Genomic DNA, 57,671 nt, shown 5'->3' on the forward strand with positions numbered 1-57,671 from the left:
GCTGAGTTGGAGCAATCCGCTGCCAGCGGTAAACCGCCCCTGGATCTGAGTGTTTTTCCTCGCACTGAACATTGGCGTAAGCTCCTGTCAGCACTGATTGCTGAACTACGCCCTGATGCCCCGGATCATATTGTGGCCGTATTGGATAATCTGGATAAGGCATCGGTACATGAGCTGGAACTGTATGCTGATGCGCTGTTAAACCGCGAGTTTGCCCAAATCGGCAGTGAAAAAGCGCCATTCATCTGGGCGGCTTTATCGTTGTATTGGGCGCAGATGGCCAGCCAGATCCCCGGTAAGGCGCGAGCTGAATATGGTGAACATCGCCAGTTCTGCCCAGTCTGCGGCAGTATTCCGGTCTCCAGCGTGGTGCATATCGGTACCCAAAACGGTTTACGTTATCTGCACTGCAACTTGTGTGAAAGTGAGTGGCATGTGGTCCGAATCAAATGCAGTAACTGCGAACAGACCCGTGATTTGAATTACTGGTCACTGGACAGTGAACTGGCGGCAGTAAAAGCGGAAAGTTGTGGTGATTGCGGCACTTACCTGAAAATTCTCTATCAGGAAAAAGACCCACAAGTTGAAGCGGTTGCTGATGATCTGGCCTCGCTTATTCTTGATGCCAAAATGGAAGGTGAAGGATTCGCCCGCAGCAGTATCAATCCATTCTTGTTTCCAGGGGAATAGGTTTCCGGGTCACAAAATAGAAGTATAGTTTGTATGGTTATTATACAATGGTCGCGCTCACATGTGATGGCCATTGTAACTACTGTTGGTTTTATTGACAGGCGCTACTCCATCATCCGAGCGATACGCTAACTTAAATAAGGATATTTATTGTATGTTGAAGATAGTCGCAAAACTGACGGTAGTGATGGTGTTGGTAGGTGGTCTGGCCGCGTGTGATAACAGTAAGGAGAGCAAGGAAAGCACCAACAATGCCGCCCCTGCATCGACCCCTGCTACAACACCCGCGCCCGCTCCGGTAGCCTCTACACCCGCAGTAACTCCGCCAGCAGCAACCACGCCAGCCGCTAAACTTTCCGCTGACCAGCAGCAGGTTAGTCTATTTGATGGTAAGGTTACCTTTGTATTACCAACATCATTTGTTGACCAAACTAAATTGGCGGGTGACGTAAACAATGAGCAAAATCAAACGTTGTTATTGATTGATGCTGCCGGTAAACAAATGGCCGTCACTGCGGTGACTAACCCGCCGGGCGTTGAATTGCTTGATACCAGTGATTTGTCCCTTGATGCGTTAAACAAAGGGTTATTGCAGGGGTTCAGTGCTCAGTACCAGAATATTAAACAAACCGGACAAAAAGACATCACCGTTGATGGCCATAAGTTCCGCCTGTTTGATACCAAGCAAAAAATACAAAATTCGCCGATGGTAGCGACTACAATCTTTACTGTGTTAGATAAGAAAGTGGTATTTATTCAGATGGTCTCTGCCGCTGAAAAAACCAAGCAACACCAAACGTTAGTGAATAGCGTGGTTGATTCTATCGCGCTACACTAATTACTCAGACCGAGCGCCGTACCATTATTATGGCGCTCTTTCGACCTTATTACCTGAGTGAGTATGAGCGCAGAACCCCATCAGTTATACAGTCAGTTACCCGCAATAGATCGCCTGCTACGCGAGCCAGATGTTGCCCCTTTAGTGGCTGAATATGGCCCTGTTTTATTGACCGATATTTTGCGTCAAATGCAGGTTGAGGCTCGTGAATATATCCGCCAATTTCATTCACTGGCTGATTGGTGCAGTGACTGGCCAACAGCATTAAAGCAGCGTTTACATAGCCGCCAATCCGCGTTAAAACCCGTCTTTAACCTTTCCGGTACCGTATTGCATACCAACTTGGGCCGTGCCCCATTGGCTGAATCAGCTATTGCTGCGGTGAATGATGCGATGCGTGGCGCGGTAACACTGGAATACTCTCTGAGTGGTGCCGGGCGTGGCCATCGTGACCGGGCTATCGCCGATTTGCTGTGTGAGCTGACCGGTGCGGAAGATGCTTGTATCGTGAATAACAATGCTGCTGCGGTGTTTCTCATGCTGACGGTAATGGCGGCGGGGAAACAGGTAGTGGTTTCTCGCGGTGAGCTGGTGGAGATTGGTGGTGCTTTTCGTATCCCGGATGTGATGCGACAGGCGGGGTGTGAATTGGTCGAAGTGGGTACCACTAATCGCACGCACCTTAAAGATTACCGCCAAGCCATAAATGAACACACTGGCCTGCTGATGAAAGTGCATACCAGCAATTACAGTATTGAAGGTTTCACCGCCTCGGTTGCCGAAGCGCAACTCGCAACATTAGGCCATGAATTCTCCATCCCGACCGCCACCGATCTGGGCAGCGGTTCGTTGGTGGATATGACCCGCTATGGTTTGCCAGCAGAACCAATGCCACAGCAATTGATTGCAGCGGGTATCGATTTAGTCACCTTTTCGGGCGATAAACTGCTGGGTGGCCCACAGGCCGGGATTATTCTTGGCAAAAAACAGTGGATTGAGCAGCTACAGCAGCACCCACTTAAGCGGGTGTTACGCGCCGATAAAATGACGCTGGCCGCACTGGACGCCACCTTGCGTCTCTATCAGCAGCCAGACCGGTTGACAGAGTTGCTGCCAACCATGAGGTTACTCACCCGGCCAACACAGGTTATCGCCGAGAGTGCACAACGGGTATTGGGTGCCCTAACCGCTCGTTATGGCACCGATTTCACGCTGGCGGCAGAACCTTGCTGGTCGCAGATCGGTAGCGGTTCGCTACCGGTAGACCGTCTGGCCAGTTGGGCGGTAACGTTCGCACCAAAAGAGGGGCGCGGAAGTGCTCTGGAAGCCCTAACAGCGCGTTGGCGCGGTTTGGCTAAGCCGGTTATTGGCCGCGTGGCTGATGGGCGTTTGTGGCTCGATTTGCGTTGTCTGGAGGATGAGGCGGCGTTGCTCAGGGAATTGGCTCGATGATTATTGTAACAGCAGGCCATGTCGATCATGGCAAAACGACACTCTTACAGGCTATCACCGGGGTGAATGCGGATCGCCTGCCGGAAGAAAAACAGCGCGGCATGACCATTGATCTGGGTTATGCCTATTGGCCCCAGCCCGACGGCAGCGTTATGGGTTTTATCGATGTCCCCGGCCATGAGAAGTTTTTAGCCAATATGTTGGCGGGCGTGGGCGGTATTGATCATGCTTTGCTGGTGGTTGCCTGTGATGATGGTGTCATGGCACAAACCCGCGAGCATCTGGCGATTTTGCGCCTCAGCGGTCGCCCCACGTTGATCGTGGCACTGACCAAAGCTGATCGGGTTGATGATGAGCGTATCGAACAGGCTCGCCAGCAGGTGCTGGCAGAGCTGGCGGCACAGGGCTGGCAAGCAGAGCAAGTCACTTTGTTCGTGACGGCGGCGGCGACCGAGCGTGGCATTAACGAATTACGTGAACATCTGGCGCAATACCACCAACAAAATGCACAGCACAGCCGGTTACAGCGGCGCTTTCGTCTGGCTATCGATCGTGCATTCAGTGTGAAAGGGGCTGGCTTGGTGGTAACGGGCACGGCGTTGGCAGGTCAGGTGGAACTCGGTGATACCTTATGGCTCACCGGCGGCGACTGTCCGGTGCGGGTGCGTGGTATCCATGCCCAAAATCAAAATACATCACAGGCGCAAGCTGGCCAGCGTATCGCCCTGAATATCAGTGGCGATATCAGCAAACAACAGATCAACCGCGGTGACTGGCTATTAACGCAACAGCCGCCGCAGGCCACGGAGCGGGTACTTGTCATTGTGGATGCTGATACACCGATCCAACATTGGCAACCTTTACATCTGCATCATGCCGCCAGCCATATTACCGGGCGTTTTTCGCTGCTGACCAATCCACAACCTACCGACGAGAACCCCCAGCCGATACTTGCTGAACTGCTGTTGGATAACCCGCTATCGCTGGCTGAAAACGATCGTCTTATTCTGCGTGATATTGCGGCGAAGAAGACCTTGGGCGGTGCTCGGGTGATTCATCTGACGGCCCCCAAACGCGGCAAACGGCAACCTGCGTATTTATCTTGGTTAACCGCGCTGGCCCAGGCAGCCTCTGACCGTGAAGTGCTAGATTTACATCTGGCCCAAGGGCCGGTTTCTTTGTCTGACTTCAGTTGGGCACGCCAGCTAACTGAACGTGATATGGCGGACTTACTGGCGCAGACCGATAGCGTTGTCGCCGGTGATATCGCACTCTCGCGCCCTCATGCTCAGCAAGGGCAACAAACCTTATTACATGTCCTGTGCCTGTATCATCAACAGCATGGTGATCAGTTAGGATTAGGGCGGGCGCGCTTGCGGCGTATGGCGTTGCCAACGCTGGATGAAGGGCTGGTATTCCGTTTGATTGATGATCTGCTGGCTGAAGGGGCGCTAAAGAATACCCGTGGCTGGCTACATCTGCCAGCTCATGGCCTGGCATTTACTGCCGAGGAGCAGGTTCAGTGGCAGCAGGTCGCATCCTATTTTGCCGATGACCCTTGGTGGGTGCGCGATTTGGCGGCACAGATGCAGATTGAAGAAGGTGAGATGCGCACACTATTGCGCAAAGCGGCACAACTGGGCTATATCACAGCAATTGTTCCTGATCGCTACTATCGCAGCCAGCGTATTGAGCAATTCGCTGATTTGGTACGTGAGCTGGATGCCAGCCAGGGCAGCGCCTGTGCCTCAGATTTCCGCGATAGACTGGGTGTTGGCCGCAAACTGGCGATTCAAATCCTTGAATTCTTTGACCGCAGTGGGTTTACTCGCCGCCGAGGTAACGACCATTTGTTGCGTGACAGTGGGCTATTTCTTAATACATCTCCTAATATGTAATTTTTACGATATCCAGCGCATGAGATGTATTAATTGTTGGGTGCTGCTTTTGGCGCTAACCTAATTCGCAAGGATAGTTATATGGCGTGACAGCTTTTCAGCTTTAAAGTTACGCTAACAAAAATATTTAGCGGGAGAAAAGCGCTGCTTCTCTCCCGCTTTAAAACTACTCCGCAGTAACCGCCTCCGGCTGACGGCGAATAAATATCATCACCAAGCCCAGCCACAGCAAGCCACTGATCAGATTGAACAGGTTAAAGATACCGCTGTTGCCCCACAAGTAAGCGATTTTGGCAAACTCAATGCCGAAGGTGAATACCATCATACTGATCATCCCCATGGCGGCAGATACCGTACCTTTACTGATATCACTGGCGAACAGTGTCAACCGCACCAAACCGGCATTAGCCAAGCCAATACCAAAGGCATACAGGCTCAGTCCTGCCGTCATCCACAGATAAGCATGGGATGAATAGAGCGTTGAGCCTGCGGCAACCAGCAAGCCAATAATCATCGGACCGGCACCGTAGCGGATAAGACGTGGAATACTGGTTTTGCCGCTCAATCTCGCCAGTGTCAGATTACCAATAATCAGTGCGCCGAAAATTGGCACCTGCAAAACACCATATTCAACAGTGGATAGCTGCTCACCGCTGATCAAAATGACGGGTGATTGCGCAATCCACGCCAGCAATGGCAGGCTGGCAAAGCCTAACGCCAAGGAACCACACATGAAACGGCGGTTGGCGAGTACCAGCTTATAGTCATGCCACATCGCTGCCACTGACAGTTTCTCTCCTTTCAGAGCGGCGGTTTCCGGCATGGCGCGCCATAAGCCCACAAATGAAATGGCCCCCAGCACGGCAAATAGCACAAACATTGCCTGCCACGGAGCGACATGAATCAAGGCGGCCCCCGCCAGAGGGCCGAGTAATGGGGCAATCAAGGCGACATTGGCCATTAACGCGGTAATTTTAATACAGACCGCTTCTTCAAATGATTCCTGAATAGTGGCGTAACCGACGGCACCAATAAAGCATAAGCCGATCCCTTGCAGGAAGCGCATGGCGATGAACTGTTCGATACTATTGACCAGCAAGATGGCAAGGCATGTCACCACAAAGAATGCGACACCGAACAACATTACCGGGCGGCGCCCACGGCGGTCTGACAACGGCCCAAGTAACCATTGCAAGAACATCCCGCCAGCCAGATAGGCAGTCATAGAGGTCGGAACCCACTCAATACTGGCATTAAAATCAGCCACTACGGCGAGCATACCTGGCTGGATCATATCGTTAGCGATATAAGCGGCAAATTCGAACAATACTAAACAAAGAGGGAATAAAAGCGCCCGTCGACCTAAACGTGTCGCGGGTGAAAATGAAGTTTGCATAAATTAAGCTATTAATAATAAACGTAAAAAAGGATACGGCTCAGGCAGGGTGTGCATTCAAAGCGCGTCAGGTCGGTTATTTTGCCGTCAATAGAGGAATATGGCAATGCCAATTATTTTGGGGATACGTTAAATTTACGTTATTGTTTGCAACCTGATTATTGATGCCGTAAATAGATCAACGCTTTTAGTATGCTGACAGGTGATAGAGAGTATGCATGACCAATAAGATTGGCTGGATTGATAATTTGCGGGCGGTGGCCTGCATTATGGTGGTCATGATCCATGCCACAACCTATTACGTCACCAGTGGTGCTCAGGTGGGTGAGGCTAACTGGGATATTGCCAATCTGCTCAATTCTGCTTCTCGTGCCTGCGTGCCCCTGTTCTTTATGATCTCTGGTTATCTGTTTTTTGGTGAAAAAAGTGCACAGCAAAAGCACTTCACCCGAATTGGGCTATGCCTGCTGTTCTACAGTGTGATTGCCCTGATTTATATTTCGATCCTGACGCCGATCAACGGTTGGAGCTCACTACAGAATATCCTGCAAAAACCGGTGTTTTATCATCTGTGGTTTTTCTACGCCATTATCGTGGTTTATCTGGTATCACCACTGATTAATGTCAAACCGGTGTCAGGCCGCTATCTGGCGGTGGTGATTTTACTGCTGGCAGTGCTAGCCAATCCCCAAGCCAGCAAATATTCGATTGGCGGTTTCCATTTATTGCCAATCAACCTCTATATCTACGGTGATACTTTTTATTACTTGCTGTACGCGCTGTTGGGGCGGGCAATTGGAATGTTGGAAACCAAAGGCAGGGTGATCAGTTGGGGGGCGGCATTGCTGTTTATCACCAGCGTAATATTTATTGCCATCTCAACTGAAAAGCAGACGCGGATTAATGGCAGTTTTGCGGATACTTTCTATATGTATTGTGGCCCGCTGGTGTTCGTTGCGGCGGTATCACTGCTGGTGTGGTTTAAAAACTGCATGAACCAGCAAATTGGCTGGCTAAGCTGGCTCGCCGGGCATTCATTGGCGATTTACGGCTTCCACGCGCTCATTATTCACTTTATTCGCACCCATCATTACGATTTTACGGGTTATCCGATACTGGATATTTTCTATGTTTTCGCACTGGCTCTCGCCCTGAGCACTTTGCTATCCATGGGATTACAGCGCATTGACCGGCGGCGTCTGGTCAGTTAACCACGACCTGCCCACGCTGTTGTGCGCGCCGAAGCTGGCGGCCGGAGGAGAACCCGGCAGCCAGTGCGGCTTTCTCCAGATTAAACCCTTCTTGCAGGCGAACTTCGGCCACTGCGACTCGCAATTGTTCGTGAAATTCACGCACACTGATCCCGACATGTTCGCGGAATAATCGTGTTAAATGGCGGCTACTGACATGTGCTTTCTGCGCGACCTGAAGCAGTGACCATTCGGCTTCCGGTTCTGCCGACATCACATCCTGCGCACGGTGTACGGCGGGATGCAGGTGATTGCGGTAACGTAACCAGGGGGAAAGCTGCGGATCATCGCCAGACCGTCGAAAATAAACCACCATTTCCCGTGCGACTTCTAATGCAGTTTGTGGGCTGCAATAGCGGCTAATCAGATGCAAAGAGAGATCAATACCCGCCGTAATTCCGGCGCTGGTATACACGCCACGGTCTTCAACAAAGATACGGTTTTCTTTGGTTTGTGCGGCGGGTGCCTGCTGACGTAATCGCTCAAGTACATTGTGATGAGTGGTGCATTGGTAGCCATCCAGTAGCCCCGCTTGTGCCGCCAGTAATGCACCGGAGCAGACACAAACCAAGATTATTTTTTGCTGTGTAATGGCTATTTTTTGCTGTTGTAACCAGTGACGGGCCACTGCGGCCGTTTCGGTTGCAAAGTAGTGGCGTGAGTCGCTCACTCCCGGCACGACCAGTAAACTGCCCTCTGGCAAGCTGTCAGGCAGTGGTTGTAACTGGCCTAGCACCATGTCGGTGGAAGCCGTCACTTGCGGCAATGGACTGATATAGAAGAGATTAAATGACCCTGCCAACCGTAAGGTTTCAGCCGGGCCAGTTAAATCCAGCGACAGCACGCCGGGAAGCAATAGGAAATAGACATTTCGTTGCATGGTTAATCCACAGTTACCGTCAGATAACGGTTCAGATAAGCCGGAATATCCGGGGTGTGCTGTAGCAAAGTAGCAACAAAAGCATCGCGTTCAAAGGCCATAACCTGCAAATCCCACACACAGAACGATTCATCCCGTGCCGTACGCCACACTCCCTGCTCTTGTACCCAGACTTTCACGCGCAATTCATTCTCATTGTCCCACCATCCAACAATCAGGTAATTCAGTATTTTCCCCTGATGCTCAATCACAAAACCAATGCCTGGGCGGTTCACCGTTTCTGCTTCTTCAGGTAACCACTGCCCAACTAACTGATAAGCGGGGGCGTAATATGGTGTGTCACCTTGGGCCTGCGAGTAACGAATAACATAGCGCTTCAACTGCCACTGCTTAAGATATTTAACGTCAGCAGGGGTGATATCTCGTGGCAAATAAGGCTGTGGCTGCCAGTTTACTGTTTTTTCTGCAACCACCTCTGACGGCCGAGTATCCAGAGCATCCAGTGTTTCCGCAACGGTACGGATGGTGGCAAACCGATCGACTAACACGGTTTCAGTGCGCAGCTTTAATTCTTCGCTACTCAATACCACACCATTTGGCTGCATCATTGGGAAGGTTAGCGTAGCTTCAGTCACGAAGGTCACTTGATAACCTAAATCCGATGCCACACGGGCGGTGGTTTCACAGCATTGCTCAGTACGCATACCGGCAATAATTAGATGATCTATCTGCCTTTCCTTTAGCCACTGATCCAGACCTGAATCAGTCAGCGCGTTATGTACCCGCTTTTGTACGGTAACATCTGCCTGATGGGAAACCAGCGACATTGGTTTAACATAGCCTGACGCCAGTGAGAAAGGCCCTTCTGGGGCGACATGAAAAACATCGACCAGTGCCACTCCTCGCAGTTTACAGCCGGTAATTAATAGATTCAGTGCCGCCGAGAAGGCGGGTAAGTCTTGCTGCTGCCAAAAAGATTTATGTTCGAAAGATTGTTGAACATCAATAATCAGTAATGCGCTGTTAGTCATTTCCGGCCCTCCGCCGTATGGATGTAGCTCAATCATGGGCTGGTTTTAACTAGAGCGGAATGCCAAATCCGGCCATCATAGGGTGTAAAAGGGACCAGTTAACCATTTGTTTATACCCCTTATGCTTCAACTTGCTGGTGTATTAGTTGTGCTAGCCTGCATTTTGCAATCTCGGGATATGTATCATTTGGTTTCCAACATCTTTTTTATCGACAAAAATTGACATTAAAAATGTATTCATTGCTTATTATATACAATTTGAATTCATTAAAAGAATAGTTCTATTGATGGCGTATGAATATATTCCTATATTTTGTAGGATTTTTCCTTCAGCATTGTTGATATCTCTGATTTGTCGAATAAACACAGATAAGATTTATTGCTGATATTATAAAAATATTTGAAGTATAACCTTGCTTAGTCAACTTTATTTGGCATAAACAACTGGATTTTGATCATAAACATGGCATAAAACACCAAATAAATTATATATAACGATCGATTTGGCCGATAAATTCGTATTTACTAGATAAAAAGATCGCGTATAGCCCTACCCGTGTCCAGTCGGGGCGAGAACAGCCAGATAATATAAATACATGGGAGTTTATAAAGTATCTGTTACTATTTAATATAAATTACACTTTTATGATTATAATTTAAATGTCGAGACTTAATTCTGGGATTTTTATTCTGGAATGCATTTCTACAATTGAATTTTAGTGTCATTTTGTGATTTCATCTTATTGCATTTTTACTTTCATGTTTTTTATTTATTTTATCGTGGTTATAGCCATCGGTAATGACGTGAGCCGTTGATGGCATTCCATCAGCGTATTCTTTAAATATGGTGTCTAAATAAAGGTTTTTTAATATGTCTAATTTTAAGAAAAGTGCATTGATTATTGCGTTGGCGTCTTCTGCTTTCATTTCCCAAGCATTTGCTGCAGATGAAGGTAATGGCCGTATTCATTTTACCGGTACTGTTATTAATGCACCATGCTCTATCGCGCCGAACTCTACTGATATCAGCGTAGATATGGGGCAGGTAGCGAATAAATTACTGGAAACCGGTAATAAATATTCTCAGAACGTTCAGTACAACATTGACCTGCAAGATTGCGATCTGACTGAACAAACCGCAGGTTCAGTAACTTACCCTGCAATGTCTAAAGTTACCGTAACTTTCGGCGGCGTTTCTGATGCAACCTCTCCAGCATTGCTGGCAAACACCGGTAGCGCAGGTGGTGCAGGTATTCGTCTGATCGACACTAACGGCGCATTGCTGAAAGTGGGTGATACCGGTGCTGATGTTAATCTGGTAACTGGCCCGAATCAGATAGTATTCGCAGCGCGCGTTGAAGCAACTGGCGCACCTGTAACAACCGGTACTATCGTGTCCCAGGCTACTTACGCGCTGAACTATAAATAAAATTACCCTTCGTACTTGGCGTTGCAGCAGCGTTAGCGGCACTTGTTTGCTGCTTTGCTGAAACACCAATTACTTTGGGTCATACCCTGCTTATTTGACGTTACAGCGGCGTATGTAGCTTCAATTTAAGGGGAGGATACTCCCCTTTATTAATACTTTGCCATAAGACAGTGATTTATTTATGCAATATAAATCTAGAAGAAAAGAAATGATCTTTCGAATGGTGCAAATATTAACATTGGCAGGTTTGAGTTTATTATTGCCTGGAATGGCTGCAGCAGTAGAGTTTAATACCAATATTATCGATGCAAAAGATCGCAGTAATATCGATCTGTCTCGTTTTGAGGTTGATGATTATACCCCTCCGGGTGATTATCTGCTTGATGTCCTGATTAATGGCCGGCTGTTACCTGAGCGCTACCTGGTACCCTATTTACCTGTCGATGATGGGAAATTAACTAAATTATGCCTGTCTCCAGATTTAGTTGATCTGCTGGGGTTAGCTCCGGCTGTGCGTGAGTCGCTGACATTATGGAATGATGGCAAGTGTGTTTCTATTGATCAAAAAGAAGAGATTACGGCAAATTACGATAAAGAAAAACAATATTTAATTATCTCTATTCCACAAGCATGGTTAGCTTACAGTGATCCTAATTGGGTGCCGCCTTCTCAATGGGATGATGGCATTCCCGGCGCTATATTGGATTACAACCTGTTTGGTAATCGTTATGCGCCGAAAAGTGGTAGTAGTAGCACTAATTTTAGCAGCTACGGAACTGCGGGCGCCAATATGGGGCCATGGCGTATCCGTGCTGATTACCAATATATCAATAATGAAACAGAAGGCTCGCACTACAGTAATTTTGACTGGTCACAAGTGTATGCATTTCGGGCTATCCCAGCGATAGGGGCTAAATTTATTGGTGGTCAAACCTATCTCAGCTCCAGTATTTTCGATTCATTTCGTTTTCTGGGGGCATCACTTTCCAGTGATGAGCGGATGTTGCCACCGACACTGCGTGGCTATGCACCGCAAGTGATCGGCATTGCTCGCACCAATGCCAGAGTCATTCTGAGCCAAAATGGCCGTACCCTTTACCAAACTAACGTTGCTCCGGGGCCGTTTGTTATTCAAGATATTAGTGAGGCGGTACAGGGCAATATTGATGTCCGCGTGGAAGAGGAGGATGGTCGTGTAACCACTTTCCAAGTTAGCGCCGCAACCGTACCATTTTTAACCCGCAAAGGCGCCATCCGCTATAAAACGGCTTTGGGCCGTCCGATGCAGGGCAGCAATAACGCGGTAAGTGATCCGACTTTCTTTAATGGTGAGTTTTCATGGGGGGCATTTAATGATGTTTCCTTGTATGGCGGAGTGATTGCGACGTCACAGGACTACACCGCGATAGCCATGGGTGCTGGGCAAAATTTACATGATTTCGGTGCGCTGTCTGTCGATGTTACACATTCCCGCTCTCAGTTACCGCATGAAGGGAAGCAGAGTGGTGAAAGCTACCGGGTTAACTATTCCAAGCGTTTTGACCAGACTAATAGCCAGATTACCTTTGCCGGATACCGTTTTTCCGAAAAGAACTTTATGAGCATGAGCCAGTATTTGGATCGGCTAAATGGCAATAATTATCTACAAAATGATAAGCAAACATACACCGTGACCGCGAACCAATATTTGGCCTGGCCGGATATCACTATGTACTTATCTGCTACCCATAAAACTTACTGGAATGATGTATCCAGTAATAATTACGGTGTTTCTGTCAGCAAAATTTTTGATATTGGCTCTTTTAAAGGCATTTCGACGACAATCTCTGCCAATAAAGTGAAATACCAGTATGAAAGCGAAAATCAGGTGTTCTTCTCATTCAGCGTCCCGATTGGTGTTGGGCAGCAGGTCAGTTATGACGCGCAACGTGATAAGAACAACGGCTACTCGCAGAATATCTCCTATTTCAACAGCCAGGACCCGAGGAATATCTGGCGTGTCAGCGCCGGGGGCGCCAGCCCTGAAATACAGCAAGGAAATGGCGTGTTCCGTGGTGGCTATCAGCATAGCTCCCCTTATGGTGAGTTTGGTGTCGATGCCAGCCATAAAAATAATGAATATAACTCGTTGAATACCAACTGGTATGGCTCGATAACCGCGACTGCGAAGGGTGTTTCAGCTCACCAGAATAAATCGGGTAATGAGCCAAGAATAATGATTGATACCGGCAATGTTTCAGGTGTGTCATTGAATAATAATTCGGCGATTACCAATCGGTTTGGTGTGGCAGTGGTAAATGGCGTTACCAGTTATCAGCAGTCAGACGTTCGGGTTGATGTGCAAAGCCTGCCGGAAGATATTGAAGTCTATAGTACTGTTATTCAAAAAACCCTAACCGAAGGTGCTATTGGTTACCGTGAAATTAGGGCAGTAAAAGGTCAGCAAATTATGGCCATAATCCGCCTCAATGACGGTAGTTTCCCACCACTTGGGTCATCGGTTATTGCTGATAAAACCGGAGCCGAGGTAGGTATTTTAGGCGAAAGTGGCTTGGCCTATTTGGCTGGCTTAGAAGATGCCGGGAAACTGACGGTTCAGTGGGGCAAAAAGCAGTGCAAGATAGTATTGCCGGAAAATAACGGCATGAATTCAGGGGAAATTCTACTTCCTTGTCAGTAGGTTAGGCAGCAATATGGAAAAATATTAATTAAAATAGTTTATTGACCGAAAACTATTATTGACCGTAAATTATTTTTTACCCAAAACTGTTGCTTACTTAAAGCAGTTATTCACAGCATAACGATCTAATTTAGAGCGGAACAGAAAATGAAAGACCTTAATAACATGATGCTGGTTAGGAAGAACCAGCAGATAAATAATGCCATAGTAGGGATTGCCTTATTGCTTACCACGATGGTCAGTGAGGCGGCGATTAATCTTGACCGGACACGGATTATCTTCAACAGCAGCGATAAATCAGCCAGTGTTATTTTGCAAAATCAGAGTAAAACATCACCTTATTTAGCGCAATCATGGTTAGAAAATGCTGCTGGCCAGAAAGTAGATAACCCATTGGTTGCTTTACCGCCAATGCAGCGGATTAATGCCGGCCAAAAAAGTCAGGTGCGCATTATGAAACTGCCTGATGCTGATAAATTAGCTACAGATCGCGAGACGCTATTCTATTTCAACGTGCGGGAAGTACCACCAAAAAGTGAAATGACCAACGTGGTACAAATTGCGATTCAAAATAGAGTGAAGCTATTTTACCGCCCTACGGCGATAAAAGCAGATTATAACGAGGTCTGGCAGGAAAAATTACAGATTAGTAAGCAAGGTGAAAGTCTAAAAATTCATAACCCGACACCGTATTACATCACGTTAGGGTATTTAAGCCAGGATAATCGCGGTAATTTCCCCGGTTTCGATAGCCTAATGATCGCGCCTTTTGGTACTGAGATTGCCAAGACGCCAGGTTATAGTGGCAGTCGTTATAGCATTGGTTATATGGATGATTTTGGTGGCATGGTCATCCGTATTTTTAACTGCTCGGCTGTTGATTGCCAAATTCAACCTGCGGAAAAGAAAAAGTAATGCGCGCAGCCTGTTCCGGTACCGGTAAAGGAATGACAATGACTCATGCTATGTTAAATAAAATGGGCCGGATGGGTGGCTCGGTAGTTATTTTATTGGTGACGCTGCTGTTATCGCAGGCGGCCTATGCCCTTGATTGTGTTGAAAAGGGAACCGGTATTGTGATTAAGCCTGCGATACCTATCGGGCAATTAGCGATACCATCGAATGTTGCGGCAGGGACGAAAGTCTGGGAATCGAACGATATTACTGTTACAGCCTATTGCGATAACGTATTAGGCTCGACGGTTGACCAAGTGTGGTTCTATTTTAACCCGCTACATCAATCGTTGGGGCAGGGGTTGCAATTAGGTGTCAGTTATAATGGGCAGGATTTAGAAACTAACGCGGCCCGTTTAAATACCAACTCCTCTCCGATTGTTAAAGGGCAAAACGTTACTGTTACGGTGACTTTCCGGCTATATATTAAAGTGACCGGTAACCCACCTTCGAGCGGTTATTATGTGGGTGCAGATAACTTCACGGTATTCCAACTTGATGGTTCAACTGGGCTGAATCTGACCTCTGGGGCAAAGAACTTGCGCTATGCCTTATCAGGGTTAACGGGAGTACGGTTTATTGCCTGCGGTGCGGACTTGGTGGTATATCCAGAATCGCAAATCGTGAATTTTGGCGTATTCAATAAAGCGTTGCTACAAAATAGCGGCAATAATATTAGTCAGCCGTTTTCCATTACCGCAGTCAAACAAGGTTGCTTGTCCAATTTTTCTATTCAGGCGCAGTTCTCAACCACGAATCCGTTAGTGGGTGATAATGCCATTGATATGCAAAACGGCACGAAATTGACGATTTATAATGATGCCAGTCAGGCGATTGTATATAACCGTTATAACGAGTTCGCACAGTTGAACGATGTGAGTCAGGTGACAAAAAATTATACTGCCAGCCTGAATGCTATTGCCGGGCAATCAGTGAAATTAGGCCAATTTGATGCCACAGCCATCGTGAAAATCAACTATTACTAATACGCTCAGGGCTGAGGGGTATTACTCGCCAGCCCTGATGTGTTATTTACTCACATAACGGCAGTAATTGCTGATAGAGCTTTTTGAAGATTGTCCGTTGAGCAGTGTAATAGTGATGGCGATCTGTATCAGGTAAATGGGTTTGTTCCAATATCAGTTCAGGTAATAAGTCCGCTAATGGCGTTTCTGGGTTCAGTGCAATTTGAGCCAACCGGGCTGCGCCCAACGCTGGGCCGATATCCCCCCCGGTACGATATTCCAGCGTTTGGCCACTGATATCAGCCAACATTTGCCGCCAATAGGCACTGCGAGCCCCCCCGCCAATCAATGTGACTGATGTCGGCTGCAATCCGCTGGCATGCACCGCATCCATCCCATCAGCTAAAGCAAATCCCACCCCTTCTAACACCGCACGGGCTAAATCTGCCCTGCCATGTTGGTGGGTAAAGCCCCAGAATGCCCCTTTAGCATTGGGGTTATTATGGGGAGTCCGTTCGCCAGAAAGGTAGGGTAAGAACCATACCGGGGTAGCCGCTGGCGGTGCTTTCTCCACTTCTGCTATCAGTGCAGGAACATTATCGACGCCGGTGAGTTGGCAAGCCCAGTCAAGACAGGATGCGGCACTTAGCATCACCGACATCAGGTGCCAGGTATGTGGTAATGCATGGCAAAAACTATGAACTGCGCTGGCGGGGTTGCTGAGAAAGCCGTCACTGACGGCAAAATAGACGCCGGAGGTACCCAGCGACAACATCGCCTGTCCGGTCTGATACAGACCAACACCAATAGCACCGGCAGCATTATCACCGCCTCCGGCCACTACCGGAATGGTGTTGATACCCCAGCGGTGGGCAATAGCTGTACTGACATGGCCGGTAATCTGGCTGCCTTCAAACAGTGCTGGCATGTGCTGGCGGTTTAAACCGCAGGCGGCCAACATCTCATCACTCCAGTCACGCTGCGCGACATCCAGCCACATAGTACCGGCGGCATCGGACATATCGCTGGCGAAATCACCACTGATCAGAAAACGAAGATAATCTTTTGGTAACAGTACCTTATCAATACGACTAAAAATATCTGGCTCATGCTCAGCCAGCCATTTCAGTTTTGGTGCGGTAAACCCGGGCATCATCAGATTACCTGTAATCTGGCGCGACTCGGGTACTGCTTGCTCCAGTGCCTGACATTGGGCAAAACTGCGACCATCATTCCATAGAATGGCTGGGCGCAGCACCTGATGTTGTTTATCCAGTAAGGTTGCGCCGTGCATTTGCCCGGTTAACCCAAGGGCTTTTACCTGCTGCAAATCATGTGCTGCGGCCAGAGCCTGCATGGCCTGATCGGTTGCCTGCCACCAGTCAGCCGGGTTTTGTTCCGACCACAACGGGCGTGGGCGCGAGACGGATAAAGCGGCACTTTGGCTCGCAACTACTTGCCCGTTTTCGGCCAGTAGAATTGCTTTGACGCCGGAGGTGCCCAAGTCGATGCCAAGGTACATATACCTTCCTTATAGATGAGATTGGGGCAGCGGGTGCCCCATCTTAAACATCAGCCGAATAAATAGCGGTTAACCAGATTTTCTAACTGCTCCTGATGACCACTCTGATGTTGCGGATTCAGGTTATGCTGTTCGGCATAGCGTGCCAGCTCTTCCAGCGACAGTTTACCTTGCAGAATTTGCTGACCCATCTCAGTATTCCAACCGGCATAGCGCTTGGCAACGCGTTGATCCAACTGACCATCTTTAATCATTTTGGCGGCAACTTTCAGTGCCAGCGCCATGGTATCCATCGCCCCAATATGGCCATAGAACAGGTCATATTTATCGGTACTTTGGCGGCGTACTTTTGCATCAAAGTTCAGCCCACCGGTAGTAAAACCACCCGCTTTGAGGATCTCAAACATCACCAACGCATTTTCTTCTACACTGTTTGGAAACTGATCAGTATCCCAGCCCAACTGTGGATCACCACGGTTAGCATCTACTGAACCGAAAATACCTAAGGCAATAGCACTGGCGATTTCGTGATGGAACGAGTGGCCCGCCAATGTGGCATGGTTGGCCTCAATATTTACTTTAATCTCTTTTTCCAGCCCAAACTGCTTGAGGAAGCCATAAACGGTAGCCACATCATAGTCGTACTGATGCTTGGTGGGCTCCTGTGGCTTAGGTTCAATTAATAGCGTGCCCTGGAAACCGGTTTTATGTTTGTGCTCCACCACCATCTGCATAAAGCGGCCAATCTGCTCGCGTTCCTGGCGCAAATCGGTGTTTAACAGTGTTTCGTAGCCCTCACGCCCGCCCCATAACACATAGTTTTCACCGCCGAGTTTTTTGGTGGCATTCATGGCAGTAAAGACTTGAGTTGCAGCCCAACTAAAGACTTCTGGATCAGGGTTAGTGGCTGCCCCCGCGCCATAGCGTGGATGGGTAAAGCAGTTAGCTGTACCCCATAATAATTTTACGCCGCTGCTCTCTTGTTTCTCGGCCAATACCTCGGTCATAACGGCAAAATTATTAAGATACTCTTTCATTGACGCGCCTTCTGGCGAGACATCGATATCATGGAAGCAGTAATAAGGCACATTCAGTTTATGAAAGAATTCAAATGCGACATCGGCTTTGCGTTTTGCCAGAGCCAGTGCATCCCCCGGATGCTGCCACGGGCGATCAAAGGCATTGCTGCCAAACATATCGGCCCCGCCCCAGCAGAAGGTATGCCAATAACAGGCCGCAAACCGGAGGTGGTCGGCCATTCGCTTACCAAGAATAATTTCATCCGGGTTGTAATGATGAAATGCCAGCGGGTTAGCGCTCTGGCTGCCTTCGTAACGCACTTGTTCTAATTCATCAAAATAAGATTGCATGCAATACTCCTTGGAAGCTGGCCCCGCTTTTGCCGGGCTGATGAGCTTTTATCTTCGGAGTTGTTAGCGATTCTCTCAATTACGTTATTTCACACTTAAATTCAGAGAATTATTAATTGTGGTGTAGATCTCATAAATAACCGCTTAATTATAAAAATGCTTAGATATTCATTACACGGATAACATCCCGTAATGGAATTATGCATTTTATGAGGAAGAAAACATGATCGTTATCATAAAATTAACATTAAACCAAAAAACATAATTGGCGGATGAAAATCTGTAATTGCCGATGTGCAAATAAGCGTCAACAATCCCTATTGCAGTCGATGTTTACCGTTTCTCTTACCCTGCTTGCACAATAAGAAAGGTACCAAAAGATGAAATTTAAGAACATTTTACTCTCCGCATGTGCCGCTCTGGTGATGATTAGCCAGCCCGGATTTAGTAAAGAAATTAAAATCGGTATGGCGATAGATGATCTCCGCTTGGAACGTTGGCAGAAAGACCGCGACATTTTTGTTAACAAAGCTGAATCACTTGGCGCTAAAGTATTTGTGCAATCTGCAAATGGCAATGAAGAAACACAGATGTCACAAATAGAAAATATGATTAATCGTGGCGTTGATGTGTTAGTTATTATTCCCTATAACGGTCAAGTATTAAGTAACGTTATCGCCGAGGCTAAACGGGAAGGGATAAAGGTATTAGCGTATGATCGTATGATAAATAACGCTGATATTGATTTTTATATCTCATTTGATAATGAAAAAGTGGGTGAGTTGCAGGCGAAAAGCCTGGTTGAGCGGGTGCCGCAAGGCAATTACTTCCTGATGGGTGGGTCACCCGTCGACAACAATGCCAAGTTGTTCCGCCAAGGGCAAATGACAGTGCTTAATCCACTGATAAAAGAGGGGAAAATAAAAATTGTCGGTGATCAGTGGGTTGATGCCTGGTTACCAGAAAATGCCTTGAAAATTATGGAGAATGCACTCACTGCCAACAATAACAAGATTGATGCTGTGGTGGCATCCAATGATGCAACTGCTGGCGGGGCAATTCAGGCGTTAGCCGCACAAGGGTTGGCAGGGAAGGTGGCTATTTCCGGTCAGGATGCTGATTTGGCTGCAATAAAACGAATTGTTGCGGGTACACAAACCATGACCGTATATAAACCAATCAGTAAATTAGCCAATGATGCGGCAGAAATTGCAGTCACCCTGGGTAAAGGTGAGGAACCAAAAGCCAACAGTAAATTAAATAATGGTATAAAAGATGTTCCTGCTTATTTATTAACACCGATTCAAGTTGATAAAAGCAATATTGATAGCACTATCATAGCCGACGGATTCCACAAAAAAGCAGATGTTTATTGATTGGCATATTGCTGATTGGACTTTGTAATAAACGGCCAGTTATTTAATTTATTAACATGGCCGTTATTTAATGTAGCCGCAATGCTATAAAATCAGCAGTATTAAGGAGGGGTTATGCCCTACCTGCTAGAAATGAAAAATATTACTAAGCAATTCGGTGTGGTTAAAGCCGTAGATAATATCAGTCTGACATTAGAGGCCGGACAAGTATTATCGTTATGTGGTGAAAACGGCTCGGGAAAATCCACACTAATGAAAGTGTTATGTGGTATTTATTCCACCGGTTCTTATCAGGGAGAAATATTTTTTTCAGGCGAAATGTTACAGGCCAAAAATATTCGTGAAACAGAGCAAAAGGGCATTGCGATAATTCATCAGGAACTGGCGTTAGTGAAACAGATGTCGGTGCTGGAAAACATGTTCCTCGGTTCCGAATGGGGGCGCTTCGGCATTATGGATTACGATGCCATGTATTTACGCTGCCAGCGGATGTTGGCACAGGTCAAACTGGTCGTCGACCCTCACACTCCCGTCGGTGAGTTGGGCCTTGGGCAGCAACAGCTCGTTGAAATTGCGAAAGCGCTGAATAAACAAGTGCGGCTACTAGTATTAGATGAACCTACCGCCTCACTGACTGAAAGTGAAACCGCTATTTTGCTGGATATTATCCGTGACCTGCGAAACCACGGTATTGCCTGTATCTATATCTCGCATAAATTGAATGAAGTCAAAGCGATATCCGATCATATCTGTGTGATCCGCGATGGTCGTCATATTGGTACCCGCCCGGCGGCGACCATGAGCGAAGATGACATTATCGCTATGATGGTAGGCCGCGAACTGAAAGAGCTTTACCCCCATGAAGCCCACCATATTGGCGAAGAAATTCTACGGGTGGAAAATCTCTGTGCCTGGCATCCGGTCAACCGCCATATTCGCCGGGTCGATGAGGTCTCTTTCGTGTTGAAACGTGGCGAGATTCTAGGTGTTGCCGGGTTGGTAGGCTCAGGTCGAACCGAAACAGTGCAATGTCTGTTCGGCGTCTATCCGGGCCGTTGGCAGGGAGATATTTTTATTGATGGTAAACCGGTGACCATCAACACGTGTCAGCAGGCGATGAAATTGGGCATTGCGATGGTGCCAGAAGATCGCAAAAAAGACGGCATCGTACCGGTGATGGGGGTGGGCGCGAATATCACACTGGCGGCCTTGGATGATTTTACCGGTGCTTTTAGCATGCTGGATGATGCCAAAGAGCAATCCACCATTGCGCAGTCTCTGGCGCGGTTAAAGGTCAAAACCTCTTCATCAGAGCTGGCGATTGCCCGCCTTAGCGGTGGTAATCAGCAAAAAGCGATTCTGGCTAAATGCCTGTTACTGAACCCGAAAATTTTGATTCTCGATGAGCCAACTCGTGGTATAGACATCGGCGCAAAATATGAAATCTATAAACTTATCAATCAATTGGTCCTGCAGGGAATTGCGGTCATTGTGATTTCTTCTGAATTGCCGGAGGTTTTGGGATTAAGTGATCGGGTGCTGGTCATGCATCAGGGGCGCATCAAAGCTGATCTCATTAACCATAACCTGACCCAAGAAAAGGTCATGGAAGCCGCACTCAGGAGTGAAACCCATGTCGCAAGCTAATCAGTCTGAACTGAATACACCAGAAAATGGCGTTAAAAAGCCACTATTTCGGCTAAAATCAGTTAATTTGCAAGTTTTTGTCATGTTGGCCGCTATTGCCATTATTATGCTGTTTTTCACTTTTACCACTGAAGGGGCCTATCTCAGCGCCAGAAATATCTCGAATCTTCTGCGCCAAACGGCGATCACCGGCATCTTGGCGGTGGGGATGGTGTTTGTCATTATCTCAGCGGAGATTGATCTGTCGGTCGGTTCGATGATGGGGTTGCTGGGCGGTGTGGCCGCGATTTTTGATGTGTGGCTTGGCTGGCCGTTGCCGCTAACTATTGTGGTTACGCTAGGCTTGGGGCTAGTACTGGGGGCATGGAACGGTTGGTGGGTTGCCTATCGCAAAGTTCCTTCATTTATTGTCACCCTTGCCGGAATGCTGGCTTTCCGTGGCATCTTAATCGGTATTACCAACGGCACCACAGTATCGCCAACCAGTAATGCGATGTCACAAATCGGCCAAAGCTACCTGCCTAACGGATTCGGTTTTGGTATCGGGGCGATTGGCCTGATGTTGTTTGTGGCCTGGCAATGGCGTCGGCGTAGTCACCGTATTCGGCTGGGTTTGCCGGTTGCGGCACCCCAGGGAGATGTTACTCGCCAATCTATTACTGCTGTAATAGTTCTTGGGGCTATATATTTATTGAATGATTATCGTGGTGTCCCTACCCCGGTATTAATTCTTACGGCGCTGATGCTGGCCGGTATATTTATGGCTACCCGGACTGCTTTTGGTCGCCGGATCTACGCCATTGGCGGCAATATCGATGCAGCCCGTTTATCTGGGGTCAATGTAGAACGCACCAAACTGGCGGTATTTGCTATCAATGGATTGATGGTGGCAATAGCCGGTCTGATTCTTAGTTCCCGCCTGGGGGCGGGTTCACCTTCTGCGGGTAATATTGCCGAATTGGATGCCATCGCAGCTTGTGTGATTGGTGGTACCAGCCTTGCAGGGGGTATCGGCAGTGTTGCTGGTGCCGTGATGGGCGCATTTATTATGGCTTCTCTCGACAATGGGATGAGCATGCTGGATGTGCCGACTTTCTGGCAGTACATTGTCAAAGGTGCGATTTTGTTGCTGGCTGTATGGATGGATTCCGCGACCAAACGCCGGGTTTAACCCTATCTTTTTGCAGAGAGATCAATGCCATACTGCGTTGATCTCTCTGCTTATTGAGTCTTGATATCCCACCTATTTCAGGAGCCATTCCCATGTTTGAGAAACGCTACCGGATAACCTTGCTGTTTAACGCTAACAAAGTATACGACCGGCAAGTGGTGGAAGGGGTCGGTGAGTATTTACAAGCTTCACAATGTGATTGGGATATTTTTATTGAAGAGGATTTTCGTTGCCGTATCGATAACATTCGAGATTGGCTGGGTGACGGTGTTATTGCCGATTTTGATGATCGGCAGATAGAGCAATTACTGGCGAATGTAGATGTCCCGATTATTGGCGTGGGTGGTTCTTATCATCAACCGGCAGATTATCCGCCGGTCGATTATATTGCGACGGATAATGCAGCGCTGGTTGAGGCTGCTTTTATGCACTTGAAAGAAAAGGGTTTAAATCGTTTTGCTTTCTACGGACTGCCTGCCAGCAGTGATAAACGCTGGGCACAGGAGCGAGAATATGCTTTCCGACAGTTAGTGGCGGCGGAGCAATACCAAGGGGTGGTTTATCAAGGAATGGCTACCGCGCCAGCTAACTGGCAATACACCCAGAACCGCCTGGCGGACTGGGTGCAGACCTTACCACACCAGACCGGGATTATTGCTGTGACGGATGCGCGAGCGCGACATTTGCTCCAAGTGTGCGAGCATCTGGATATTGCGGTACCCGAGAAGCTGAGTGTTATTGGTATTGATAATGAAGAGTTAACCCGCTATTTATCGAGGGTGGCACTCTCTTCGGTGGTGCAGGGAACCCGACAGATGGGCTATCGGGCAGCTAAGTTGTTGCATCAACGCCTTAATCAGCGTCAGAAACAACAAGAGACAGCGCCATTACAGCGCATTCTGGTGCCACCGGTTAAAGTCATGGCCCGCCGCTCAACCGATTTTCGCTCGCTACGTGATCCGGCAGTGATTCAGGCGATGCATTATATTCGCCATCATGCTTGTAAGGGGATTAAGGTTGAGCAGGTATTAGATGCGGTAGGAATGTCGCGCTCAAATCTGGAAAAACGCTTTAAGGATGACATTGGGCAGACCATTCATGGCGTAATTCATGAAGAAAAGCTTGATCGGGCGCGTAACTTATTGGCTGCCACTTCCTTGCCTATCAATGAAATATCGCAAATGTGCGGCTATCCATCGCTACAATACTTCTATTCGGTATTCAAAAAAGGCTATTCCATTACCCCGAAAGAACACCGCGATAAATATGGCGAAGTGAGCTATTAACTGATTCGGTACTCTCAATAATGTCTCATCCCACTCTTACTTGAGGGGATTATTCATCATGTTTATTGAATGGCTAGCACCATACAATAAACAAGCTATAATCACCGCCTTACACCATTCTTCCAAATGGAAGATCATCGTCCCCGGTGGGGCGGCTGGACTTCAAATCCAGATGGGGCCGCCAGCGGTCCCTGGCAGGTTCGACTCCTGTGATCTTCCGCCAAAAAATTTTTTTGCCTATTCCTCAGCACTTACAAAATATCCCCATTTTAAGTAAATATGAAAAATAAGTAGAATCAGCTTGTTGAAGTTATGATGATTCGATACGGAAGATTTTGTATGATTCTAACCCAATAAAATGCCAAGTTATTTTCAGTAGTACTGATAATAAAAACATGTTCTTAAAAACAGTATTGACATCTGGTACAGAACACGTAGATTGGAATTCAACACCGGTGCAATTAGTAACGAACTCTTTATTTAGCCGGTGTCCATGTAGTTGATTTAAAATAATGCGATAAAGGTCACGAAATATTTTTTTATGTGAGATTCGCGATGGGTTTTTAATAATGGACTCGTGCGATGATGATTTCAGGCCACGTAATAAATCTTTACGATCGCATATGTGGACCAAAACGCGATGACGCGATGAGTTAAGGCTTTGTTGTTAATAGTAATGTTCGCGATTTGTGTACGTAAGTATGAAGTCGAGGATATCGCGAAGAAAGTAAAGCCATGTAGTAAGAGTATATATCGCGAGGGTGATGTACTAATTTAGTCAGTGTTATCATAAGCATGGCTAAATGTAACAAACGGGAAATGTTATCATTCAGTTAATATATTGGAGGATAGAGTTAGTTGTAAGCACCAAATATTCCTGTAGAAATAGGTACATCTTTGTAAATAGTACTAAGATAAGTGTCACGTTATTAAGTTGATTAATGTTTAATTTTAAATCTGTAGTACCTTAAAAGCCCTGACTACTGTAGTCGGGGCTTTTATCATTGTGGCTTTATAAGGTTTTGTATTACTGCGTTTTATCGGGGCGATCCAATGCTGTTATCCCGATAAGAACAAAATAACCGCCATGAGGGCGCCCCAATCCCATCAATAACTGAAGCTTTTAACCCGCGCCAGCACATGCTCCCCTACCGGCATAGTAAGTGACGTACATCCTATATAATCGCCAACTAACCCCAGAAAAGACGTAAATGTCTTAAATACATTGATGGCTTCGTTTAATATTGTTTTCTTTCATTTTATCCGATGGGTCACCGATGATCGCAGTTATCTTTGAAGTTGAACCGGCAGAGGGCGAGTACCACGCATATCTGGATTATGCCGGAGCACTGAAACCTTTATTGGAACAAATGGACGGTTTTATTTCAGTAGAACGTTTTCAGAGTTTAAGTAACCCGCAGAAGTTGTTATCGCTATCATTTTGGCGCGATGAGGCGGCCGTTAAGCAGTGGCGGAATATTGAACAGCATCGTGGCGCACAAGCCGCGGGGCGTGCGAGTGTGTTCGCCGGTTATCGCCTGCGGGTAGCGGCGGTGGTACGGGACTACGGCTTAACTGAGCGAGAGCAAGCGCCTGTTGATAGCCAGGTTCATCATAAACAATGAGTTATAGGTAACGACGGATAAATTTTGTGTTTGGTAGCCCCTAATGGTCAACCGCGGAACCGTATAGTGTATTTGGGGACGATATCGCCGATTTAGTGTGTCACAATGTAAAATCCATGTGACATATATGTGACTTCGTGCGCAAAAACACACCAATTTTATGCTAGTTTCATCAGTAAAACCACGTTGAAAATCCTTCTACTCTGCCTTAACGCAGAACGGAATTAATTATAACTAATTAATTTAAAACACTATTCATAATATTATTTTTTTTGGGTACGGCAGAATATTGCCTTTTTTCCAGAGCTTGATTGTACTTGTCTATACGAGTATATGTTAATAAATACTCAAGCTAAGTAATGTCGTTGATACCTGAAAAACTGGTTGAAGGAAATTGCCGTGACTGCCCAAAATAGATTCCGTGATACTGAGATTCGTGCCCCGCGTGGTACGCAACTTACGGCCAAAAGTTGGCTGACCGAAGCCCCGTTACGTATGCTAATGAACAATCTTGATCCAGACGTGGCTGAGAATCCAAAAGAATTAGTGGTTTACGGCGGTATCGGCCGCGCAGCCCGCAATTGGGAATGCTATGACAAGATTGTTGAAAGCCTGACCCATCTGAATGACGACGAGACGCTACTGATTCAGTCAGGTAAGCCCGTCGGTGTCTTCAAAACCCACAGTAACGCCCCTAGAGTATTGATTGCCAACTCGAATCTGGTGCCTCATTGGGCCAACTGGGAGCATTTTAACGAACTAGATGCCAAGGGGTTGGCGATGTACGGCCAGATGACCGCAGGCAGTTGGATTTATATCGGTAGCCAAGGCATTGTGCAGGGTACCTATGAAACCTTCGTCGAAGCCGGTCGACAGCACTTTGGTGGCAGCCTGAAAGGGCGCTGGGTATTAACGGCAGGTCTGGGTGGCATGGGCGGGGCACAGCCACTGGCGGCAACCTTGGCGGGTGCATGTTCTCTGAATATTGAGTGCCAGCAGAGCCGCATCGATTTCCGTCTTAAAACCCGTTATGTCGATGAACAAGCCACCGATTTGGATGATGCGTTAGCGCGAATCGAAAAATATACTGCGGCGGGTGAAGCTGTTTCTATTGCACTGTGTGGCAATGCGGCTGAAATTTTACCTGAGCTGGTTCGTCGTGGGGTTCGCCCAGATATGGTGACCGACCAAACCAGCGCACATGACCCGCTAAACGGTTATCTACCAAAAGGCTGGAGCTGGGAAGAGTATCGTCAGCGCGCCCAAAGCGAACCCGCATTGGTGGTTAATGCCGCTAAAACTTCCATGGCGGAACATGTTGAAGCGATGCTGGCCTTCCACAATATGGGTATTCCAACCTTTGATTACGGCAATAATATTCGCCAGATGGCACAAGATATGGGGGTCACTCATGCTTTTGATTTCCCTGGTTTTGTCCCTGCGTATATTCGCCCGCTATTCTGTCGCGGTATTGGCCCGTTCCGCTGGGCTGCGCTCTCTGGTAACGCCGACGATATTTATAAAACCGATGCCAAGGTTAAGGAACTTATCCCTGATGATGAGCACTTGCATCACTGGTTGGATATGGCCCGCGAACGTATCAGTTTCCAAGGGCTACCGGCCCGTATTTGCTGGGTAGGCTTGGGGCAGCGCGCTAAATTAGGTTTGGCTTTTAACGAGATGGTTCGCAGTGGTGAACTGTCGGCCCCGATTGTCATTGGCCGCGACCATCTGGACTCCGGTTCAGTTGCCAGTCCTAACCGAGAAACCGAAGCGATGCAGGACGGCTCTGATGCCGTATCTGACTGGCCGCTGCTCAATGCATTGCTCAATACGGCCAGTGGCGCAACGTGGGTTTCTCTGCACCACGGTGGTGGTGTCGGGATGGGCTTCTCCCAGCACTCTGGCATGGTGGTGGTCTGTGATGGCACTGATGATGCTGCTGAGCGCATCGCCCGGGTATTACATAACGATCCGGCTACTGGTGTTATGCGTCATGCAGATGCAGGTTATGACATTGCCATTAATTGTGCACAAGAGCAGGGGTTGAACCTGCCGATGGTTGCTGCAACTCAAGGTAAAAAATCATGAAAACAGTCAATAAAACAGTCAATAAAACAATGGTACTGCACCCTGGGCTGATGACGTTGGCGGATTTGCGACATATATACCAACATCCAGTCAACATATCGCTGGATGAAAGTGCTGATGCGGCTATCCAGCAGAGTGTGAAGTGCGTACAGGCAATATTGGCAGAAAAGCGTACTGCCTATGGCATTAATACTGGTTTTGGCCTGTTAGCATCGACTCGCATCGCTACCGAAGATCTGGAGAACCTGCAACGTTCGATAGTCCTTTCCCACGCGGCCGGCGTCGGAGAGCCGAATGACGACGCCATTGTGCGGCTGATTATGGTGTTGAAAATCAATAGCCTGGCGCGTGGATTTTCAGGTATCCGTCGGGAAGTCATTGATGCGTTGATTACGTTAGTTAACGCAGAGGTCTATCCGCATATTCCGCTAAAAGGATCCGTGGGTGCTTCCGGTGATTTAGCACCTTTGGCGCACATGAGCTTGCTGCTGTTGGGAGAAGGTAAAGCGCGTTATCAGGGCGAATGGCTTGATGCTCGCACGGCTCTGACGAAAGCGGGCCTGGAACCGCTCACCTTAGCGGCCAAAGAAGGGCTAGCATTACTTAATGGCACTCAGGTTTCAACAGCTTATGCACTACGTGGTTTGTTTGAAGCCGAAGATCTCTATGCTGCGGCGTCTGTCTTTGGCAGCCTCACCGTGGAAGCGGCTTTAGGCTCCCGTAGCCCGTTTGACGCACGTATTCATGCGGTGCGAGGCCAGCGTGGTCAGATTGACGCGGCTAATACTTATCGCCACCTGTTGGGCGATCGCAGTGAAGTCTCTGAATCTCATAAGAATTGTGACAAAGTACAGGATCCTTACTCTCTGCGTTGTCAGCCGCAGGTGATGGGTGCCTGCCTGACTCAAATGCGTCAGGCAGCAGAGGTGCTGGCTATCGAGTCGAATGCAGTATCAGATAATCCGCTGGTGTTTGCCGAACAAGGCGATGTGCTGTCAGGCGGTAATTTCCATGCTGAGCCGGTGGCTATGGCAGCGGATAATTTGGCATTGGCACTGGCTGAAATAGGTTCATTAGCCGAGCGTCGTATTTCACTATTAATGGATAAACATATGTCGCAGTTACCACCATTCCTGGTGGAAAATGGCGGCGTAAACTCTGGTTTTATGATTGCACAGGTGACTGCTGCTGCATTAACCAGCGAAAATAAAGGGTTGGCATACCCTTCCAGTGTTGACAGTATTCCTACATCTGCCAATCAGGAAGACCATGTCTCTATGGCACCACGTGCGGGTAAACGCTTGTGGGAAATGGCCGAAAACGTGCGCGACATTCTGGCTGTTGAGTGGCTAGCGGCATGTCAGGGGTTGGATTTGCGCAAAGGTTTGAAAACCTCGGATGCATTGGAGCCTGCCCGCCAGCTATTGCGCCAACATGTAGCCTACTACGAGAAAGATCGTTTCTTTGCCCCCGATATTGAAGCGGCAAGCCAACTCATTGCGCAGCGTCATATGAATGAACTGATGCCTGCGCACCTACTACCCAGCCTTTAATAACGATTTGTCCACTAATAACCGTTCATCAACTAATAACAATTAATCTACTAATAACAACGGTCACCAGTTATTACATCAACCTATGGGTGGTCCCGATTACCGGGATCACCCTCTCTGAACCCCTGCCTGAAAAGGCACAAATTTTGCGAGAATGTACCATGAAGAATGATTCATCCACGCTCAAACGAGGCCTCAGTGCCCGGCATATCCGGTTTATGGCGTTAGGTTCCGCCATTGGGACCGGTCTGTTTTATGGCTCTGCCGAGGCGATTCGTCTGGCGGGACCAGCAGTTTTACTTGCTTACCTCATCGGCGGAGCGGCCGTGTTTATGGTGATGCGCGCGCTGGGTGAGATGGCAGTGCATGACCCGGTAGCAGGCTCTTTCGGTCACTATGCCAGCCGTTATCTTGGGCCGCTGGCCGGTTTTCTCACTGGCTGGACCTATACCTTTGAGATGATTATTGTGGCGTTGGCTGATGTCACCGCATTCGGTATCTATATGGGGTTATGGTTCCCTGATGCGCCACAGTGGGTTTGGGTGCTGAGTATTATTTTCTTTATTGGTGCGCTGAATCTCTGCTCAGTCAAAGTGTTTGGTGAAATGGAGTTCTGGCTATCGTTGCTAAAAGTGACGGCGATTATTGCCATGATTGCTGCCGGCTTGGGCATCATGATGTTTGGCTTTGGTGCAGGTCATGAGAGCACCGGTGTCAGTAATCTCTGGTCTCATCAAGGATTTATGCCGAATGGCTTGACGGGGGTGATTGCATCATTTGCCGTGGTGATGTTTGCTTTTGGGGGGATAGAAATTATCGGTGTCACGGCCAGTGAGGCAAAGAACCCAGAAAAAGTACTACCACGTGCCATTAATACCGTACCGATACGCATTCTATTGTTCTATGTTTTGACCTTGTTTGTGCTGATGGCTATTTATCCATGGAATAGTATTGGGCAAAATGGCAGTCCTTTTGTTGAGATTTTCAGTAGTTTAGGTATCAGTTCTGCTGCTAATATTTTGAATCTGGTGGTTATTACCGCGGCTATTTCCGCCATTAACAGTGATATTTACGGTGCGGGTCGCATGATGTACGGCATGGCGCAAGAAGGGCTGGCACCGAAGTGTTTTAGCCGTCTGACCCGTAATGGTGTGCCATGGATGACTATTTTGGTGATGGCAATCGCACTGTTATGTGGTGTGGTGCTGAACTATCTGATCCCGAAAAATGTATTCCTGATTATTGCCTCGATTGCCACCTTTGCGACGGTCTGGGTATGGCTGATGATCCTTATCTCGCAAGTGGCGATGCGCCGCTCTATGAGCAAAGAGAATATTGCCCGGCTGACATTCCCGGTACCGTTCTGGCCAGTGGCACCGATTCTGACCATCATCTTTATGGCATTTATTATCGCGGTTTTAGGTTACTTCCCTGATACCCGTATCGCCATGTATGTTGGGGTGGCGTGGGTAGTATTAATGACTCTCGCCTGGTGGGTCTGGTTACGCAAGGCTTCACCACGGTCTCTTCAAGAACCGATAGAGAGTTTGCAAAAACAGATAGAAAGTCGCGAGGTTTAGTCACGACTGGCCGCTGATGATCGATTCAGCGGCCATACTGTTGCTTTTTAGCTCTGTGGGGGGCGAGTCGGCACATTGATCACCAATTTTTGGTGTAATTCTAACGCCATGGTTTCAAGGCGGGTGGTTAATTGATTGGTCAGGGTGGTGAGTTCTGTATTCTGCCGCAGTAACTCCAGCATTTGTTCCGCATTTTGCGCTGCCATTCTTTGCCGCTCTTCATTCGCAATGGCTAGTGCCTCGCGATGTTGTGCATCGGCTTGTGCATTAGCCTTATCACGTTCTGCCTGGCGGGTTTGCGCCAATAAAATAAGGGGTGCTGCGTAGGCCGCCTGTAAGCTAAAAGCCAGATTTAGCAAAATAAACGGGTAAATATCAAATTTGACAATACCCATCACATTCAGACCAATCCAGATCACCACAATGAGTGTTTGTGCGCCAAGGAAGACTGGCGTGCCGAAAAAACGGGCAAAAGCTTCTGCTTTCTGGGCAAACCAACTGTTGCCGAAAGGGGTTGATAAGTGTTCATGAGCACGATGGTAGCGGAGATAATCGACTTTACGTGTCTGTAGTGGCGGCTGCTCGGTCACGGGTTCAGTTTTTTTCATAGGATGTTACCCCGGTAGATGAAGGATTCTGTTGAGGTCAGCTCACGACAAAATTAAATCAGGTTACTTAATGCTTCAGACTATTTAATTATAGAGTGGGGTCCGATGAGCAATGAATAATTACCCCGTCTAAAGATGTTGAGTTGATGGAATAATCACATATTCATTTTATTGTTATCGCACTATATACCAAGATAATGTTTTGCGTTTAAAGTAGCGGCGTGGCCAGATGGTGATAAACTGACCTCAATTGTGAAAAATTATATACATACGGAGTAGCGGCCCATGCCTGCCATAGCCATTAAGCGGTGGATTAAACGGATTGTACTGGTCTTGGTGGTAATGTCAGTTACCATACTGGCGATACGAATTTACGATACACAACGTGGCCCAAAGCTCGAGCTTTGGCATACGTTTGTTCCTCATGATATGCGCGCGGCTGAGATTGATAAAGCCAGTTGGGCGGATTACATCAAAGCTGAAAATAACCTTTTCGATGAAGTGCGGATTAATGTTACCGAGAAACTGGAACCAAGGAATGAAATTCCATTAAATCGTTATTACTCTGGTAGCTCGATTTACCCCCCACATTTCAAAAATGACTGGAATCGCTCATATATTCTTGAGCCAGAAGGTAAACCTAAAGGTGCGGTGGTCTTACTGCATGGTTTAACTGACACCCCTTATAGCCTGCGTCATATTGCTGAAAATTATCGTCAGCGTGGATATGTTGCCATTGGTATTCGTTTGCCCGCTCACGGAACAGTGCCTGCGGCTCTGACCGATGTTGAATGGCAGGACTGGCTGGCGGCAACGCGCTTAGCTGTTCGTGAAGCCAAAGCACTGAGTGGCCCTGATTTACCGCTACACGTGGTCGGCTTCTCCAATGGCGGCGCGTTGGCAATGAAATATACGTTGGATTCAATGGATGACCCAACACTGGCGAAACCGGTGCGGGTTATCTTGATATCCCCGATGATCGGTGTCACCAGTTTTGCGCGTTTTGCCGGTATTGCCGGTTGGCCCGCTATCTTCCCGGCCTTTGCTAAAGCTGCCTGGTTGGGGATTGTGCCGGAGTTTAATCCTTTCAAATATAACTCGTTCCCAGTGAATGCTGCCCGTCAGTCTTATTTACTGACGTCTGTGCTGCAACAGCAAATTGCACGTGATGCCAGAAACAATAAGATGGAGGAGTTACCTCCGATTCTGACCTTCCAGTCGTTAATGGATTCAACGGTCAGTACTCGTGCGGTTGTTACTGCTCTTTATAACCACTTGCCGAAGAATGGTAGCGAAGTGGTGCTGTTCGATTTGAACCGTGCCGCCAGTTTCGGCCCGCTATTAAGAACTTCTTCTTATACTGCTCTGGCGCGTTTGTTGCCTCCACCACCACGTAATTATAGCGTAACGGTGATTACCAACGTTTCACCGCAAAGTAATGAAACAGTGGCGCTGACTACCTTGGCGGGTGAGACTAACGAGGTTTCAGTACCTACCGGCTTGATTTACCCACCGGACATTTTCTCGTTATCCCACGTGGCATTGCCATTCCCAATGAGTGATTCGCTGTATGGCCGCTATCCAGAACCGCGTGACCAATACGGTATCAGCTTGGGGACTTTTGCCGCTCGTGGTGAGCGGGCGGTACTGGTTGTCGGGTTAGACTCACTGATGCGTATCTCATCAAATCCATTCTATTCGTACATGTTGCAGCGGATAGATGACAAGATAGACGCACCAGCGAAATAAGATGATGTTAAAGCCTCCGAATCGGGGGCTTTTTCATAATGAGTGCCATACTTTCAAGTCGTAGCTGTTGTTCATATTTACTGACCCAGAAAGGAAAGCAAAATGTCTATTGAAAAAGTCGTATACCGTGCCAAAGCTAAAGCCACTGGCGGGCGTGATGGTCGGGCAACATCCTCAGATGGCGTATTGGATGTGAAATTGGGCGTCCCAAAAGAGATGGGTGGGGCGGGGGGCGCTGTGACTAATCCAGAACAGCTCTTTGCTGCGGGCTATTCAGCTTGTTTCCTTGGTGCGCTGAAATTTGTGGCATCAAAAGAAAAGGTGAAAGTGCCGGATGATGCCAGCATTGAAGGTACCGTGGGTATTGGTGCCATTCCAACTGGTTTTGGTATTGAAGTGCAACTGGATATCAGCTTGCCGGGTATCGAGCGTAGCGTAGCAGAAGATTTGGTGAAAAAGGCACATGTTGTCTGCCCATATTCCAATGCCACGCGTGGCAATATTGATGTGACATTGAATATCAAATAAGCCAATTTCTCATCTCAGCAGCCCATGAGAATTATCTTGTGGGCTATATGCTGCATCCCCAAATTTTCTGCTCTAACTTCAAATAAATAAGCCAATATATCCTCTAGAGACTATGCGCTAGTTCGTGGATTGACGAACTAAGAATTGTTAAGATAATTCTTGTAACTAAAATCAATAGCATGCTTATTGATCTCGCACTGAACCTGAGGGGGGGTTCACTGTCTGACTGATTCAAGCCGCAAATAGTGTCTCTGGAGACCTGGCGTTATATGGACAGAGTTAAATCTTTATCACAGCAAAGCATTTCTTTGTTGTTGGCTGTTTATATTGGTATTTTCCTGAATATATCTGTCTTTTATCGTCGTTTTGACTCCTTTAGCCAAGGTATCCAAGGCATAAAAGTCGTGTCTGCTATCATCGAAGTGATGGCCATTATTCTGTTTACCTTTTTTGTTATGAGGGTGATCTCCCTCGGTGGCCGGTGGTTTTATCGTGTTATTGCCACCCTGCTGGTCCTAATTTCTGTCGCTGCCAGCTATTACATGACTTTTTTCAATGTTGTCATTGGCTACGGCATCGTTATTTCGGTGCTGACCACCGATACAGATTTATCGAAAGAAGTCATCGGGTTACATTTTGTCATTTGGATGGTATTGGTCAGCACACTACCGTTACTACTTATCTGGAAAAACACTCTGCGGCTAACCCTGCTTGAGCAATTTTTGACACCAGGGCAGCGTATTAAGCCTGTTTTGTTGATGGCGGTTGCTGTGGCGCTGGTTTGGTTGCCGTTACGCTATCTGGATAATGTACAAGATGCTAATGAGCAACTGAAAACGGTGGATTTGCCGAGTTATGGCGGTGTGGTTGCTCACTCATATTTACCCTCTAACTGGTTGGCTGCATTGGGTTTATATGCTTATACCCAATATAACGAGCGTTATGATGCGGTAACATTGTATAACCCGACCGAACACCATACTTATATCGCGCCTGCCGGTATTGATGACACCTATGTTGTGTTTATCATTGGCGAAACAACGCGTTGGGATCATATGGGGTTGTTGGGATACCCACGTGATACCACTCCTCGCCTGAGTAAAGAGAAGAATTTAGTCGCTTTCCGTGGCACATCTTGTGATACCTCAACCAAACTTTCACTGCGCTGCATGTTTGTGCGCGAAGGCGGCACTGAGAATAATCCACAGCGCACATTGAAAGAGCAAAATGTGTTTACGGTGATGAAATCATTGGGTTTTACCTCTGAACTGTTTGCCATGCAGAGCGAAATTTGGTTCTACAACAATGCGAATACTGATAATTACTCGTTCCGTGAATTGATTGCTTCAGAGAAGCGCAACGATGATAAGCCGGTAGATGACATGCTGCTGGTTGATGAATTGAAGGAGTCTCTGGGACGTTATCCTGTAGGCAAACATTTGGTGGTATTGCATACCAAAGGCTCACATTACCTCTATTCCCAACGCTATCCCCGCAGTTATGCCCGCTATCAGCCTGAATGTATGGGGGTCGATGATTTTTGCAGTAAGCAGCAATTGGTGAACGCTTTTGATAACAGTGTGCTGTATACCGATTCGTTTATCGCAAATGTGATTGACCAAATGCGGGATAAAAAAGCATTAGTGTTTTATGCATCGGATCATGGTGAGTCTATTGACGAGAACTCCCACTTCCATGGAACACCACGTGAAATGGCGCCCCCGGAGCAATTCCGTGTGCCATTGATGGTTTGGGCCTCGGACAAATTCCTGGCGCAACCGGATCATCTCGCGGCTTTTGAGCAACTACAGGCTGAGCAGCGGGTGGGTAAGACCCATCGTCAGGTTGAATTGTTTGATTCTATTTTGGGTTGTTTAGGTTATACCTCGCCAGATGGCGGCATTAATGCCCAGAATAACTGGTGCCAGGCACCGGGGCGGCCCGCAAAATAAACATTTAGCACAAGTATAATCCGATACGGAATGATTTTTGATTCCAATCCCATTGTCACTTTTAGGTTACGGTATACTCCAGTTCCAATCCCTACTGGCTGGAGTCTTCCATGACTTACCGTGTTGCCTTTATTGATGATCATGACATTGTGCGCTCAGGTTTTGCCCAGCTACTTTCTCTGGAAGACGATATTCAAGTGGTGGGGGAGTTTAGTTCAGCAAAACAGGCACGCCTCGGATTACCTAGCCTACAGGCGAATATCTGTATTTGTGATATCTCGATGCCTGATGAGAGTGGTTTAGATTTACTGAAAGACCTCCCTTCAGGGATGGGGGTCATTATGCTCTCGATGCACGACAGCCCGGCGCTAGTGGAAATGGCGTTGGAGCGTGGTGCGCGGGGGTTCCTATCCAAGCGTTGTAAGCCAGAAGATCTGGTTTCCGCTGTCCGTACCGTTGGCAGTGGCGGCGTCTATCTGATGCCTGAAATCGCCCAACAATTGACTCGTATTGCTGTTGACCCCTTAACCCGACGTGAGCGGGAAGTTGCCTTGTTATTAGCGCAAGGAATGGAAGTGCGCGAGATAGCCGAGTCACTTGGCCTGTCACCGAAAACCGTGCATGTTCATCGCGCTAACTTATTTTCCAAGCTCGGTGTCAGTAATAACGTTGAGTTAGCTAAGTAGGTATTGAATCTATGATGCAGCGTTTTATTATGCTGCTGGCATTGTTATTTATTTATATCACTGCAGCTTTCTGTTTATGGTCCGTTGGCACTCAATTAGTTGATCGGCCGTTACAGGCACTACTGCTGTTCCCGTTTGGCCTGCGGATGGGCATTTTATTGCAAAGCCCACGTCAATATTGGCCGGGCATTCTGTTGGGTGATGCACTGCTATGGTGGCTGCTGACTGATCAGTTTGGCTATCCTTATAGCTTGCTGTGGGCTGCGATTCCCTTACTGCTGGCGACCACGTTATTGGCGGTTATCGCTTCTCCTTGGCTGTTGCGCAATCAGAGCAGCGGCAGTGAATGGAAGTGGCCCTTGATGCAAGGTGTGGTGATTTTTGGTGCTGCATTGATACAAGCATTAGGATGGCAAATTAACAGTGGTCAGGGTGCGATGGCGCTGTTATTGGGGTTGGTGGGTGGATTTACCATCGCGCCGATTTGTCTGTTGTTGTGGCACTATCTGGCGCGTCAAATCTGGGCTCCGCTGGAGCCGGGGCTGATTCATAAACCCATTAATCTACGTTTGCGCCATATCCTGTGGTATCTGCTGCTATTCGCCTTGAGCATATGGCTACAACATCATGTCACCGAGTCAGATTTGTATTTGTTTGCACCGTTCTGTTTGGCAATCCCGATTGTATTTATGTCTTATCGCTATGGTTGGCAAGGGGCGGTGGTGGCCACATTGCTCAATGGCATGGTGTTATTGATCAATACCCCCGCAGAATTAGATTCACACCGTGATTTGTTGTTGTCGTTATTGGCGCAGAGTTTGACCGGCTTATTATTAGGTGCGGGGATCCAGCGTCAGCGCGAGTTAAATTACCAATTACAGCTACGGCTGAATGAAAATCGTGAGTTGGCTAAAGCATTGGTGGTGGCCGAAGAACATGCCCGGCGTGATGTTGCACGTGAACTGCATGATGAGGTTGGGCAGACAGTGACGGTTATCCGAACCCAAGCCAGTATTATCAAACGGTTAACTACCCAACCACAGGTATTGGCCAGTGCCGAAATGGTCGAGACGCTGGCGTTGCGGGTTTACGATGGTGTCCATGATGTTTTGGCGAAACTGTGGCCTGCGGCATTGAATAATCTGCCCTTATCGGCGGCTATTGCTGCACTAATACGTGAACTTATTCCGCAGGATCAATCAGTGACCGGTGTGCTTAACTGGCAACTCAGTGACGCTGATATAGATGAAACACTGAAAATCACCCTATACCGTATCTGTCAGGAGGGAGTAACCAATGCCTATCGCCATGGTGCTGCCAGCCGGATTGAAATTAATGCACAACAGAATGATAGACAGATAACACTGACGATTCGCGATAATGGAAAAGGTGTTGATTTGGCGACATTAACCCCAGGTTATGGGCTAAGAGGTATGCAATCACGGGTGAGTGCTTTAGGGGGGGATTTTACGCTGAGTGTCGATAACGGCACCTGTTTAAATGTGATCTTGCCCACAGTTTCTCTGCCAGCTAATGAAAACTAAGAAATATTCTCGGTTTTTGCAGGGTTTTTTCTCATTGGTTTTGTACGCACGAGGAACATGATGACTCTACTTGAAAAAATTTCTGAGGTTCACATGTGGTCTTTCCTCAAAAGCCGCGATAACGTGCCGCCCGTCACGGATCAAGCGCAAATTGATTCGTCTTATAAATATTGGCGTATTCAACTAATGTGGACGATGTATATCGGCTACGCTGCGTTCTATTTCACCCGTAAAAGCTTTAACTTCATCATGCCTGCAATGCTGAGTGATTTAGGGCTGACCATGTCTGATGTCGGGATTTTAGGCACACTCTTTTATATCACTTATGGTTGCTCTAAATTTATCTCCGGCATGATAAGTGACCGCTCAAATCCGCGCTACTTTATGGGCATTGGGTTGGTTATGACCGGGGTTATCAATATCCTGTTCGGCATGAGCTCGTCACTGCTTGTGTTTGGTTCTTTGTGGATCCTTAATGCCTTCTTCCAAGGTTGGGGTTGGCCGCCTTGTTCCAAAATCCTGACCAGTTGGTATTCGCGCTCAGAACGCGGGGGTTGGTGGGCGATGTGGAATACTTCGCATAACTTTGGTGGTGCACTGATTCCCTTGTTGGTCGGCTTTATTTCTCTGCACTTTAGCTGGCGTTACGGCATGATTATCCCTGGTATTATCGGTGTGGTGATCGGTTTACTGATGTGTTGGCGCTTGCGTGATAAGCCGAGCACGATGGGGTTGCCGAGTGTGGGTAAGTGGCGCAATGATGCGATGGAATTGGTCCAGGAATCTGAAGGCCAGGGGCTATCAAATAAAGAGATTGTGAAGCGCTATGTATTAACCAACAAATATATCTGGTTGCTGGCGGTATCTTACGTGCTGGTTTATATCGTTCGTACTGCTATCAATGACTGGGGTAACCTTTATTTGACACAAGAGAAAGGTTATTCATTGATGACGGCCAACTCGGCGATTTCACTGTTCGAGGTGGGGGGTTTTATTGGCTCGTTGGTGGCAGGTTGGGGTTCTGATAAGTGGTTCCGTGGCAACCGTGGGCCAATGAACTTGATATTTGCTATTGGAATTTTCCTCTCGGTGGCGTCGTTGTGGATTATGCCGGGTGTCAGTTACATCTTGCAGGCGAGTTGCTTCTTTGCCATTGGCTTCTTCATTTTTGGCCCGCAGATGTTAATTGGTATGGCTGCCGCTGAATGCTCACATAAGGATGCTGCGGGAGCTGCTACCGGTTTTGTTGGGTTGTTTGCCTACTTGGGTGCGGCCTTATCTGGCTACCCCATTGCCCGCGTGATGGAGGTTTGGCACTGGAATGGTTTCTTTGTGGTTATTTCCATTGCGGCCTGTTTATCTGCATTCTTCTTGCTGCCATTCCTACGGGCGCAATCGCCAGAATTAAAGCAAGCGGAAGCCTGATTTACGTGCAAATGCGTCAGTTTTAGCCGTTGGTGATGTTTTTAACAACAGTCACTCAGCGTTTGTTAAAAAGTGATTGACGGCCAAAAATCGTAGCAGTAAGATGCGCCCCGATTCGGCGAGTAGCGCAGCTTGGTAGCGCAACTGGTTTGGGACCAGTGGGTCGGAGGTTCGAATCCTCTCTCGCCGACCAAATTTAAGAACCCTGACTTTTAAGTCAGGGTTTTTTTTGTGTTTTTTCTGCCAAATTTGCCTATCCATCCCGCTATTTCCTTAATCTAAATCGCCCCCACTGACATGATTTGGTCACCGATAATATCTGTTGCGCAGTCATGCACTCATAAGGGGCACCATTAGGGTGCACTTTCGTATGAAGCCTTGCTATCTCTTGGACGGTGAGGGGGGGGGCAAGCTGACTTTGCTTTTTTAACGGCACGCAAGATGTGTGAAATTCTGGCTGGATGTGACAACGATCACGTCACTTATCGGCTGTCACGACAGCATTTCCTCCTGTTTTCTGTCGAGATTACAAAAAAATCCGACCAGATATGCATCATTTAGCAACAAAGTTTTTTCGTTTGTCACTGGATGTTGCGACTGCTTTATTCTAATTAGCCAGTCAATATCGCTGGCATATTACCGCTAGCATAATTTTTCATGCTAATAATGTTAACGAGAAGTTTTTTTTATGTTTGCATGCTGTTTCTCATTGTCTTGATAAAACCTTTCAGACCGTATTGACGTTGCCACCAACTGTTGCCAAATTGGTACCCTCAGGGGGAGTCATAGAGAGCAGTTTGGGTGATTCAATGCATTCAAAATTGCTGTCGTGATAGCTTTTATCCGACATCTCAATCCCGCATCCCTGCGGCTAATGAGCCAAAACGGTACAGTCCACGGACGAAAAAATTATAGGGTCTGGCCGTACACACAACACACATCACCATAATGGAGCACAAGCGATGACGATTTCCTTGGGAAAAACAGGGATACTGAAATTCGGTATTGGGCTGATTGCACTGACCGTGGCGGCCAGTGTACAAGCAAAAACATTAGTCTATTGTTCTGAAGGTTCACCTGAGGGTTTCAACCCGCAGCTCTTTACCTCTGGCACAACGTATGACGCCAGCTCGGTACCCATCTACAACCGTCTGGTTGAATTCAAACTCGGTACTACCGAAATTGAACCTGGTCTGGCTGAAAAGTGGGAAGTTAGCCCAGATGGCAAAAGCTATACTTTCCATCTGCGTAAAGGCGTGAAGTGGCAAGATAATAAAGACTTCAAACCGACCCGTGATCTCAATGCTGACGATGTGATCTACTCCTTCATGCGTCAGAAAGATGACAAACATCCGTACCATAAAGTGTCTGGCGGCAGCTATGAATACTTCCAGGGCATGGGTATGGGTGATTTGATCACCAATGTGGTTAAAGTTGACGACAACACCGTGCGTTTTGAATTGGCGCGTCCTGAGTCGCCATTCCTTGCCGATCTGGCGATGGACTTTGCCTCTATCCTGTCTGCTGAATATGCCGACAAGATGCTGAAAGCAGGCACCCCGGAAAAAGTCGATTTGAACCCAATCGGTACCGGCCCATTCCAGTTGCAACAATACCAAAAGGACTCCCGTATCCTGTACAAAGCCTTTGAGGGTTTCTGGGGTACTAAGCCGAAAATTGATCGTTTGGTGTTCTCTATTACACCAGATGCGTCAGTCCGTTACGCTAAATTGCAGAAAAATGAATGTCAGGTTATGCCATACCCTAACCCGGCTGACATTGCTCGCATGAAAGAAGACAAAACCATCAACCTGATGGAGCAACCTGGCTTGAACGTCGGTTACCTCTCCTTCAACGTTGAGAAAAAACCATTGGATAACGTGAAGGTTCGTCAGGCGTTGACCATGGCTGTTAACAAAGAAGCGATTATTGATGCGGTTTATCAGGGTGCTGGTCAAGCAGCCAAGAACCTGATCCCACCGACTATGTGGGGCTACAACGATGACGTGAAAGATTACGCTTACGATCCGGCTAAAGCGAAAGAGCTGTTGAAAGAAGCGGGCCTACCAGATGGATTCGCTATCGATCTGTGGGCAATGCCAGTTCAGCGTCCGTACAACCCGAATGCCCGTCGTATGGCTGAAATGATCCAGTCTGATTGGGCGAAAATTGGTGTGAAAGCCAAGATAGTGACTTACGAGTGGGGCGAATACCTCAAGCGTGCTAAAGACGGCGAGCATGAAACGGTGATGATGGGCTGGACTGGGGACAATGGGGACCCAGACAACTTCTTCGCCACCCTGTTTAGCTGTGATGCGGCCAAGCAAGGTTCCAACTACTCCAAATGGTGTTATAAGCCGTTTGAAGACGTGATTCAGCCTGCTCGTGCTGAGTCTGATCATGACAAACGTGTCGCACTTTACAAACAAGCTCAGGTTGTTATGCATGATCAAGCTCCGGCGCTGATTGTTGCTCACTCAACTGTGTATGAGCCAGTGCGTAAAGAAGTGAAGGGTTATGTTGTAGATCCGTTGGGTAAACACCATTTCGAGAACGTGTCCCTGGATTAATTTTAACCGTGCATAAGACCGGTGAGTATGTGTAAAAGCATATTCGCCGGTTTCTTATTGATACCCAAAATAATTCGAATTGCAGGAAGGCGGCAAGCGAATGAGTCCCGATGAGCTTACTGAAGTAAGTGATTCGGGTGATTGAGTGTAGCCAACGCACATGCAGTTTGAAGTATGAAGGGTATAGGTTAAAACAGATACAGATGTGAGCCATATAACCTCTCCCAATAAGTGTCATTGTCGCAGAAATTTTGAGCATGGACAGCGCGCAAGCACTGGAGCGGACACCATGACCTTGTAAATCATGGCTACGTGACGGTGGTGAGCACTGCCCTAGGTCAAAATGGCAAGTAAAATAGCTTATTAGGAAGGTTTTAATAAGCTGGGTTGCCCACGAGCAGCCCGGCATTCTACACAGAGAGTTCGGGATATGTTGCAGTTCATACTCCGACGTTTGGGGTTAGTTATCCCAACGTTTATCGGCATTACTTTGCTGACCTTTGCTTTTGTCCATATGATCCCGGGTGACCCGGTGACCATCATGGCTGGGGAACGCGGCATCTCCACCGAGCGTCATGCTCAAATCATGGCGGAAATGGGGCTAGACAAGCCTCTCTATCAACAATACTTCCATTATGTGAATGGCGTATTACATGGCGACCTCGGCATCTCGCTGAAAAGCCGTATTGCTGTCTGGGAAGAGTTCGTCCCACGCTTTAAAGCGACACTGGAACTGGGGATCTGCGCGATGCTGTTTGCTATCGCGGTGGGTATTCCGGTGGGGGTGTTGGCGGCAGTTAAACGCGGTTCAATATTCGATCACACCGCTGTTGGGATCTCCCTTACCGGCTATTCGATGCCTATCTTCTGGTGGGGCATCATGCTGATTATGTTGGTCTCGGTCCAATGGAACCTGACTCCGGTTTCCGGGCGCGTCAGTGATACGGTGTTCCTTGATGACAGCCTGCCTTTGACTGGTTTTATGCTGATTGACACCTTTGTTTGGGGTGAGCCGGGTGATTTCAAAGACGCGGTGATGCATATGATTTTGCCTGCCATCGTTTTAGGGACTATCCCTCTTGCCGTCATCGTGCGTATGACGCGCTCCTCGATGCTGGAAGTCTTGGGTGAAGATTATATCCGTACTGCGCGGGCGAAAGGCCTGAGCCGGATGCGGGTGATTGTGGTCCATGCACTGCGTAATGCTTTGCTGCCGGTGGTTACCGTGATTGGTTTGCAGGTTGGTACCATGCTGGCAGGCGCTATCCTGACGGAAACCATCTTCTCCTGGCCGGGGTTAGGGCGCTGGCTGATGGATGCTTTGCAACGCCGTGATTACCCAGTGGTTCAGGGTGGTGTGTTGCTGGTCGCAATCATGATTATTTTAGTTAACTTGCTGGTAGATGTGCTCTATGGCGTAGTTAACCCGCGTATTCGTCACAAGAAATAAGGGGCGCAGAATGTCTCAACTTACTGAGTCTACAGTAAAAAGTGCGCCGAAGCCGATGACTCCATTGCAGGAGTTTTGGCACTATTTCAAGCGCAATAAAGGGGCTGTTATCGGCCTGTTCTACATTATTATTATGCTATTGATTGCTGCCGGTGCTACCTGGCTTGCCCCGCACGGGCCGGCAGAGCAATTTCGTGATGCGTTACTGAAACCGCCGGTCTGGGAAGAGGGCGGCAGTTGGAAATTCCTGCTGGGTACCGATGATGTGGGCCGTGATGTCTTATCTCGCCTGATGTACGGTGCTCGCCTCTCGCTGCTGGTGGGTTGTCTGGTGGTGGTGCTATCACTGGTGATGGGCGTGATTTTCGGTTTATTGGCCGGTTATTTTGGCGGTATCGTTGATGCCATCATCATGCGTGTTGTCGATATCATGCTGGCACTGCCAAGCCTGTTGCTGGCATTAGTGCTGGTGGCGGTATTTGGCCCCTCCATCGTTAACGCCTCGCTCGCATTGATCTTTGTTGCCTTGCCGCATTATGTGCGTTTAACCCGTGCCGCGGTGCTGGTTGAGGTTAACCGCGACTACGTAACGGCCTCAAGAGTGGCTGGGGCGGGTGCGATGCGCCAGATGTTTATCAATATCCTGCCCAACTGCCTTGCGCCGTTAATCGTGCAGGCTTCTCTCGGCTTCTCTAACGCCATTCTGGATATGGCGGCTCTCGGCTTTCTCGGCATGGGTGCGCAACCGCCAACACCGGAATGGGGCACCATGCTCTCTGACGTGTTGCAGTTCGCCCAAAGCGCCTGGTGGGTCGTGACCTTCCCCGGTGTGGCGATCCTGCTGACGGTTCTGGCGTTTAACCTGATGGGGGACGGCCTGCGTGATGCTCTCGACCCCAAACTCAAGCAGTAACAGAGGTAGAGAGAGATGGCACTTTTAAATGTAGATAAATTATCGGTGCACTTCGGTGACGAAGGTGCGCCGTTCAAGGCCGTAGACCGTATTAGCTACAGCATTGAGCAAGGGCAGGTGGTAGGGATTGTGGGTGAATCCGGTTCCGGTAAGTCGGTCAGTTCACTGGCGATTATGGGACTGATTGATTACCCCGGCAAAGTGATGGCTGACAAGTTGGAGTTTAATGGCCGTGACCTGACCAAGATTTCCGAGAAAGAGCGACGTCAGTTAGTGGGTTCGGAAGTGGCCATGATCTTCCAGGACCCGATGACCAGTTTGAACCCGTGCTATACCGTCGGTTTTCAGATTATGGAAGCGCTGAAGGTGCATCAGGGCGGCAACCGTAAAACCCGCCGTCAGCGGGCGGTGGATTTGCTGACGCTGGTGGGCATTCCTGATCCCGCGTCACGTCTGGATGTGTATCCGCATCAGCTTTCCGGTGGGATGAGCCAGCGCGTGATGATTGCGATGGCGATTGCTTGTCGGCCGAAATTGTTGATTGCTGATGAGCCAACGACTGCGCTGGACGTGACCATTCAGGCCCAGATTATTGAATTGCTGCTGGAGTTACAGCAGCGTGAAAATATGGCGCTGCTGTTGATAACCCATGATCTGGCACTGGTGGCTGAGGCGGCTCATCATATTATTGTGATGTATGCCGGTCAGGTAGTGGAAACCGGTAAAGCCTCGGAAATCTTCCGCGCGCCACGGCACCCGTACACTCAGGCATTGTTACGAGCCTTACCGGAGTTTGCTCAGGATAAAGCGCGTCTGGCGTCGTTACCGGGTGTGGTACCGGGTAAATATGACCGTCCTGACGGGTGCTTATTGAACCCACGTTGCCCGTATGCCAATGATCGTTGCCGCCGTGAAGAGCCAGAACTGCTGGGGCCAGCGGGGCGTCAGGTTAAATGTCATACACCGCTCGATGATGCGGGGAGGCCGACCTTATGAGCCAACCAACTGATATGAAAAAAGAATCACAGGTATCCAAGCCGCTATTACAGGCTATCGACCTGAAAAAATACTATCCGGTCAAAAAAGGGTTCTTTGCACCAGAGCGTCTGGTTAAAGCACTGGATGGGGTTTCTTTCACCTTGGAGCGCGGTAAAACATTGGCCGTGGTTGGCGAGTCCGGTTGTGGTAAATCCACACTGGGCCGCTTGCTGACCATGATAGAGATCCCAACTGGCGGTGAGCTTTACTACCAGGGTCAGGATTTGCTTAAGCCGGATGAAAGTGCGGAAAAACTACGGCGTCAGAAGATTCAAATTGTGTTCCAGAACCCTTATGGCTCGCTGAACCCACGTAAGAAAGTGGGGCAGATTCTGGAAGAGCCACTGCAAATCAATACTAATCTCAACAGCAAAGAGCGGCGTGAGAAAACATTGGCAATGATGGCAAAGGTCGGCCTAAAAACCGAGCATTATGACCGTTATCCCCATATGTTTTCCGGCGGTCAGCGCCAGCGTATTGCCATTGCTCGTGGGCTGATGTTGAATCCCGATGTGGTGATTGCCGATGAGCCGGTTTCTGCACTGGATGTTTCGGTGCGGGCTCAGGTATTGAACCTGATGATGGATTTGCAGCAGGAACTGGGTCTGTCGTATGTCTTTATTTCCCATGATTTATCAGTGGTTGAGCACATTGCTGATGAAGTGATGGTGATGTATCTGGGGCGCTGTGTTGAGAAAGGCAGTAAAGAAGCCATTTTTAATAACCCACGCCACCCTTATACACAGGCATTGCTCTCTGCTACCCCTCGGCTGAACCCTGATATGCGCCGTGAGCGAATTAAATTGACGGGTGAGCTACCTAGCCCCATGAGCCCGCCACCGGGGTGCGCATTTAATGCCCGTTGTCGTCGGGCGTTTGGGACTTGCACCCAACTACAGCCGCAACTGAAGCAATATGGTGATCAAATGGTCGCCTGCTTTGCGGTTGATCAGGATGAAGCAGAAAAAGCCAGCTAACACGAGTTAAGGCCCCAGCGCTGTTGGTTGGGGTCCAATCGACGAGTGCGATATCAATTACAACAACGCCGATAATTCGGCGTTTTTTTATAACTGAAAATAGCCTTCCACTGACTATTTATAACTTCATTTTAAAAATAATTACTGTAAATGTGAATGTAATATTGTAAATAAATAGTTACGCAACAATTTAATATTGCTGAATGTGACTTAATAACCGAGTACTCCTGTTATTTAGGTCGAGATTAACATTCACTTAAAATGATATAGATCACATTTTTAGTTCTATCTGGCAAATGCAGTCACTATCGATGTAAACATCATTTTGTTGATATGTGAATAATAAAGGGTGCAATGAATGCACCCTTTATCAAATAGCCGAAGACAATACTATTCGGTTTTTATTGTGGGTAAGGCACCCAGTCACCGCCATTTAATCGAATATAAGGTTTTCCCTGATATTGAATCACAATGGCATTATCGTTTTCCGATATTACCGCTGTTTGCGGCAATCCTTGTGTCAGGGTCTGCCAATTGATAGTCGGCGCAGTAAATACTTTGCCATCGACCATACGTGATACTAATTCAGAAAGCGCCAGATAGCTGCTTGGCGTATTGATAATCACCGGGCTGGCGGGCTGTGGCGCTTTGATTCCCATTAACGTAATCCCAACAGGGATATGCGTGATACTTGGGCTGGGGATATCCCTCAGGCCGGACATCTGCATTTTATCGCCAACCAGCGCGGCTCCATGCTCTGGTACCACCACCACCATAACTTTGCGGCCTGATTTTTCCAACGCCGCCAAAAACGTATTCAATTGGTCAAATAGCGTTTGGGCGCGAGCGTGGTAATCAGCCGTTTTATTGGTACCAACGAAACGGTTACCATCATGTAACGGTATGATATTCAGGAAGGTTGCGCTGCGGCTATCCCCCCCTTTCTGCTGCTGTTCCAGCCAGCGGTTGAGCAGTTCCAGATCATTGTAAATTGGCTCACCATCGAAGGACGCCAATTGATTACTGATGCCTTTTTGTGACATCAGCGGCGCGCGCATATTGCCGTCATCTTGAATGTTTTGCAGATAATTACCAAATACACCTGAGTGGTCCATCATCAACTGAGATGTGAAGCCAAGTTTCGCAAGATTATCAAACAGATAACACTGCTGCTCTTGTGGCAGATAGAGGTCTTTGTGCGATGACTGGCCACAACTGGCGCGCAGTAGTCGAATAGAGGCTGGGCCACTGTAGGCGGTGGCAGAGTTGAAGTTCTTGAACAGAATATCAAACTTATTCCACAGCGGGTGCTTATCCAGTTGGATAGCTTCAATGTCTGACCAAGACAGCGAGCAGATATTAATAACTAACAAATCAAAAGGTTGCGCATCTTTTGGCAGCGATGTAGGGAATGCCGTATGGCGGGTTTTCTCCTGCTCATAAAATGCATTCAGATAAGCCGTCAGATTGGCATCGGTTGGTGGGCCATTGGCCGCCACTTGATGAATATTAGGCGTTGGCGGCTCAGCCCCTAGTGTTACTGGAGATGATGCTACCGACGTTTCAGCGGCAGGTGCCAGAGAAAATGCCGGTGCGGCGATGCTGGCAACATTCAGCCAAATCATGGCTGCAACAACAAAAACCGTCACTCGAATCCACTGTGAAATAAACAGGTAGCCCACCAGAATAACAAAGGCGGTCCCTATCATGGCCCAGTTAATAAAACGGCTAATTAATTCAATTAGATAACTGAAGCTAAAGCCCGTAATCTGCGAGCCTTGGCTCAGGATACTGTTGAGCCCCGGTAGCCAGGTGTCGTGATATAGCAAACCAATACCTATTGGTATCGCAATCCAGTGACGCCAGCGGTGGACCCTATAGGCCGGGATCGGAAATAGCAGGAAAGCAATAAACACCAAGTTAGCCAGCGGATGGAAGTTCAGGTAACCAAACCACAGCAAGGCAAACTTTAGCAGGAAATAGTAGTTCCATGCGCCAAGACCACGCCAATAGCGCCACGGGCTCGGTGATTCTTGCAGTTTATTCTTTGCATTCATGGTTGTTTCTTCGTCAGTGAAGAGGAGCCATTACGCAACCAAACCCCTTCTGATTTTAAATATCGCGCAGATAAAAACAGATGTTGTCTTTTCTCCCACCAGCGTGGAAACCAACGGTGTGCTACATAACCCAGAGGGAAAAAGATAACCGCAGCGCACAGCAGGATTTGCCAGATATCGTTGAGATTCATTGGGTTCGCTCCTTGTTCGGTCCGACATTCAGTGCCAGAGGCACGGGGACTCGTCGGCTAACTTCGGCTTGCTCAGCTGTATCAATTTGTTGCGTATAGGATTTTTTGTCACCGGTCATTTGCCATGCATCGGGGGTATTCATCCGATGAATCTCAGCGATAATTGCCTGATCCTGATACCACACCCGTTGATTACTGAAAATTTCAGCCACCGGCAAACAGAATATATACTTCAGAGCGGTATCTAAATCATTGATACGGCAGGTAGAAAGGAATAATACCACGTGGTTATCAGCTACCGTTACCACATCACCATAGCGGCGTAGATGGCACAGTGTTAGTGCTTGTCTGGCCTGTAACCCAGGGACTGTCCGCAGAGCAACCATGACACCTTTGCCGTTTTCTGGCAGCAGCGTGTTGTTCATCAGTTGCAAAACAGAGTGGCAGAACTCAGCGGGAGGTAAATAACCTTTAAGCTGAAGTGGGCGTAACGCCTCCAATAACGCATTGATATCTTGAGGAACATGCCGAGAGGAATGTTGGCCCTGAATACCTTCTAACATGGTAAGAAAGCGTGACAGCGGTGCGATGTGAGGCACGATCAGATTCGCGCCGCAGGCCAGCAATAAACGTTCATCGCTGTAACGCAGGCTGGCGTTCATTTCACGCACCACAATTTTGATAGCATCACCCCGTTGGCGGCGTATGTTATGGATCTGATGTGCTAAATCGTCAATTTGCTCACTTTGATTAAGGGCAAAAATCAATGTGGCGGCATGAGCACTTATTGCCCGCTGCGCCAATACTACATTATTATCAAGTAGTTGCCAGTTGGTAGAGAGTGGCGGAGCGCCTTCCAAAATAGTGCGCTCCGCCAAATACAGATGCTCATCATTACGTGAAAGCGGCAGTGCCTGTTGAACTTCATCCGCCATGCTCCAGCCTTGTTCATCTGCTTCTAATCGGACTAACTGATTGGCGGTAACCCCTTTTTCAGTGCTCCACCAAGAGGCAACATACTGGGCATTATCTTGCTGCCATTGCAGGCTAGCCAATCCTTGTAAATAACGATGCTGGCTAACTAGTTGATTCTTAACTTTATTAATACCAGAACTGTGGCAAATTACGATTAACGTACAGTTTTGCGCCTCCAGCCATTGCTGAATATGCTGTAGCCACTGCTGCATCTCTTCGCCAGTGAATGTTTGCCATAAACTGGCCGGTGCTAACAGAATGAACAGTCGCTGTTGCGGCCGTAATGAACGCATTAAATCTTGAGTTAAATGTAGTAATGCTTTTCTTTGTGCCGGTAAGGTAAAAAGTGGCAATTTATAGGGGCCATAACCCACAATATTTGCCAGTAATTTCTCAGGTTTTAGCCCGCAACAAATCAAGGCGGCCCGAGTATTTTCAGATTGGTTACGAATAAGTTGCTGACAGAATAAATTAGCATCAATTTGACGTTCAATATTGACCCAATAAAACCCAGGCGCCTGCATCACGGCTAATTCATCCCAGATTTTTCGAATACCTAATGTGAAAGATCGTGGCATAGATTCTTTATCTGCTTGGTTAAAATGCGATTGGGCCAATTACTGGATAAATTCAGTGAACAATTGTAACATTGCAATAATTATTAACCAATGTCTTTACCGTGATAATAATCTAAGACTCATCTTATTGGGAGAAAGTATACTCGAATTATTGTTATAATTAATTACCATAGCCTATTTTCTAAAGGCGGATAAATGAAAACCATAATAAATCGATTTCACGCCAAAACATCGCTCGAATCTCAGGATGATCTACTAGCATTAACTCAGGCTTTCTCATTACCAACGTTAAGTTATATCGATATCGTCCGTCAGGAACGATTAACTCAGATGATGGCTCGCTGGCCATTGTTGGCTGAACTGGCACAATCCACAGGGAGTGAATAGTTTATGCCGGTACTGGCGTTACAAGGGATAAGAGGGGGGACTGGTACCACATCGGTAACCGCCGCGCTTGCTTGGGCATTGCAACAACTGAAGGAATCAGTTCTGGTGATCGATTTTTCACCGGATAATTTATTGCGGTTGCATTTCAATATGCCGTTTGATCAAACCCGTGGTTGGGCCAAAGCTGAAATTGAGGGCCAAGGTTGGCAGCAAGGGGCGATGCGCTATACCGAAGGGTTGGATTTTCTGCCATTTGGCCAACTAACTCTCATTGAAACTGAGCAACTGAACTCGTCCTTACAACAGCACCCCGGTCAATGGCGAGAAAACCTGTCTGCGTTGCAAGCCAGCGCGCCCGATTGCTGGATTCTATTGGATATCCCTGCGGGTGATAGTATATTCACGCGCCAAATTTTAGCGCTGGCTGATCTGGTGCTGGTATTGATCCATGCCGATGCCAGTTGTCATATTCGTCTACATCAGCAAAATCTGCCTGTCGACTGCCATTTCCTGCTGAACCAATTTTCTGCCAGTAGCCATCTACAACAGGATTTACATCAGCTTTGGCTACAAAGCCTAGATAACTTATTGCCTACATTTATTCATCGCGATGAAGCAATGGCTGAAGCGTTGGCGGCCAAACAACCATTGGGTGAATACAGTGAGCAAAGTTTGGCTGCTGAAGAGGTCACCACACTGGCAAATTGGTGTTTGATTACTGTGGCGAACAACAGGTTATGAACTACTTGATGCGGATGTTATTTCTGACCCCGGTTTATCAGGGGATGCGCCGTCGTTATCATCTGTATATGCAGCAAGGTTGCACCGTGCTCACCGCCTTTTTGACCACGTTGGCGCTGCCGTTGTGCTGGATTTTTCTGCGTCTGGAGTCGCCCAGTTGGCAACGTGTAATACAAAACCGCACTTACTGGTTCCCACAGATTTCACCTATTCGCCCACGGCTTGGCGATGGCCTACGGTATCTCTTGCAAGGGCTGTGGCTGCTACTGACCTATCCTGAATCGCGCAATGAAAAGAGGCACCAGCCTGCCGCAGTCGGCAAAAAGTGGGTAAAACATACCAGACAAGGTTATATCCGTTGGCTGGGGAATATGCCCGAACGTTTTGAACTCCAGCGACTGGAACAATCGCTTATCACCCGATTAACCCCGTCATCAAAGCGCACCCGCCGGGTCCTGTTTATTATTTTGGGTATTTTTACCGGCATATTAGCGTTGCTGTGTATTTCTCAGCCGTTTGGCATGATGGCGCAGTTCGTTTTTGTGCTGTTGCTTTGGGCGTTGGCGATGGTGGTGCGACGGGTGCCGGGTCGCTTACCAACCTTAATGCTTATCGTGCTGTCTTTAACCGTCTCCTGCCGCTATCTGTGGTGGCGCTATACCGAAACTCTGAACTGGGATGACCCCGTCAGTCTGGTATGCGGCTTATTGTTGCTGTTCGCTGAAACATACGCCTGGGTGGTGCTGGTGCTGGGTTACTTCCAGACCATTTGGCCGCTTAATCGCCAGCCGGTGGCAATGCCGGATGATATCAATAGTTGGCCGACCATTGATTTGATGGTGCCGACCTATAACGAAGATCTTGGCGTGGTTAAACCAACTATTTATGCCGCTCTTGGTATTGATTGGCCAAAAGACAAAATCAATATCTATATTTTGGATGATGGTAACCGACCCGCGTTTAAAGCATTCGCTGCTGAGGTCGGGGTGCACTACATTGCCCGACCCACCCACGAGCATGCTAAAGCCGGTAACATTAACCATGCACTGAAACAGGCTAACGGTGAGTTTGTCGCCATTTTTGACTGCGACCACGTGCCGACCCGTTCTTTCCTGCAACTGACGTTGGGTTGGTTCTTTAAAGATACCAAGTTGGGCATACTCCAGACGCCGCATCACTTTTTCTCTCCCGACCCCTTTGAGCGAAACCTGGGGCGTTTTCGTCAGACGCCGAATGAAGGCACACTGTTTTATGGCTTGGTGCAAGACGGTAACGATATGTGGGATGCCACCTTCTTCTGTGGCTCTTGCGCTGTGCTGCGCCGCAGTGCGTTAGATGCTATTGGCGGTATTGCGGTAGAAACAGTGACTGAAGATGCCCATACCTCGTTGCGTATGCACCGTAAAGGATACTCCTCCGCCTATATCCGCATTCCGCAGGCCGCAGGCTTGGCAACAGAGAGTTTATCGGCGCATATCGGGCAGCGTATCCGCTGGGCGCGGGGCATGGTTCAGATCTTCCGGCTGGATAATCCGCTACTGGGTAAGGGGCTGAAGTTAGTCCAGCGCTTATGTTATGCCAATGCCATGCTGCACTTTTTATCCGGTATTCCACGCTTAATCTTTCTAACCGCTCCGCTGGCTTTCTTGTTGCTGCATGCTTACATCATTTTTGCTCCGGCACTGGCGATTGCACTCTATGTGTTGCCGCATATGATCCATGCCAGTCTGACCAACTCCCGCCTGCAAGGGAAATACCGCCATTCCTTCTGGAGTGAAATCTATGAAACGGTGTTGGCATGGTATATCGCCCGTCCGACCACCATGGCACTTCTCAGCCCACACAAAGGAACGTTTAATGTGACGTCGAAAGGGGGGTTGGTTGAAGAGCAGCATGTGGATTGGGTGATCACCCGCCCGTATATCGCGCTGGTTCTTCTCAACGTTGCCGGCCTGATTGCGGGTTTGTGGCGTTTGGGTCATGGCCCGTCGAATGAAATTATGACGGTGGTTATCAGCTTGGTGTGGGTGATTTATAACATGACGATTTTAGGCGGTGCCGTCGCGGTGGCAGTTGAAGCTAAACAAGTGCGCCAGTCACACCGGGTCGAGATAGCCATGCCAGCCGCAGTAGCCCGTGCTGATGGTCACTTGTTCTCCTGTACATTGCGCGACTATTCCGATGGTGGCGTGGGGATTGAAATGCGCGAAGCCGGATTACTGCAAGAGGGTGAGGCGGTTCATTTACTGCTCAAACGTGGGGCGCAGGAGTACACCTTCCCCTGTGAGGTGACCCGAGCCTTCGGCACTAAAGCCGGGATGCGAATGCATCAACTGAGCGTGGCACAACATATTGATTTTATACAGTGTACCTTTGCCCGTGCCGATACCTGGGCGCTGTGGCAGGATGGTTTTCCTGAAGATAAGCCGATTGAAAGTCTGCGCGATGTGTTGGCGCTGGGCTTTAGAGGATATGTCCGTATGGCCAGCTATGCGCCACCGGTAATGCGAAATGTATTGGTAGGATTTACTTCCCTGATTGCCTGGATAGCGTCATTTGTACCCCATGGCGTCGGTAAGAATCAGGCTCCGAGTAGCCAAGGCCAGACAGTGGCTCAACATTGATGATGGTATGGTGATGAGAAAAATAACATGGTTTACCGCATTGGCTTTGGGATTGACGTCATTCACCCATGCTGAAACTCCAACGGTACCGTCAGCTCAATCGGCGGTCATGGCCACTGACGTGGCGCAGATACCCGCAATATCGGGTGATGTACCGATGCGCGACGTAGAATATTCGTTTGCCAAAATCGCGCCGCCGCCGGGGACCTTCTCCTTGCGTGGCACTAACCCTGAAGGCCAGCTTGAGTTCGGCGTGCGCAGTGATGAGGTGGTGACTCATGCGACCTTGAATCTTGAGTTTACGCCATCACCTTCGCTGATCCCGGTGGAGTCGCAGGTGAAAATTTTGCTGAATGATGAACTGATGGGCGTCATGGCGATCACCAAAGATCAGCTTGGTAAACCCACCCACCTTCAATTACCGATCGATCCGCGTTACATCACTGATTTCAACCGCTTGCGGTTAGTTTTTGTCGGCCATTATCAAAATATCTGTGAGAACCCAGCGAGCAATACCCTGTGGTTGGATGTCAGTAAGTCCAGCTCACTGGATTTGCGCTATCAATCGCTGCTGGTTAAAAATGATTTATCCCACTTTCCTGAGCCATTTTTTGATGCCAGAGATAATCGCCCGCTGATTCTACCCGTGATATTTGCTGCTGCACCTGATGTGTCGCAGCAGCGGGCCGCCGCTATTCTGGCCTCATGGTTTGGTGATAAGGCGCAATGGCATGGGCAGAACTTCCCGGTATTGTATAACCAACTGCCTACTCAGCATGGCGTAGTATTCGCGACTAATGCTCAACGCCCTGATTTCCTAAAAGATTACCCGCCGGTGAAAGCGCCAACGGTGGAAATCATCAGTCATCCGAATAACCCGTATGTGAAGTTATTGCTGATTCTGGGGCGCGATGATAATGACCTGATTACTGCGGCACAGGGGATCGCGCAAGGCAATATTCTGTTTCGTGGTCAGAATGTAACGGTGGATAAGGTTGAGCCATTAGCACCTCGCCTGCCTTATGATGCACCAAATTGGGTGCGTACCGACCGCCCGATGACATTTGCTGAGTTGCAGCAATATCCTGAGCAACTGCAAACATCGGGATTACTGCCGCCGCCGATTTCATTAGCGATGAATCTGCCACCGGATTTGTTCTTGACTCGCAGTGCTGGTATCGATATGCGCTTGATATATCGTTACACCTCAACACGTTTGATGGATGGTTCCCGCTTAAGTATTAGCTTGAATAATCAGTTTGTGCAGGATTACCCACTGTCACCGAATATGCCCGAAGACAGTAAGATCCTGCGTCTGCCACTGCTACAAGGCTTACAGGATGCTGCCAAAAGGCTAAGCATTCCGTCCTTGAAACTGGGCGCGACTAACCAATTACGTTTTGATTTTGATTACAGCACCTTGCTGGCAAGCGGTGCCGAGGGGCGATGTGAAACCTATTCTACCGCGCCGAATCACGCGGTAATTGACGGTAACTCTACTATTGATTTCTCCGGTTACCGTCACTTTATGGAAATGCCTGATCTACGGGCATTTGCCAATGCTGGATTCCCCTTCAGCCGTATGGCTGATCTCTCCGAAACGCTAGTTCTGGTAACACCAAACCCGGCGCCAGCACAGATAACCACCCTACTCAATGCGGTGGGAAATATCGGGGCGCAGGTGGGTTACCCCGCGGTCGGTATTAACATTACCGATGATTGGTCACAGGCGGCGGAGAAAGATGCGGATGTGTTGATTATTGGCGCCATTCCGCCAGAACTGCGCAATGATCGAAAGATTAACGTACTGGTGGAACAGACCCTGAGTTGGGTAAAAATGCCAAATCGGCAAACCGGCTTACCAACCATGATGGTACCGCAATCAGATTGGGTAGCAGACAGCCAGGCGACGATAAGCTCTGAAGGGGCGATGTCGGCGATTATCGGTCTACAGTCACCTCACTTCCCTCAGCGCAGTATTGTGGCGTTATTGGCCGACAGCTCGCGTGGTTATACCTTGCTGAACAATGCCATGCTCGATACTGGCAAACGCGAAGCGATATTTGGCTCAGTCGCGGTTATTCGCGAGTCGGGCGTCAACAGCCTGCGGGTTGGTGAGACCTATGATGTCGGTCATTTACCGTGGTGGGAACGTATCTGGCATACCTTATCTACCCATCCGGTACTGTTGGCAGGGGTGGCCGTATTGGTCGTGGTTATGGCTGCAATGATGGTCTGGCGTGTATTACGTCTGATCAGTCGCCGCCGGTTATCACCTGATGAGCGAGATTGACGTTGAAGGTCGTGATGTTTAAGCGACAGATCTGTGCCCTGCTGCTCGTCAGTTTTGGTAGCGCAGCAACATGTGATTGGCCAGCATGGCAGCAGTTCAAACATGACTATGTCAGCGATGGCGGGCGCATTATTGATCCCAGCAGCCCGAGGAAAGTCACCACGTCGGAAGGACAGAGTTATGGGTTGTTTTTTGCTCTGGTTGCCAATGATCGGGAAACCTTTGACCAATTATTGTCCTGGACGGAAAACAACCTGGCCGCCGGGGATTTAACCGCACGTCTGCCGGTATGGCTATGGGGACAACGCAAGGATAATAATTGGGATGTTCTGGACCCCAATTCGGCCTCTGACGCGGATTTATGGATTGCATACAGCTTGCTGGAAGCGGGGCGGTTATGGGATAGCCGCCGTTACCAGACGATGGGTACTTTGTTGCTGCAACGTATTGCTCAAGAGGAAGTGGTGAATATTCCGGGCCTTGGCGAAATGCTATTGCCGGGGAAAATTGGTTTTAATGATGATGACCGTTGGCGGCTCAACCCGAGTTATCTGCCGCCACAACTGTTGGCCCGCTTTGCCTCTTTGGCGGGGCCGTGGAAAGCGATGGTTAAAGTCAATCAGCGCTTATTGCTTGAAACGGCACCCTATGGTTTCTCCCCTGATTGGGTGGTTTGGCAAGAGGGCAAAGGCTGGCAACCTGATGAGACACGGCCCGATGTCGGTAGCTACGATGCGATACGCAGCTATTTGTGGGTTGGTATGTTGTCCAATAACAGCCCAGAAAAGGCTGTATTAATCCAGCGCTTCCAGCCGATGGCGGCGGTAACCCAACAACGTGGGGTACCACCAGAAAATACGGATACCAGCAACGGTAAAACCAGTGGTAAGGGATCGGAAGGGTTCTCGGCGGCATTACTGCCATTTTTAGCCAGTAGCCCTGAACCCTATAATCAGCAAACCTTGAGCGTGCAACAACAACGTGTGCAAGATTCGCCACCGCCCGCAGATGCCTATTACAGTGCGGTGCTAACACTGTTTGGTCAGGGATGGGCGCAGCATCGTTATAGTTTCAATCGTCAGGGTGAGCTTCAGCCCTCATGGAACAGTCAATGCGCAACATTAAAATATACTGGCTCTTAAGCTTAGCGCTGTTGTCCCAAGCCTTTACCACTCCGGCGCAGGGCGCTGAGCCTATCTCACCGACCCAGTTTTTACTGGAGCAGGTACGGCTAGGGGAAGCAACCAATAGAGACGAGTTGGTTAAGCAATCACTGTATCGCTTGAATATGATGGACTCGAATAACCCGGAAGTGGTGGCGGCAGGAATGCGCCAAGCTCTGAGACAGGGTAATTTGGCTGAAGCACAAAAACAGTTGGATAAGCTGCAACAATTGGCACCCGACTCAGAGGCTTATCAGCGGGCTAAACTGCTGTTGGCGCTGACTAAGCCGGAGGTACGCCAACAATTACAACAAGCGCGTCTGTTAGCGACCGCCGGGCGGGTGACTGAGGCCAAAGTTCAATATGATCAACTGTTGCAAGGCAAACCACCAACACTGGATCTTGCTGTGGAATACTGGCGGTTGGTCGCACGTGTACCGGGGCAGGAAGCTCTCGCCACCCAGAAATTAGCCGCGCTTGACCAACAATACCCCGGTAATGTCGCGCTGCGAATGGCCTTGGCGCGCCTGTATTTCAA

Annotated in this window: 43 protein-coding genes and 2 tRNA genes (2 of these 45 cut by a window edge); 36 read left to right on the forward strand and 9 right to left on the reverse strand. The window is 48.3% G+C overall.

What is annotated here, in order from left to right; genetic code table 11:
• The 4 genes from fdhE to selB form a co-directional block, all read left to right on the forward strand.
• A protein-coding gene (gene fdhE / locus ACWJJO_RS00240) for a formate dehydrogenase accessory protein FdhE (RefSeq protein ID WP_083161459.1) crosses the window boundary here: on the forward strand, positions 1-690 show its 3' portion. Its footprint begins 240 nt before the window's first position; the window shows 690 of its 930 coding nt (coding positions 241-930); its start codon lies off the left edge, out of view; its stop codon occupies positions 688-690.
• Positions 691-844: 154 nt separating this feature from the next.
• On the forward strand, positions 845-1,528 hold the full coding sequence (locus tag ACWJJO_RS00245; RefSeq protein ID WP_083161457.1) for a DcrB/PsbP domain-containing protein: 684 nt from the start codon (positions 845-847) through the stop codon (positions 1,526-1,528).
• A gap of 63 nt (positions 1,529-1,591) precedes the next feature.
• Positions 1,592-2,980, forward strand: coding sequence for an L-seryl-tRNA(Sec) selenium transferase (selA, locus tag ACWJJO_RS00250; protein ID WP_083161455.1), 1,389 nt, complete (start codon positions 1,592-1,594; stop codon positions 2,978-2,980).
• The gene (gene selB, locus ACWJJO_RS00255; RefSeq protein ID WP_481090501.1) at positions 2,977-4,878 is read left to right on the forward strand and encodes a selenocysteine-specific translation elongation factor; all 1,902 of its coding nucleotides are present in this window, start codon (positions 2,977-2,979) and stop codon (positions 4,876-4,878) included. The genes selA and selB overlap by 4 nt, the downstream gene beginning before the upstream one ends.
• A 166-nt stretch (positions 4,879-5,044) precedes the next feature.
• Here the strand turns inward: selB and ACWJJO_RS00260 are convergent, their stop codons facing one another.
• Positions 5,045-6,274, reverse strand: a complete 1,230-nt coding sequence (locus ACWJJO_RS00260; RefSeq protein ID WP_083161451.1) for an MFS transporter — start codon at positions 6,272-6,274, stop codon at positions 5,045-5,047.
• Positions 6,275-6,492: 218 nt separating this feature from the next.
• Here ACWJJO_RS00260 and ACWJJO_RS00265 point away from each other — a divergent pair, with 218 nt between their 5' ends.
• Positions 6,493-7,485: an acyltransferase gene (locus ACWJJO_RS00265; RefSeq protein WP_083161449.1), complete on the forward strand. Its 993-nt coding sequence runs from the start codon at positions 6,493-6,495 to the stop codon at positions 7,483-7,485.
• Here ACWJJO_RS00265 and ACWJJO_RS00270 read toward each other — a convergent pair.
• Both ACWJJO_RS00270 and ACWJJO_RS00275 read right to left on the reverse strand, forming a co-directional pair.
• Complete coding sequence (locus ACWJJO_RS00270; protein ID WP_442820411.1) at positions 7,478-8,404, reverse strand: GlxA family transcriptional regulator; 927 nt, start codon at positions 8,402-8,404, stop codon at positions 7,478-7,480. The genes ACWJJO_RS00265 and ACWJJO_RS00270 overlap by 8 nt on opposite strands.
• Before the next feature lie 2 nt (positions 8,405-8,406).
• On the reverse strand, positions 8,407-9,435 hold the full coding sequence (locus ACWJJO_RS00275) for a cysteine hydrolase family protein (RefSeq protein WP_481090502.1): 1,029 nt from the start codon (positions 9,433-9,435) through the stop codon (positions 8,407-8,409).
• Positions 9,436-10,306: 871 nt separating this feature from the next.
• Here ACWJJO_RS00275 and ACWJJO_RS00280 point away from each other — a divergent pair.
• The 4 genes from ACWJJO_RS00280 to ACWJJO_RS00295 all read left to right on the forward strand — a co-directional run bounded on the left by ACWJJO_RS00280 (position 10,307) and on the right by ACWJJO_RS00295 (position 15,484).
• Positions 10,307-10,864 (forward strand): fimbrial protein, encoded by a 558-nt coding sequence (locus ACWJJO_RS00280; protein ID WP_083161443.1) that lies wholly within the window; start codon positions 10,307-10,309, stop codon positions 10,862-10,864.
• A 208-nt stretch (positions 10,865-11,072) separates the two neighbouring features.
• On the forward strand, positions 11,073-13,544 hold the full coding sequence (locus ACWJJO_RS00285; RefSeq protein WP_481090503.1) for a fimbria/pilus outer membrane usher protein: 2,472 nt from the start codon (positions 11,073-11,075) through the stop codon (positions 13,542-13,544).
• A 147-nt stretch (positions 13,545-13,691) separates the two neighbouring features.
• Positions 13,692-14,459: a fimbrial biogenesis chaperone gene (locus tag ACWJJO_RS00290; protein ID WP_083161439.1), complete on the forward strand. Its 768-nt coding sequence runs from the start codon at positions 13,692-13,694 to the stop codon at positions 14,457-14,459.
• A gap of 38 nt (positions 14,460-14,497) precedes the next feature.
• The gene (locus ACWJJO_RS00295) at positions 14,498-15,484 is read left to right on the forward strand and encodes a fimbrial protein (protein WP_083163973.1); all 987 of its coding nucleotides are present in this window, start codon (positions 14,498-14,500) and stop codon (positions 15,482-15,484) included.
• 46 nt (positions 15,485-15,530) lie between these two features.
• Here ACWJJO_RS00295 and xylB read toward each other — a convergent pair whose 3' ends face one another.
• Positions 15,531-16,985, reverse strand: a complete 1,455-nt coding sequence (gene xylB, locus ACWJJO_RS00300; protein WP_372568446.1) for a xylulokinase — start codon at positions 16,983-16,985, stop codon at positions 15,531-15,533.
• Between the two features lie 50 nt (positions 16,986-17,035).
• The gene (gene xylA, locus ACWJJO_RS00305; RefSeq protein ID WP_481090504.1) at positions 17,036-18,355 is read right to left on the reverse strand and encodes a xylose isomerase; all 1,320 of its coding nucleotides are present in this window, start codon (positions 18,353-18,355) and stop codon (positions 17,036-17,038) included.
• A 380-nt stretch (positions 18,356-18,735) separates the two neighbouring features.
• Here xylA and xylF point away from each other — a divergent pair, with 380 nt between their 5' ends.
• The 9 genes from xylF to ACWJJO_RS00350 all read left to right on the forward strand — a co-directional run bounded on the left by xylF (position 18,736) and on the right by ACWJJO_RS00350 (position 30,684).
• Entirely contained in the window at positions 18,736-19,731 is a 996-nt protein-coding gene (xylF, locus tag ACWJJO_RS00310) for a D-xylose ABC transporter substrate-binding protein (RefSeq protein ID WP_050086873.1), read from the forward strand.
• A 114-nt stretch (positions 19,732-19,845) separates the two neighbouring features.
• On the forward strand, positions 19,846-21,378 hold the full coding sequence (locus tag ACWJJO_RS00315; protein ID WP_481090505.1) for a xylose ABC transporter ATP-binding protein: 1,533 nt from the start codon (positions 19,846-19,848) through the stop codon (positions 21,376-21,378).
• Positions 21,365-22,549: a xylose ABC transporter permease XylH gene (gene xylH / locus ACWJJO_RS00320; RefSeq protein ID WP_083161431.1), complete on the forward strand. Its 1,185-nt coding sequence runs from the start codon at positions 21,365-21,367 to the stop codon at positions 22,547-22,549. Before ACWJJO_RS00315 ends, xylH begins: the two co-directional genes overlap by 14 nt.
• Before the next feature lie 92 nt (positions 22,550-22,641).
• Complete coding sequence (xylR, locus tag ACWJJO_RS00325) at positions 22,642-23,835, forward strand: D-xylose utilization transcriptional activator XylR (protein WP_083161429.1); 1,194 nt, start codon at positions 22,642-22,644, stop codon at positions 23,833-23,835.
• A 128-nt stretch (positions 23,836-23,963) separates the two neighbouring features.
• A tRNA-Sec gene (locus tag ACWJJO_RS00330) sits at positions 23,964-24,058 on the forward strand.
• A 1,054-nt stretch (positions 24,059-25,112) separates the two neighbouring features.
• Complete coding sequence (locus tag ACWJJO_RS00335; RefSeq protein ID WP_481090506.1) at positions 25,113-25,460, forward strand: antibiotic biosynthesis monooxygenase family protein; 348 nt, start codon at positions 25,113-25,115, stop codon at positions 25,458-25,460.
• 399 nt (positions 25,461-25,859) lie between these two features.
• On the forward strand, positions 25,860-27,551 hold the full coding sequence (gene hutU, locus ACWJJO_RS00340) for a urocanate hydratase (protein WP_442824783.1): 1,692 nt from the start codon (positions 25,860-25,862) through the stop codon (positions 27,549-27,551).
• A gap of 29 nt (positions 27,552-27,580) precedes the next feature.
• Positions 27,581-29,104 (forward strand): histidine ammonia-lyase, encoded by a 1,524-nt coding sequence (gene hutH / locus ACWJJO_RS00345; protein WP_372569835.1) that lies wholly within the window; start codon positions 27,581-27,583, stop codon positions 29,102-29,104.
• 161 nt (positions 29,105-29,265) lie between these two features.
• A complete protein-coding gene (locus tag ACWJJO_RS00350) occupies positions 29,266-30,684 on the forward strand; it encodes an amino acid permease (RefSeq protein ID WP_083161413.1) in 1,419 nt (472 codons plus the stop codon).
• A gap of 47 nt (positions 30,685-30,731) precedes the next feature.
• On the opposite strand, the gene ACWJJO_RS00355 is transcribed toward ACWJJO_RS00350, so the two are convergent.
• On the reverse strand, positions 30,732-31,292 hold the full coding sequence (locus ACWJJO_RS00355) for a DUF1003 domain-containing protein (RefSeq protein ID WP_083161411.1): 561 nt from the start codon (positions 31,290-31,292) through the stop codon (positions 30,732-30,734).
• Positions 31,293-31,577: 285 nt separating this feature from the next.
• Between ACWJJO_RS00355 and ACWJJO_RS00360 the strand changes: the two genes are divergently transcribed.
• From ACWJJO_RS00360 to dppF, 12 genes are all read left to right on the forward strand, one after another.
• A complete protein-coding gene (locus tag ACWJJO_RS00360) occupies positions 31,578-33,041 on the forward strand; it encodes an alpha/beta hydrolase (RefSeq protein WP_083161409.1) in 1,464 nt (487 codons plus the stop codon).
• A gap of 102 nt (positions 33,042-33,143) precedes the next feature.
• A complete protein-coding gene (locus ACWJJO_RS00365; protein ID WP_004713820.1) occupies positions 33,144-33,569 on the forward strand; it encodes an organic hydroperoxide resistance protein in 426 nt (141 codons plus the stop codon).
• A gap of 269 nt (positions 33,570-33,838) precedes the next feature.
• Positions 33,839-35,521, forward strand: coding sequence for a kdo(2)-lipid A phosphoethanolamine 7''-transferase (eptB, locus tag ACWJJO_RS00370; RefSeq protein ID WP_083161407.1), 1,683 nt, complete (start codon positions 33,839-33,841; stop codon positions 35,519-35,521).
• A 110-nt stretch (positions 35,522-35,631) separates the two neighbouring features.
• Positions 35,632-36,207: a response regulator transcription factor UhpA gene (uhpA, locus tag ACWJJO_RS00375; RefSeq protein WP_481090507.1), complete on the forward strand. Its 576-nt coding sequence runs from the start codon at positions 35,632-35,634 to the stop codon at positions 36,205-36,207.
• Positions 36,208-36,218: 11 nt separating this feature from the next.
• Complete coding sequence (gene uhpB / locus ACWJJO_RS00380; protein WP_083161403.1) at positions 36,219-37,751, forward strand: signal transduction histidine-protein kinase/phosphatase UhpB; 1,533 nt, start codon at positions 36,219-36,221, stop codon at positions 37,749-37,751.
• 93 nt (positions 37,752-37,844) lie between these two features.
• Entirely contained in the window at positions 37,845-39,176 is a 1,332-nt protein-coding gene (gene uhpC / locus ACWJJO_RS00385) for an MFS transporter (RefSeq protein WP_083163967.1), read from the forward strand.
• 116 nt (positions 39,177-39,292) lie between these two features.
• Positions 39,293-39,369: transfer RNA gene (locus ACWJJO_RS00390), tRNA-Pro, on the forward strand.
• Positions 39,370-40,138: 769 nt separating this feature from the next.
• Positions 40,139-41,746: a dipeptide ABC transporter periplasmic-binding protein DppA gene (dppA, locus tag ACWJJO_RS00395; protein WP_083161401.1), complete on the forward strand. Its 1,608-nt coding sequence runs from the start codon at positions 40,139-40,141 to the stop codon at positions 41,744-41,746.
• 430 nt (positions 41,747-42,176) lie between these two features.
• Positions 42,177-43,196 (forward strand): dipeptide ABC transporter permease DppB, encoded by a 1,020-nt coding sequence (gene dppB / locus ACWJJO_RS00400; protein ID WP_005174906.1) that lies wholly within the window; start codon positions 42,177-42,179, stop codon positions 43,194-43,196.
• Between the two features lie 10 nt (positions 43,197-43,206).
• Positions 43,207-44,109, forward strand: coding sequence for a dipeptide ABC transporter permease DppC (dppC, locus tag ACWJJO_RS00405; RefSeq protein ID WP_481090508.1), 903 nt, complete (start codon positions 43,207-43,209; stop codon positions 44,107-44,109).
• A 15-nt stretch (positions 44,110-44,124) separates the two neighbouring features.
• On the forward strand, positions 44,125-45,105 hold the full coding sequence (gene dppD, locus ACWJJO_RS00410; RefSeq protein ID WP_083161397.1) for a dipeptide ABC transporter ATP-binding protein: 981 nt from the start codon (positions 44,125-44,127) through the stop codon (positions 45,103-45,105).
• A 14-nt stretch (positions 45,106-45,119) separates the two neighbouring features.
• Complete coding sequence (gene dppF, locus ACWJJO_RS00415; RefSeq protein WP_083163965.1) at positions 45,120-46,124, forward strand: dipeptide ABC transporter ATP-binding subunit DppF; 1,005 nt, start codon at positions 45,120-45,122, stop codon at positions 46,122-46,124.
• A gap of 401 nt (positions 46,125-46,525) precedes the next feature.
• Here dppF and bcsG read toward each other — a convergent pair whose 3' ends face one another.
• The 3 genes from bcsG to bcsE are packed head-to-tail and all read right to left on the reverse strand — an operon-like array spanning position 46,526 to position 49,925.
• Positions 46,526-48,181: a cellulose biosynthesis protein BcsG gene (gene bcsG, locus ACWJJO_RS00420; protein ID WP_481090509.1), complete on the reverse strand. Its 1,656-nt coding sequence runs from the start codon at positions 48,179-48,181 to the stop codon at positions 46,526-46,528.
• Positions 48,178-48,372, reverse strand: a complete 195-nt coding sequence (gene bcsF, locus ACWJJO_RS00425; RefSeq protein WP_083161393.1) for a cellulose biosynthesis protein BcsF — start codon at positions 48,370-48,372, stop codon at positions 48,178-48,180. The genes bcsG and bcsF overlap by 4 nt, the downstream gene beginning before the upstream one ends.
• The gene (bcsE, locus tag ACWJJO_RS00430; protein WP_481090510.1) at positions 48,369-49,925 is read right to left on the reverse strand and encodes a cellulose biosynthesis protein BcsE; all 1,557 of its coding nucleotides are present in this window, start codon (positions 49,923-49,925) and stop codon (positions 48,369-48,371) included. The genes bcsF and bcsE overlap by 4 nt, the downstream gene beginning before the upstream one ends.
• 195 nt (positions 49,926-50,120) lie before the next feature.
• On the opposite strand from bcsE, the gene bcsR reads away from it, so the two are divergent.
• The 6 genes in view from bcsR to bcsC are tightly spaced (at most 14 nt apart) and all read left to right on the forward strand, a layout consistent with a single transcriptional unit that may run on beyond the window.
• Entirely contained in the window at positions 50,121-50,312 is a 192-nt protein-coding gene (gene bcsR, locus ACWJJO_RS00435; RefSeq protein ID WP_083161389.1) for a cellulose biosynthesis protein BcsR, read from the forward strand.
• A 3-nt stretch (positions 50,313-50,315) separates the two neighbouring features.
• Positions 50,316-51,053, forward strand: a complete 738-nt coding sequence (gene bcsQ / locus ACWJJO_RS00440) for a cellulose biosynthesis protein BcsQ (RefSeq protein WP_083161387.1) — start codon at positions 50,316-50,318, stop codon at positions 51,051-51,053.
• Entirely contained in the window at positions 51,050-53,677 is a 2,628-nt protein-coding gene (bcsA, locus tag ACWJJO_RS00445) for a UDP-forming cellulose synthase catalytic subunit (RefSeq protein ID WP_083161385.1), read from the forward strand. Before bcsQ ends, bcsA begins: the two co-directional genes overlap by 4 nt.
• A gap of 7 nt (positions 53,678-53,684) precedes the next feature.
• Positions 53,685-55,970 carry a cellulose biosynthesis cyclic di-GMP-binding regulatory protein BcsB gene (gene bcsB / locus ACWJJO_RS00450; protein ID WP_420073018.1) on the forward strand — a complete coding sequence of 762 codons (2,286 nt, stop codon included), beginning with the start codon at positions 53,685-53,687 and terminating at the stop codon, positions 55,968-55,970.
• Between the two features lie 14 nt (positions 55,971-55,984).
• Positions 55,985-57,112 carry a cellulose synthase complex periplasmic endoglucanase BcsZ gene (bcsZ, locus tag ACWJJO_RS00455; protein ID WP_372568461.1) on the forward strand — a complete coding sequence of 376 codons (1,128 nt, stop codon included), beginning with the start codon at positions 55,985-55,987 and terminating at the stop codon, positions 57,110-57,112.
• Positions 57,082-57,671, forward strand: partial view of a cellulose synthase complex outer membrane protein BcsC gene (bcsC, locus tag ACWJJO_RS00460; protein WP_420073017.1) — the start only. It continues 2,893 nt past the right edge of the window; the window shows 590 of its 3,483 coding nt (coding positions 1-590); its start codon is at positions 57,082-57,084; its stop codon lies beyond the right edge, outside the window. The genes bcsZ and bcsC overlap by 31 nt, the downstream gene beginning before the upstream one ends.

This window comes from Yersinia antarctica (genome assembly GCF_056636475.1).

What these genes read in the sequence shown, in the direction of transcription:
- uhpC (WP_083163967.1), top strand. Translation starts at nt 37,845, where the DNA reads ATGTGGTCTTTCCTCAAAAGCCGCGATAACGTGCCGCCCGTCACGGAT.
- selB (WP_481090501.1), top strand. Translation starts at nt 2,977, where the DNA reads ATGATTATTGTAACAGCAGGCCATGTCGATCATGGCAAAACGACACTC.
- bcsQ (WP_083161387.1), top strand. Translation starts at nt 50,316, where the DNA reads ATGCCGGTACTGGCGTTACAAGGGATAAGAGGGGGGACTGGTACCACA.
- bcsB (WP_420073018.1), top strand. Translation starts at nt 53,685, where the DNA reads ATGGTGATGAGAAAAATAACATGGTTTACCGCATTGGCTTTGGGATTG.
- dppD (WP_083161397.1), top strand. Translation starts at nt 44,125, where the DNA reads ATGGCACTTTTAAATGTAGATAAATTATCGGTGCACTTCGGTGACGAA.
- ACWJJO_RS00285 (WP_481090503.1), top strand. Translation starts at nt 11,073, where the DNA reads ATGATCTTTCGAATGGTGCAAATATTAACATTGGCAGGTTTGAGTTTA.
- ACWJJO_RS00350 (WP_083161413.1), top strand. Translation starts at nt 29,266, where the DNA reads ATGAAGAATGATTCATCCACGCTCAAACGAGGCCTCAGTGCCCGGCAT.
- bcsF (WP_083161393.1), bottom strand. Translation starts at nt 48,372, where the DNA reads ATGAATCTCAACGATATCTGGCAAATCCTGCTGTGCGCTGCGGTTATC.
- ACWJJO_RS00355 (WP_083161411.1), bottom strand. Translation starts at nt 31,292, where the DNA reads ATGAAAAAAACTGAACCCGTGACCGAGCAGCCGCCACTACAGACACGT.
- uhpA (WP_481090507.1), top strand. Translation starts at nt 35,632, where the DNA reads ATGACTTACCGTGTTGCCTTTATTGATGATCATGACATTGTGCGCTCA.
- bcsE (WP_481090510.1), bottom strand. Translation starts at nt 49,925, where the DNA reads ATGCCACGATCTTTCACATTAGGTATTCGAAAAATCTGGGATGAATTA.
- ACWJJO_RS00280 (WP_083161443.1), top strand. Translation starts at nt 10,307, where the DNA reads ATGTCTAATTTTAAGAAAAGTGCATTGATTATTGCGTTGGCGTCTTCT.
- ACWJJO_RS00360 (WP_083161409.1), top strand. Translation starts at nt 31,578, where the DNA reads ATGCCTGCCATAGCCATTAAGCGGTGGATTAAACGGATTGTACTGGTC.
- bcsR (WP_083161389.1), top strand. Translation starts at nt 50,121, where the DNA reads ATGAAAACCATAATAAATCGATTTCACGCCAAAACATCGCTCGAATCT.
- ACWJJO_RS00365 (WP_004713820.1), top strand. Translation starts at nt 33,144, where the DNA reads ATGTCTATTGAAAAAGTCGTATACCGTGCCAAAGCTAAAGCCACTGGC.
- bcsZ (WP_372568461.1), top strand. Translation starts at nt 55,985, where the DNA reads ATGTTTAAGCGACAGATCTGTGCCCTGCTGCTCGTCAGTTTTGGTAGC.
- xylA (WP_481090504.1), bottom strand. Translation starts at nt 18,355, where the DNA reads ATGCAATCTTATTTTGATGAATTAGAACAAGTGCGTTACGAAGGCAGC.
- dppC (WP_481090508.1), top strand. Translation starts at nt 43,207, where the DNA reads ATGTCTCAACTTACTGAGTCTACAGTAAAAAGTGCGCCGAAGCCGATG.
- ACWJJO_RS00245 (WP_083161457.1), top strand. Translation starts at nt 845, where the DNA reads ATGTTGAAGATAGTCGCAAAACTGACGGTAGTGATGGTGTTGGTAGGT.
- xylF (WP_050086873.1), top strand. Translation starts at nt 18,736, where the DNA reads ATGAAATTTAAGAACATTTTACTCTCCGCATGTGCCGCTCTGGTGATG.
- selA (WP_083161455.1), top strand. Translation starts at nt 1,592, where the DNA reads ATGAGCGCAGAACCCCATCAGTTATACAGTCAGTTACCCGCAATAGAT.
- ACWJJO_RS00260 (WP_083161451.1), bottom strand. Translation starts at nt 6,274, where the DNA reads ATGCAAACTTCATTTTCACCCGCGACACGTTTAGGTCGACGGGCGCTT.
- ACWJJO_RS00270 (WP_442820411.1), bottom strand. Translation starts at nt 8,404, where the DNA reads ATGCAACGAAATGTCTATTTCCTATTGCTTCCCGGCGTGCTGTCGCTG.
- dppB (WP_005174906.1), top strand. Translation starts at nt 42,177, where the DNA reads ATGTTGCAGTTCATACTCCGACGTTTGGGGTTAGTTATCCCAACGTTT.
- hutH (WP_372569835.1), top strand. Translation starts at nt 27,581, where the DNA reads ATGGTACTGCACCCTGGGCTGATGACGTTGGCGGATTTGCGACATATA.
- ACWJJO_RS00335 (WP_481090506.1), top strand. Translation starts at nt 25,113, where the DNA reads ATGATCGCAGTTATCTTTGAAGTTGAACCGGCAGAGGGCGAGTACCAC.
- dppA (WP_083161401.1), top strand. Translation starts at nt 40,139, where the DNA reads ATGACGATTTCCTTGGGAAAAACAGGGATACTGAAATTCGGTATTGGG.
- ACWJJO_RS00315 (WP_481090505.1), top strand. Translation starts at nt 19,846, where the DNA reads ATGCCCTACCTGCTAGAAATGAAAAATATTACTAAGCAATTCGGTGTG.
- ACWJJO_RS00295 (WP_083163973.1), top strand. Translation starts at nt 14,498, where the DNA reads ATGACTCATGCTATGTTAAATAAAATGGGCCGGATGGGTGGCTCGGTA.
- bcsG (WP_481090509.1), bottom strand. Translation starts at nt 48,181, where the DNA reads ATGAATGCAAAGAATAAACTGCAAGAATCACCGAGCCCGTGGCGCTAT.
- ACWJJO_RS00275 (WP_481090502.1), bottom strand. Translation starts at nt 9,435, where the DNA reads ATGACTAACAGCGCATTACTGATTATTGATGTTCAACAATCTTTCGAA.
- eptB (WP_083161407.1), top strand. Translation starts at nt 33,839, where the DNA reads ATGGACAGAGTTAAATCTTTATCACAGCAAAGCATTTCTTTGTTGTTG.
- uhpB (WP_083161403.1), top strand. Translation starts at nt 36,219, where the DNA reads ATGATGCAGCGTTTTATTATGCTGCTGGCATTGTTATTTATTTATATC.
- xylH (WP_083161431.1), top strand. Translation starts at nt 21,365, where the DNA reads ATGTCGCAAGCTAATCAGTCTGAACTGAATACACCAGAAAATGGCGTT.
- xylR (WP_083161429.1), top strand. Translation starts at nt 22,642, where the DNA reads ATGTTTGAGAAACGCTACCGGATAACCTTGCTGTTTAACGCTAACAAA.
- xylB (WP_372568446.1), bottom strand. Translation starts at nt 16,985, where the DNA reads ATGTACCTTGGCATCGACTTGGGCACCTCCGGCGTCAAAGCAATTCTA.
- bcsA (WP_083161385.1), top strand. Translation starts at nt 51,050, where the DNA reads ATGAACTACTTGATGCGGATGTTATTTCTGACCCCGGTTTATCAGGGG.
- dppF (WP_083163965.1), top strand. Translation starts at nt 45,120, where the DNA reads ATGAAAAAAGAATCACAGGTATCCAAGCCGCTATTACAGGCTATCGAC.
- ACWJJO_RS00265 (WP_083161449.1), top strand. Translation starts at nt 6,493, where the DNA reads ATGACCAATAAGATTGGCTGGATTGATAATTTGCGGGCGGTGGCCTGC.
- ACWJJO_RS00290 (WP_083161439.1), top strand. Translation starts at nt 13,692, where the DNA reads ATGAAAGACCTTAATAACATGATGCTGGTTAGGAAGAACCAGCAGATA.